The sequence below is a fragment of the Pseudomonas sp. SDO5522_S412 genome (assembly GCF_054071215.1).
The window spans coordinates 1-41,225 of sequence record NZ_JBSVWQ010000037.1; the positions used below are offsets into that span (position 1 = coordinate 1).

A 41,225-nucleotide genomic window follows, 5' to 3' on the forward strand; every position below is an offset into this window, starting at 1 on the left:
TGATGCACCGCCATCGCAGGCAAGCCAGCTCCCACAGGAGGGTGCGGTGGCGCGGGTTAGTGGGGCAGCGGCGTGAGCACGTCGGCCTTGTCATCCATCACCATCACTACCAGGAGTTTCGCCGGTTGGGTCTGGCTGGCATTGCTGGATTCAAAGTGCCGCGAGCCGGCAGGTTCATAGAACGACTGGCCGACCTTGTAGGTGATCGCCTTTTCATCGTTGACCCGCGAGGTGATTGCACCTTCCAGCACATAGGCCACGGCCGTGCCGGTGTGGCTATGGGGCGCGGTGGCCTGGCCCGGCGCATAGTCCACGGTGAGCATCACGGTTTTCTTGCCGGGGACGTTGGCCAGGGCGTGTTCCTGCAACACGTTGATCTTTTCCTGGTTGTACACCGGGTCGTGGGCAAAGGCGCTTAACGAGGCCAGCAGTAGGGTGGTGCCGAGCAGTACTTTCATGGTGAGGCTCCGAGTGAGTCGAGACCCGTTCACCCTAGGCCCCGATCCGGATTTGACCAATAGCCAATCCGGCGGAAATTCCCTCAGCCAATCTGTCGCAGGATATCCCGCACCACGTCCAGCGCCGGGTCAATGTCCAGGGTTTCGATCGCGCCAAACCCGATCTTCAGTCCCTCGCGTACCGGTGTGTCGTGGAAAAACACGCTCAGCGGATAGAGCCCCACGTCAGCCTCCCGTGCCAATTGGGTGAGCTGCGGAATATTCACCGGCACCTTGCACAGTGCGGCCAGATGGAACCCGGCCACGGTGGGCACCACGTCGAACCACGGCGAGAGGTCCCCCGCCAGGCGCTGCAGAATCCGTTCCCGGCGCCCGGCATATACCCCATGGCAGCGCCGAATGTGCTTGAGCAGGTAGCCTTCGCTGATGAACTTGGCCAGGGCCCATTGCGGCAGGGTGGAGCTGTGCTGGTCGGTGAGTTGCTTGGCCTTGAGCACCGCGCCGAAAATTGCCGGCGGCAACACCGTGTAGCCCAGGCGCAACTCCGGCAGCAGGGTTTTCGAGAAGGTCCCGACGTAGGCGACCACGCCGCGGGTGTCCATGCTTTGCAGGGAGTCGGTGGGGCGGCCCTCGTAGCGGAATTCGCTGTCGTAGTCATCCTCGATCACGATGGCGCCCAACGCCAGCGCACGTGCCAGCAACGCCTCACGGCGCGGCACGCTCATGGGCATGCCCAGGGGGAACTGATGGGACGGTGTCACGTAGATCAGCCGCGCGCCGTCGGGAATCAAGTCGACCCGCAGGCCGTGTTCGTCCACCGGCACGCCCACCACGGTCGCCCCCATGGCGTCGAACATCAGTCGCACCGGGGTGTAGCCGGGGTCTTCCATGGCGACGACGGTGCCCGGTTCCAGCACCACGCGGGCGATCAGGTCGAGCGCCTGCTGGGCGCCGTTGGTGACTACGATGTCGTCTTCGCTGCACCTGACCCCACGGGAAAATGCGATATGCCCGGCGATTGCACTGCGCAGGGCCGGCAAGCCTTCCGGCCGGCTGTAGAAGCCGCTGTCCTGTGAGATACGGCGCAAGGCATCGAGGGTGCAGCGCCGCCATTCATCCTGGGGGAACTGGCTGCGGGCGGTGGCACCGCCGATAAAGTCCCGGCTCGGGCGGGTTTCACGGTTGGGGTGACCCATGGGCGCGGGAAGGGCCTGCCACTTGGCCAGGTTGGCGGCGCAGGCAAGGTCGGCGGCACTTTGCAGGTGTTCGCGGCGCGTGGCCCAGGCGTTGACGAACGTGCCACGGCCGATCCTGCCGACCAACAACCCTTCGTAGGTCAGCGCCGCGTAGGTGTCTGAGACTGTCTTGCGCGACACGCCCAGTTGCAGGGCCAGCAAGCGGCTGGGAGGCAATTGCGACCCGGCCACCAGTTGTCCCGACTCAATGGCCGTGCGCAATTGCTGGTAAAGCTGTTCGGCCAGGTCCTTGCGGCCCTTGATAACGACGTGCAGTTCCATGTTTCATCCAGAGGCAAGCAATCACCCGCAAGATTACCGCAAGTCACCCGCCAGCCGAATCAGGACAGGAAACCACCGTCTACATTCAGCGATACACCGGTGGTGTAGCTCGACGCATCGCTGGCCAGGTACAGCACCGCGCCGGCCATCTCGCTCGGGTCGGCCACGCGCTTGAGGGGGATCTGCGCCAGGGCCATTTTCAGGATCGAGTCGTTCTTCACCAGCGCGGAGGCGAATTTGGTGTCGGTCAGGCCCGGCAGCAGTGCGTTGCAACGAATGCCGAACGGCGCGCATTCCTTGGCGAAGACTTTGGTCATGTTGATCACGGCGGCCTTGGTCACCGAGTAGATGCCCTGGAATACGCCCGGCGAAATCCCGTTGATCGAGGCCACGTTGATGATGCTGCCGCCACCGTTCTCGCGCATCAGCTTGCCGGCTTCCACCGACATGAAGAAGTAGCCGCGAATGTTTACGTCGACGGTCTTCTGGAATGCGCCCAGGTCGGTGTCCAGCACGTTGCAGAACTGCGGGTTGGTGGCGGCGTTGTTGACCAGGATGTCCAGGCGGCCGAACTGTTCGCGGATCGCGGCAAACACGTTGGTGATCTGTTCCATTTCGCCGATATGGCAGGCAATTGCCGTGGCCTTGCCGCCGTCGGCGATGATCGCGTCGGCCACGTGCTGGCAGCCGTCGATCTTGCGGCTCGACACGATCACGTGGGCGCCTTGCTGGGCGAGCAACTTGGCGATGGCCTCACCGATACCGCGGCTGGCGCCGGAAACGAAAGCGATCTTGCCGTCGAGGTCGAACAGTTGGGTCTTGGACATGGTTTTTCCTTGAAGAGGGTCAGAGGGAAGACTGTTTGATGACATTCAGGCTCATCTGCTCAAGCAGCTTGTTCATGTGAATGAACTGCGCAAAGCGTTTGTCCTGGGTCTGGCCATGGAAGAAGCGGTAGTAGATCTGCTGCACGATGCCGGCCAGGCGGAACAGGCCGTAGGTGTAGTAGAAGTCGAAATTGTCGATCTGGATCCCGGAGCGTTCGGCGTAGTAGTCGACGAACTGGCGGCGGGTAAGCATGCCGGGGGCGTTGCTCGGCTGGCGGCGCATCAGTTGCACCGGGGCCGGGTCGGCCGCTTCGATCCAGTAGGCGAGGGTGTTGCCCAGGTCCATCAGCGGGTCGCCGAGGGTGGTCAGTTCCCAGTCCAGCACGCCGATGATCTGCATCGGGTTATGCGGGTCGAGGATCACGTTGTCGAAGCGGTAGTCGTTGTGGACGATGCTCGAGGTGGGGTGGTCGGCCGGCATCTTGTCGTTGAGCCAGGCACGTACCGCTTCCCAGCTAGGGGCGTCGGGGGTCAGGGCTTTTTCGTAGCGGTCGCTCCAGCCGCGAATCTGCCGCTCCACATAACCTTCGGGCTTGCCCAGGTCGGCCAGGCCGCAGGCGCTGTAGTCGACCTGGTGCAGCTCGACGAACTTGTCGATAAAGCTTTTGCACAAGGCTTCGGTTTTCGCCGCGTCCAGGCCCAGTTCCGGCGGCAGGTCCGAGCGCAGGATGATCCCGTTGACCCGCTCCATCACGTAGAACTCGGCGCCGATCACCGACTCGTCGGTGCAGTGCACGTAGGCCTTGGGGCAATACGGGAAACCGTCCTTGAGCTGGTTGAGAATCCGGTATTCGCGGCCCATGTCGTGGGCGGACTTGGCCTTGTGGCCAAAGGGCGGGCGGCGCAGCACGAATTCCTGGCCGGGGTATTCCAGCAGGTACGTCAGGTTGGAGGCACCCCCGGGGAACTGGCTGATTTTGACGCTGCCGCTCAAGCCCGGGATATGGGCCTTGAGGTAGGGATCGATGAGGCTGGCATCAAGTTCTTCGCCGGGGCGAATCTGGGTCGATTGGTCATTAAGCGCCATGCTTATCCCTTCTGCTTATTCTTAAGGCCTTGGACTATTGGCTAATCTAATGCGCGCGGCCGCCAAGCCACAAGGTTGGGGCGGCTTAATAGGTTAGCGTGTTGGCCGATGATCAGCGGGCTTGATGTGCTCAGATCACCAGAACTGCGCGCCCGCCGGGGTTGCAGGACAGGTTGGCACCGATTTCGACTTTTGCCAGGTCGATGCCCAGGCCGGCGAGCAGGTTATTGACCAGCGGGTCGAGGAGCGGGCTGAGCAGTCCGGAGATGATGCCGCTGAGCAGATTCAGTACGCCGGTGACCAGGCCGACCACCAGGTTCAGCACCAGCCCAATCAGTCCGCCCTGTGTCGGTGGATGGTTGATCAACTGGATGCCATTGAGGGTGTTGCTCAAGCTGCCCACCACGTTGTTGGAACTGAAACTGAAGTAATCCGGGGGGCTTTTCACCTCGGGCGGCGACAGGTAAGTGTGGTTCCGGACTGTCTTGGCCACGCTGCTGTCGATCTTCAGGCTGATGCCACCCACGCCATACGGTTGCCGGGGATCGCAGACACCGTTGCTACAGGTCTTCACCCCAAGGTCGAGTAATGGGAATTCGTCAACGTTCAGTGGTGCTGTGGAGGAAAACAGGTTTTTTGGGTCGATCTGGCCCACCATCAGCCTAACCGCCGAGGTGGTACCGAGCACCGACAAGGCTTTGTCCGCAGGCCCGTTGCAGCGATATCCGGTGACCGTGCTGCTGCCGCTGGCGGCTTCCAGTGCTACATCGATTTGCTGGCCGATTTTGGGATCAAAGGAGCTGCCTAACAAGAGGCCCACCAGCGCCGTTACCCCGCCCAGTAAATCGTTCACCGCGCCGATTGCCGGCAGTTTCACCGAGATCAACGTCCTGACTTGCGCGGTCCTGACGTAGATCGGTTGGGTGGCGATCAGCTTGGGGTTACCTATGGCGGAAACCTGCGCCGGTTCAATGACCTTGGTCTTGACCGTGATATTCAGCAGTCCCAGCACATCCACCGGCAACTCCACCGCGACCGCGTTGTACTTGTTCGACAGTTGCACAAACCCCTGGATCAGGTTGAATAGTTGCAGGTTAACGTCCAGGGCGCTCTTGTCGGTGCCGTTCTGGATGGTCAGCAGGTCGCCCAGGTGCAGGATCTTGGTGCCGGGTGCAATCAGCTTGATCGCTTCCAGGTTATTGATCACCACCTTGACCGCATCGCCCCCCAGCTTGAGTACATCTATCGCGGCCTGGATCAGATCGCCGACGCTGGCGTCGGTCTTGAGCAACTCGTCGTAGTTGCCGGCGCTGACCTTCAATTGAATCGCCAGCGCGTCCAGGTAACTGAGCAGGTTGATATCGGTATTGATCAGGCCCTTCCAGCCCACCGCGTCGAGTTGCAATTTGCCCCCCAGCAGTCCGCCGATCAACGCATTGAGTGCGGCGGACTTGGTGCTGTCCACGGTCAGCAAGGTGCTGCGGATGGTCAGTACGGCCACCGGGGGCGCGGGCACGGCGGCCACGGCCACTGCCTGCAACCGGATGGTCGGCTCGAAAGGGCCGGTGGAGAGCAGCATGAACAGGCGGTTGGCGATACTGGTGACGACGCGGTGGGTGGCGATGACCTGGATCGCATCGGACCTTGAGGGATTGGGGCTGAAGGCGCGCATGAAGTCAGCCCCGGTGACCAGGGTGCCGCAGGTGGTCGCCAGGGTACGGTCTGCGTTGAGCGGGAAATCATTGCGGGCTGCGCTTTGGATCGCGAATTGCGCGGCGTTGGTATTCGGCGTCACGCAGGCGCCGCCGCGGGTGACCACTTCCAGGGCCGCGGTGTCGGCAACCCGTTGCAGCTTGCGCTTTTCCAGGTACAGCCGGCCGCTGTCGACCACCACCAACAGGAACAACAGTGCGATCCCCAGGGTCATCGCACCCATCAGTCCTATTGCGCCGCGTTGGCGGACCGAGCCGGGTCCTTGGCAAACCATCCTGCGTTCCTTCGCCGGTCCAGTACCGGCATCCTGAGTATCCCCTCAGGCAGTGTAGTCAGGTTTTGCAAGGATTTATGGCTATTGGCCATTATTTTCGCGGAGGCAGTGCCACGGGCGTCAGCACAGGGCGGCCGGCAAAGTATTCCAGCAGGTTGTCCGCCACGCGCTGCACGGTGTCATGAGCGGCTTCCGGTGACAGGCCGGCGACGTGGGGCGTGAGCACGGTATTGCTGAGGCGCTTGAGCGCGTCGGGCACGTTGGGTTCATCGTCGAACACGTCCAGTGCCGCGCCGCCGATGCGCCGTTGCTCCAGGGCGGTAATCAGGTCGGCGGTGACCACCACGCTGCCGCGCCCGATGTTCACCAGGAAGCCGTTGGGGCCCAGCGCGTCGAGGGCCTGGCGGTCGATCAAATGTCGCGTGCTGGCGCCGCCCGGGGTGGCCAGGATCAGGAAGTCCGAGGCCCGCGCCAGTTCCACGGCGGTGGCGCAGTAGGTGTAGTCCACATCTTCGCGGGGCTGGCGGTTGTGATAACTCACCTCCATGCCAAAACCCAGGGCGGCCCGCTTGGCGATTTCCAGGCCCACGGCGCCCAGGCCGAGAATACCCAACTGTTTGCCGGCCAGGGAAGGGCGCATTATCTTGGGCCATTCGCTGCGCCGTACTGCTGCGTCCGCCCGGGGAATGTCCCGCACCAGGCACAGCAACAACGCCATGGCGTGGTCGGCCACCGACGGCGCATTCACCCCGGCGCCATTGGTGACCACGATTCCACGGTTGCTGGCGGCTTGCAGGTCCACGTGTTCATACCCGGCGCCGATCACGCAGATGATCTCCAGCAGCGGCAGCGCGGCGATTTCCTCGGCGTACAGGCCCAGCGGGCCACGGGTCAGCACCGCCTGGACCTGCCCGCCGTGGGTCTTGATGGCCTTGGCGCGTTCGGCCGGGGTGGGCGCAAGAATCACGTGAAAGCCATTGCCTTCGATGATCGGCAGGTAGTCGTTGATGGTTTCAACCAGGACCAGAACGGTGACGGGCATCGGAAGGTTCTTCCTGAAGGATTAGAGGCTTGGATTATGCGGGATTTGTAGTCCCGATCGTTTCTTTACCGCAGAAAAATTTCATTTCTCACCAGCCTAATCTGATTTTCCAGACCGCTCGTCCCAGGCCTTTTTACTGCAGCAGACTTCGACGACTTTCCTTAGCAGAGACGTCATGGATGCATGTTCCTGCCACCTCCGAAATCGTCGAGTGGACCTCTTATGGCTACAAGCACAGCCCATCAAAAAACCTAGCTTGGGAAGATATTGTCAGCAGCACCCGATACGGCCCGGCCAAATACAAGCCCGGTATAAATATTGAAAAGCTTGAGCGAGAAGCCTATAAAAATGGAGTGCCAAGCACTCATGCAAAACCCTGGAAACTCAGGGAGTATCCGCAAGTCATAGGTGCCAGTGATGGCAAGCCCAGTTACTGGGTTCGAATTGAGTCAAGCGCGGGCGTCATACATGGTCATCCGATTTCCGAGCAGGAATTCAGGAGGTTAACAAGTTGATCTCACTAGGCTTTATTGACGGAAACGTCACCCATGATGATCTCTCCATCTTGCAGGATGGGGCGATGGAGAGTCAGGTTCACCTGTTGAAAGAGGACATGCTTCAGGTTGAATACGCCGGTGGGCTTATATTGGATGTCGGCTGGTACCCCTCCTTCGATACCCATGGTGGGTTCCGCATCAATGTAATAAGAAATTACGACTGGGACCGCCCAGTGATTGCGTTAACGGCGCACGCAGCCGGTGATCTGGTGGACCAACTGGCTGTTGCGCAGAGCGCGATCAATGGCGAACTGCGCAACGTATTGAGAACCTCGGCTTAGGTAAAGCTCCAGGCTTTAGAAGCAGATATCGTCAGCTTTCACACGCTGCACAAATGCCCCGGCCAAGGTTGCGTTATGGTGCTCGATAATCGATGCGGCCGATAACGCCGGAGTGTCCATGCAAGTATGGGCATCCTCCGGCAGCAGCACCGAGAACCCCAGCTCCACGGCCACTCGGCACGTCGTGTCGATGCAGTACTGGGTTTTCATCCCGACGATCACCAGTTCATTCACCTGTGCCGCCGCCAGTTGCTGCGACAGCTCGGTGCCGAGAAAACAGCTGGGCCGGGTTTTATTGAAAACCGTGTCGCGAGCTTCATCAACCTCCAGTGCTGGCCATAGTTGCCAAAACGGGCTGCCCACCTCGATGGGCGAACCCGCAGGGCCGGTGTGACGTGCAGCGAAAACCGGCACGCCAACGTGTCGGGCGCGCTGAATCAGCTGGTTGATGTTGTCGAGTACGCGCTGGCGTTCGTAGGGTTTTTCCGGGCCATCGTACAGACCGGTCTGCATGTCGATGATCAGCAGGGCGGGGCGCTTGTTGTCAGGCATGGTGCTGCTCCTTGTGTTTGCCAGATGGCGGAGCAATAAAAAGGCCCCGTCCATTGCTGGCGGGGCCTTGGGTAAATCCGGGTGGCTTAGTTTGCGCGCCACTCATCGCTACCACACGACCCGCCGGAAGCGGTCGTGGTGGTGGTGCGGGTGAGGGCCAGCTGAATAAGGTTCATGGGCCGATCATGCTGGCGCTGGCGTTTGGCTGTCAACGCGTCAGCCGAGGTTTTTTTCCGGGATCAGGAGATTCCTGGCGGCAGCGAGGAATTCATCAGACAGGCCGTTGCCTTTGGTCGCACGTGCCAGGGTGAGGGCGCCGACCATCATCGCGTACTGGGCAATGGCGGCCTGCCGGTCACCTTCGGGGGTTCCGGTGGCCTGGGTAGCGGCCAGGATGCCCATGGACGCTTCAAAGCCCCGGATAAAGCTGCGTTGCAACGCGCTGTCGGCGGCTTCATGGCATATCTCCCCGGCAAAAGCCGCAACCGGGCAACTGTCCCCGGGGTTGTCACGATTGGCGGCCGACAGATACGGATCAATCAACGCCAGGCGCGCAGCCTCGGGATCAGGGCTTTGCTCGACCCTGGCCTGCCAGCGCTCGCTCGATTGCTCGAATGCCCGGTTGCAGGCTTCCGTGGCCAGCGCCTCACGGGACTCGAAGTGCCCGTAGAAACCGCCATGGGTCAGCCCGGCGGCGGCCATCACGTCCGACACGCTGATGCCATGGATGCCCCGTTCACGAAACAGCCGCGTGGCGGCCTCGACGATGATTTCGCGGTTGAGTTCGGCTTGTTTGCGGGACACGCGTGGCATCGAGGGCTCTCTGGATCAGGTGGTGGCAGGGATGGGCGGCATCATAAAACGTTTAGCTGGCGTACTGCGCAATCCCGTTGCCGAACGACCAGTTTTCCTTCTTGACCTCCACCAGGCTGATAAACACATCTTCCAGGCGCACCGCCAGTTCACGGTTCAAGCTCTCGGCGATGGTCTTGTACAACAGCTTTTTCTGCTCGGTACTGCGGCCTTCGTTCAGAGTGATCTGGATGATCACCAGGTTGTCGGTGCGCTGGATGCCCAGGTACTCCGGGTCATAGATGAAGTGGTGTTCATCGTGCTCGGTGAGGATCTGGAAGTTGTCGTGTTCAGGCACGCCGATGGCCGTGTGCATGGCGTTGTAGATCAATACGCCGACGCGCTTGGCGTAGGTGACGTCGGGGTTTTTCCGAAGGTCGATGCGCACGATTGGCATGGCAGGTAGTCCAGTGAGGGGCGTGCTTTAAAAATACATGACGTGATGAATTTATAAAATAGATTTCTTATGAAATGTAAAATTGACGCTGCCAAAATCGCCTTCAATCCTCTGCACCGCACAACCATTCCTCAGCTAAGTCTTTGCTTCTTCAAGCGAATCCCGGACAATCGCGCCCCTGTTTCGGTCGTGGCGCTGCCTGTCAGGTTTTTCTGACTCGTCTCGACTGAGTGAATGCGGAGATCCGAACGGATGAATGATCAGGCCAATAGCGTCGACGAACGCTACGCAACGACACCTGCAACCCTCACAAGCTGGAGCCGCCAGGACACCACCTGGATGCTCGGCCTGTTCGGTACGGCCATCGGCGCCGGCACCTTGTTCCTGCCGATCAACGCGGGCCTTGGCGGCTTCTGGCCGTTGGTGATCCTCGCGCTGCTGGCATTCCCGATGACGTTTTTCGCGCACCGTGGCCTGACCCGCTTTGTGCTCTCGGGCCGTGAAGGCTCGGACATCACCGACGTGGTCGAAGAACATTTCGGCCTCAAGGCCGGCGCCGCGATCACCTTGCTGTACTTCTTCGCGATCTTCCCGATCCTGCTGATCTATAGCGTGGCGCTGACCAACACCGTCGGCAGCTTCATGGAGCATCAACTGCACATCGCGCCACCACCGCGGGCGATCCTGTCACTCGTGCTGATCCTCGGCCTGCTGGCCGTGGTGCGGTGCGGCGAGCAGGTGATCGTCAAGGCCATGAGCCTGATGGTGTATCCGTTTATCGTCGCCTTGCTGTTCCTCGCCGTGTACCTGGTGCCGCACTGGAACGGCGGCATCCTCAGCACCGCCAGCACCGTGCCGGCCCCGTCGGCGCTGCTGCACACGCTGTGGCTGGCGATTCCGGTGATGGTGTTCTCGTTCAACCATTCGCCGATCATCTCGGCCTTTGCGGTGGACCAGAAGCGCCAGTACGGCGAACACGCCGAGGAACGCAGCTCGCAGATCCTGTCCCGGGCACACATCCTGATGGTGGTGATGGTGCTGTTCTTCGTGTTCAGTTGCGTACTGACCCTGTCGCCGGCGCAACTGGCCGAAGCCAAGGCGCAGAATCTGTCGATCCTGTCCTACCTGGCGAACCACTTCAGCAACCCGACCATCGAGTTCGCCGCGCCGCTGATCGCGTTTGTGGCGATTGCCAAGTCGTTCCTGGGCCATTACATCGGCGCCAGTGAAGGCCTCAAGGGCCTGGTGCTCAAAAGCGGCCGTCGCCCGGCTGCCAAGACCCTGGACCGCATGACGGCTGCCTTCATGCTGGTGGTGTGCTGGATCGTCGCGACCCTCAACCCTAGCATCCTCGGCATGATCGAGACCCTGGGCGGGCCGATCATTGCGTCGATCCTGTTCCTGATGCCGATGTACGCGATCCGCAAGGTACCGGCGATGGCCAAGTACCGTGGCCAGGCGTCCAACGTGTTCGTGACGGCGGTGGGCCTGGTGGCAATCACCGCGCTGATCTACTCGTTGATGTCCTGATCCCCGGGGCGCTGTGAAAAAAGGCCGACTTGCCATAACGCGAGTCGGCCTTTTTTTGTGCCTGCACGCCGCAAGGTGCTGATAAGTATCAACGCCAGGCGATCAATCACGGCTAAGCTTGTCGCGGGTGTCTGACAGGGCACGTCGAATTCTTACCTGGAGGTTGTTCATGGCTCGCGCCCGCCCGCAGTTGATCACCGGCAAGCTGGAAAAGCTGCACCCCACTCAATTGACGGTGGGCTTCGCCGAGGTCGCGACCAAGCGCGAGGCCTGGAAAAAGCTCAAGCGCAAGGAGCGCGCCGCCGCACTCGACCAGCATTGGTTTCCCTGTGTAATTGGGCCGGACGAGCGTTACTACATCACCGACCATCATCACTTCGGCCTGGCGTTGTTGCAGGAAGAGGTCAAGAGTGTGTCGTTGCTGGTGCTCAAGGACCTGTCGTTTGTCGAGCGTACTACGTTCTGGAACGTCATGACCTTCAACCAATGGGTGCATCCCTATGATGCGCGGGGTATCCGCCGCTCCTACGACGCCATTCCCCGGAGGATTACCGATTTGCAGGATGATCCCTACCGCAGTCTCGCGGGCCTGCTGCGTACCGCCGGCGGGTATGCCAAGGACGCCGCGCCTTTCAGCGAGTTTCTCTGGGCCGACTTTTTCCGCAGCCGCATCGGCAGCGACCTGATCGGCGACCTGAGCCCCAAGTTGATGAGCAAGGCCATGACCCTGGCCCGCAGCCAGGAAGCCCGTTACTTGCCAGGATGGGTAGGCCCGATTGACCACTGAAACCCGACAGAGCCGCGTCCAGGATTTATTGGCCGGCCTGTCCATCGCCGGCCTGTTGCTGCCCGAGGCCGTGGCCTATTCCAGCATCGCCGCGTTGCCGCCCCAGGCGGGCGTGATCGCCTTGTTTGCCGGATTGTTGTGCTACGGCCTGTTTGGCACCAGCCGCTTTGCGATTGTCTCTGCCACATCGTCCTCGGCGGCGGTGCTGGCGGCGGCCACGGCAACGCTGGCGGGAGACGACCCGGCACTCAGGCTGAGCCTGGCAATGGGCCTGGTACTGGTGACGGGGGCGTTTTTCCTGTTGGCCGGGATGCTCAAGCTGGGCGGGCTGACCTCGTTTATCGCCAAGCCGGTGTTGCGTGGCTTTGCCTTTGGCCTGGCGCTGACGATCATCCTCAAGCAGTTGGCCAGCGTGGTGGGCGTGCACCTGACCGATAACAACCTGATTCGCTTCCTGCCCCAGCTCCTGGAGCAACTGCCGCGCTGGAACTGGGCCGCCGCTGTCGTTGCGGGCGTCGCGTTGCTGCTGCTCTGGCTATGCGCGCGAGTTCGGCGCCTGCCGGGCGGGTTGCTGGTGGTGATCCTCGGGATTGCCGCCGGCCAGTGGCTGGATCTGCAGGCCCATGGCGTGGCGTTGATCGGCGTCATCGACCTGCGCCTGGAACTGGCGCATTTGCCGGTATTGCCGTTCGCCGACTGGCTGCGCCTGGGAGAGTTGGCGTTTGCCATGGTGATGATTCTTTACGCCGAGTCCTACGGCTCCATCAGCTCCTTCGCCCTCAAGCATGGTGATCGCGTGTCATCCAACCGTGACCTGCTGGCGCTGGGGGCCGCCAACCTGCTGTCCGGGCTGTTCCAGGGCATGCCCACTGGCGCCGGGTATTCGGCGACATCGGCCAATGAGGCGGCGGGAGCCAACTCGCGGCTGGCGGGCGCCGTGGCGGCGCTGGTGGTGTTGGCGATCGTGCTGACGGTGCTGCCGCTGGTGGCATTGACGCCGGAGCCGGTGCTTGCCGCCATCGTCATTTACGCCTTGGGCCGTGGCTTGAGCCTGCAGCCCCTGGGCCGCTATTTCTCCTGGCGGCGCGACCGGTTGTTGGTGATTTGCGCGGTGGCGGCGGTGTTGGTGTTGGGGGTGCTGGATGGGTTATTGGTGGCGGTCGGGATCAGCGTGGTGTTGATGTTGCGCCAGATGTCGTCGGCGGACGTGCGCGAGTTGGGGCGCATTGACGGTGGGCATGATTTTGTCGAGCTGCTCCATCACCCGAGCGCCGAACAGATCCCCGGCGTGCTGATCGTGCGGCCCAGTGAAGCGCTGTTCTTCGCGAATGCCGAGCGAGTGCTGGGGGCCGTGTTGAGCCTGATGCGACATTCCACGTTACCGCTGCACACCATCGTGCTCAGCCTGGAAGAATCCCCCGACCTGGACGGCACCAGCATCGAGGCGTTGCAGGCTTTTTTCGTACAGGTGCGAGGGGAGGGCAAATGCCTGGTGCTGGCCCGCGTACGGCATGAGGCGCAGGAGGTGTTGCAGACGCTGCCTGAGGCGTGTGCGCCCCAGGTATTGATCAGCGGCTTGAGTGTTGATGGCGCGGTGCAGTTGGCGTTGCAGCCAACTGCCTGAGCCCGACATTAAAACGCCTCGGCGCTGAGCCCCACTTGGGCGAGGTAGCCGTGCAGTTTCTCAACGTCTGTGAAGATCGCGCCGACGTAGCCATCGGGGCGCACCAGCACCCATTCGCCATGGTCGAGGTTGTAAGCGTCATTGAACTGTCGCTGATCATCCACCAGGTCGCCGCCCGGCCCGAAGCGATGGATATGCAGCCCGGCGGCAGGCTTCAGTGACCCGCGTTCCACCTCATAGCCCAGCAATGTCCAATGCGCGCCCTGGAACAGCTTGAATAGCCGGGACGAATGGCCGCTGGCGTCCCGCACGGTTGCATCGGGCGCCCGGTCACCGGCGAGCAAGCGGCCTTCTCGTTCTGCCGGTTGCACTGCGAGCGAGGAGTGGGGATACCCGATATCGAGTTGGTGCACCTCGCGGCCGCGGCGCATGTCGCCCTTTTTCATTCCGTCCAGCAGCCTGGTCGACAGGCCGAGCATCGAGGCTGCCACAGGCCGTCGCTCTTCCTCATAGGTGTCGAGCAACGCTTCGGGCGCATCGGCCGTCACCGCCGCCAGCTTCCAGCCCAGATTGTAGGCATCTTGCACGCTGGTATTGAGGCCCTGGCCGCCGGTGGGTGGGTGGATGTGCGCGGCATCGCCGATAAGAAATACCTGTCCTACGCGATAGTGATCGGCCAGCCGCGCATTCATCGTGTAGGCCGACGCCCAGGAGACAGAGTCGATATGAATGTCCTGCCGACCCGTGCGCTCTGCCACCATGTTCATGAGCCCCTCAGCGCTGAGGTCAACTTCTGTGTCCAGCGGAATCGGCGCCTGTATCTGAAACAGCTCGGTCCCCGCCAATGGGCAGATTGCGACCTGCATTGTCATGCACTCAGTGCTGAACCGGTGCCAGTAGTCACGCGACAGGCCGGTCATAAGCACATCGGCTACGATGGCACGGACCCCGAGGGTCTGCCCAGGAAATCCGATGTCCAGCGTGCGGCGTACCACACTGCGGCCGCCGTCTGCGCCAATGAGCCAACGTACACGCAGTGTCTGTTCGCCTTCGTTGCCGACCAAATATGCGGTCACGCCGTGGCTGTCCTGCTCGAAGCTGACTAACTCGCAGCCAAACGCCGGGCGGTGCCCCAATTCCAGAAGGCGCTCGCGCATCACCTGTTCGGTGAGGAACTGCGGCAGCATCATAGGCTGCTGATAAGGTTCGGCTGACGTTGGCGCCGAGAGCTCGATAACCTCGGCGTCGATGTGGCTGCCATCTTCGTTGTATCGCCGCTCGGGCGGGTAGACGTCGCCCGCAGCGGTCATCCGGTCGAGAATGCCGAGGTCTTCGAATATTTCCAGGGTGCGGGGTTGAATACCCTTGCCCCGCGAGCCGTGGAACGGCGCGGGGGATTTTTCGATCAGCCGGAAGGAAATGCCTCGTCGCGCCAGGTCGATCGCCAGGGTCAAACCGGCCGCACCGGCACCACAAATCAGAACGTCGACTGCGCATTGCTCTTTCATCTGGACTGCCTTTATATGTAATATGCACATATATTTGAGCAAGGAAGATTCCGTGTCAACAGAAAGCGTGCAAAATACACCTATAGGTCTTCAGATTCGCGAGCTTCACGGGGCTCTGATTGAAATTGTCGGTGCCATGAACCGGCCGCAGCGCGACGAAGTGATGGTCCGGGAGGCGGGTATCGCCCTTGATCGGGCACTGTTTCCGCTGCTGGTGCTGGTGGAGCGGCTGGGGCCGATCGGCGTTGTGGAGCTGGCCGACCGCGTGGGACGCGACTACACCACGGTCAGCCGCCAGGTGGCGAAGCTGGAAAGCCTCGGTTTGGTCGACCGCCAGGAAAGTGCCAAGGACCGCCGGGTTCGCGAGTCGGTGATCACCCCGCAGGGCAAGGCAATGACGGATCGGGTGGATGAGGCACGTACGCGAATGGGGATGGCCATTTTCGCCACCTGGGAACAGCAGGACATCGACGACCTGGTGCGGCTGATGGGCAAGTTTGCCGCCGACCTCAACGACGATGCGCTGGTCACTCTGACGCTTGAGAATCGATAGAAAAGCCGGGCAAAAAAAATACCCCTCAATGAGGGGTATTTTTAAACGACTTCCAGCGGTTACCTGCGGCGGAACAACGGCAACGGTTCATCCGTCGCGGCCTGGTACGTCACCGAGAAATCCTTGAGGCTTTCCAGCGCTTCATACGGGTCTTTGTCCGCGCGCAAGGCGAAGGCATCGAACCCGCAGCGGCGCAGGTAGAACAACTGGTCGCGCAGCACATCGCCAATCGCCCGCAGCTCGCCCTTGTAACCATAACGGTCACGCAGCAGGCGGGCGTTGGAGTAGTTGCGACCGTCGGTGAAGGCCGGGAAGTTCAGGGCGATGACCTGGAAGTGCTCCACGTCATCACCGATCTCTTCGGCTTCTTCATCGGCGTCCAGCCACACACCCAGGCCGCCGTCGCGGGCCTTGAGGGCGTGAGCGTGCTCGCGCCACAGGGCCAGTGGCACGATCAGGTCGTCGCAGTTGGAGATGCCATCGAAGCTCGCATCCTTGGGCAGCAGGTGCCAGGTTTCGTCGAGGACTTCGTTGTTCTTAATGATTCGCTGCATAGACGCGCTCCTTGAACAGGTCAATGCCGATGCGCTGGTAAGTGTCGATGAAACGCTCATCTTCGGTGCGCTGTTCGACGTACACGTCGATCAGCTTGCCGATCACGTCAGGCATGGCTTCCTGGGCGAAGGACGGGCCGAGGATCTTGCCCAGGCTCGCATCGCGGCTGGCGCTGCCACCCAGGGACACTTGGTAGAATTCTTCGCCTTTCTTGTCCACGCCCAGGATGCCGATGTGGCCGACGTGGTGGTGACCACAGGCGTTCATGCAACCGGAGATGTTCAGGTCCAGCTCGCCGATGTCGAACAGGTAGTCCAGGTCGTCGAAACGGCGCTGGATCGATTCGGCAATCGGGATCGACTTGGCGTTGGCCAGGGAGCAGAAGTCGCCGCCCGGGCAGCAGATGATGTCGGTCAGCAAGCCGATGTTCGGCGTGGCAAAACCCTGCTCGCGCAGCTCGCCCCACAGGGTGAACAGTTGAGACTGTTCAACATCGGCGAGGATGATGTTCTGCTCGTGGGAGGTGCGCAGTTGGCCGAAGCTGTAGCGCTCGGCCAGGTCGGCGACGCCGTCCAGTTGCTTGTCGGTGATGTCACCCGGTGCAACACCGGTAGGTTTCAGCGACAGGGTCACGGCCACATAGCCCGGCTTTTTGTGGGCCAGGGTGTTGCGGGTGCGCCAGCGGGCGAACCCCGGGTGCTGCGCATCGAGCTCGGCCAACGCGGCGTCCTGATTGCTCAGGGCCTTGTAGTCCGGGTCGACGAAGTGTTTGGCAACGCGGTGCACTTCGGCGTCGGTCAGGGTGGTCTGGCCGCCGCGCAGGTGTTCCATCTCGGCGTCGACTTTCTGGGCGAACACCTCGGGGGTCAGCGCTTTTACCAGGATCTTGATCCGGGCCTTGTACTTGTTGTCACGACGGCCGTAGCGGTTGTAGACCCGCAGGATCGCGTCGAGGTAGCTCAACAGGTCCTGCCACGGCAGGAATTCGTTGATGAAGGCACCCACTACCGGCGTACGACCGAGGCCACCGCCTACGAGCACACGGAAGCCCAACTCGCCCGCCGCGTTATGCACCGGCTCCAGGCCGATATCGTGCACTTCGATGGCGGCGCGGTCCGAGGTCGAGCCATTGATGGCGATCTTGAACTTGCGTGGCAGGTAGGCGAATTCCGGGTGGAAGGTGGTCCATTGACGGACGATTTCACACCATGGGCGGGGGTCGATCAGCTCGTCAGCGGCAACGCCGGCGAACTGGTCGGTGGTCACGTTGCGCAGGCAGTTACCGCTGGTCTGAATGGCGTGCATCTGCACGGTGGCCAATTCAGCCAGGATGTCCGGCACGTCTTCCAGGGCCGGCCAGTTGAACTGAACGTTCTGGCGAGTACTGATGTGGGCATAGCCCTTGTCGAAGTCGCGGGCAATCTTGGCCATCATGCGCGTCTGACGGGAAGTCAGTTGGCCATAAGGCACGGCAACCCGCAGCATCGGCGCAAAGCGCTGAACATAAAGGCCATTTTGCAGGCGCAGAGGGCGGAACTCTTCTTCGCTCAGTTCACCTGCCAGATAGCGTCGGGTCTGATCACGGAACTGCTTGACGCGGTCCTCGATGATGCGCTGATCGTATTCGTCGTATACGTACATATAGGTCCTGTTCTCGGCAAATCTGCGCGCACGGCCGCGCACTCCCAACGGAGCCGGCGCACGATACCAGTTTGCGTTTATGCGCAAAAGTGATGTTTGAGTATATGCAAATAACCAAATGGCCTAATGAGAACGGTTATCGCGATACCCACATTTGTCATGCGGGCAATCATGAACTTTACTGTGCTCGTGTCTTTGTGCAATCACCTATAAAACCGACAAGAGGCGATGCTATGAGCAATCCGACCAAAGCCCGCAAAAGTGACAGCAGTGTCGATGCGTGGGCCATTCTGTTCTTGATTATCCTGGTGGTTTCCACTGCCGTGTTCTGGGTCAGCCATCAATAAAAGGGCGTTATCGAGCCTTGTTGTCGACAATCGGCAATTAGCCGAGATTGACCGGCCTGATGCCATTATCATGGGCCGTCATTCCGAAGGGCTCAGGCAACGATGTTGAAGGTTCTCTGCAAGTGCTTGCTGGTGCTGAGCATGCCGTTCTGGGCCATCGCCCAGGCGACGTCGGTGGTGTTTCTCAACCCTGGCAATTCGACCGAGACCTTCTGGGTCAGCTACGCGCAATTCATGCAGGCCGCCGCCAGGGACCTCGGCCTGGATTTGCGTGTGCGCTATTCCGAGCGCAACCCCGAGACCACGCTGGTGCAGGCCCGTGAAGCCCTGCAAGGCGCCGAGCGCCCGGACTACCTGGTGCTGGTCAACGAGCAGTACATTGCCCCGCAGATCTTGCGCCTGGCCCAGGGCAGCGGGGTCAAGCTGCTGATCGTCAACAACGCGCTGACCGCGGACCAGACTCAACTGCTGGACGCCGGCAAATACCCTGACTGGATCGGCAGCATGGTCGCCGACGACGAACAGGCGGGCTACTTGATGCTCACCCAGTTGTTGCGCCTGCATGGGCCTGTCGCCCCCGGCCAGACCCTCGACCTGATCGCGTTCTCCGGGGCCAAGACCACTCCCGCCGCGCAACTGCGCGAGCAAGGCTTGCAGCGCGCCCTGGCGGATCATCCGCAGGTGCGCCTGCGCCAGTTGGTGTATGGCGAGTGGAGTCGCCAGCGCGCTTTCGACCAGGCCACGCAGTTATTCAAACGCTACCCGCAGACCGCGCTGGTGTGGGCGGCCAACGATGAAATGGCGCTGGGGGCAATGGATGCACTCAAAGGCAGCGGGCGCACGCCGGGCACGGACGTGTTGTTCAGCGCGGTCAACAGTTCGCCCGAAGCGTTGCAGGCGCGCCTTGAGGGGCGCCTGAGTGTGCTGGTGGCCGGGCATTTCACCCTTGGCGGCTGGGCGATGGTGGTGCTGCATGACGATGCCCGCGGCCTGGGCATGGCGCAGTACGGTGGGCGTGAGCGCAAGCTTGGGCTCTTTCGATTGATTGATCCGCCACAAGCCACGCGCCTTTTAGAGATGCAGGGGCGCGAGGACTACGGCGTCGACTTTCGAGCACTGTCAGCCCAGGGCAAGCCAGCCACCTATCGCTACCCGTTCAGCCTGCAACTGCTGATGCATTGACCGGCTTCAAACACCGGCCAGGTGCAGCACCAGCTTGACGATGCCAAACAGGGTCAAGGCAAACACGGCGGTAAACACAATACCCAGGATGACAAAGTGGCTGGGCTTGCCATGGGTAAAGTCGCGGGCGCGATTCTTCCCGCTCTGCACCCCGAAGGCGGCTGCCATCACGCTGTGAAGCATCTGCCAGAAAGTCGGTGGCTTGTTGTTGGAATCGTCCATAAAGGCCTCGCGGTAGGGATCAAACCCATGGATGAGGATAGCCAAGTTCCCGCAAAACACCGGCTGTAGCTATCTACCGCCCTGGCGGTTGGCCCGTTCGCTGTACTGGGACTCCTTAACAGAGTCATCAGGAACGAGCGCATGCCAACCTTACCCGCCCCGACAGAGCAGGGGCTACACACCGCATTGATCAAGAACAGCTTGCCCGGCTGGATTGCCCGCAGCGCGGCTGCGGACATCCGACGCTTGAAGCCGGGCCTGCTGCCCGGGCGCGTCCCCGAGGATGCACCACCTGCCTGGCTCAGTAACGCGCCCCAGGGGTTGCGCCAGGCATTCGCCGACAGCCAGTTGGCCAGTCGCCGCGCCCACGAGCGGCTGGCCAAGACTCTCGACGGCCTCAAGGGCATCACCGAGTTCGCCCAGCCGCTGCTGGAAGACGCCTGGCGCAAACGGTTCGGTGAGGTACCGGACGTCCACAAGCACCAGTTGCACTACCTGCGTTACCGTCAGGTGCCGCAACAGCATTCGCTGTTGCAGGCGGCATTGCTCAACTTTGAAGGCAATGAAGACTTTGCCGATATCGCCCTTGAGCAAACCAGCGCGCTGGCCCCCGAAGGGGCGTTGTTCACCGAGTACTACGGCGAAATTCTGAACGACCATTCACGCCGGGCCCGCTATCGCTACCGCGAAAAGCTCGCCGTCACCCCGGACCAGTTTGCCGCGCTCTGCCGCACGCTGGACCTGGGCCGGCAATACCAGGCGCATTTGCAACAAGTGTTCGAGGAGGCGGGCACCAAGGCCGTGGTGCGCGAGCAGATGATCGACGCGCACAAGAAACTGCTGGCCGTCAGGCTGCACACGGCGCGGATGAAGAACGAAGTCAGCGACAGTGCCTATGCCATGCTCAACGCCTTGCTGGCCGGTACCGAACGGCCGCAGTTGGATGGCAAGCCCGTTGCCTGCAGCCAATTGGCGATTCTCGGCTGCAAGGTGGGTGAAGTCGTACTGATCGGGCCGGGCGTCGGCGCGATGGCAGATGCCCGGCAGCCGTTGGGCTGGGGCACTGTGCTGGTGCCCGGCGCCTCGCTAGGGGAGTTGCTGGTGCCGGCCGCGGCCGACCAGCGGCTGGTGGCGTGGATCCCCGGTGCGCCGTTGTGCCCGCTCAAGGAATACCCGTCGATAAAGGCGTTCGAGGCGGAACTGGCGATCAACCTGCGCTCCCCGGAGTATCAGCGGCTGTTTGCCAGCCTGGTGCCGCAAGACGAAGCCCCGGCTTTCCTGCAACGACTGAAGACCAAGCTCTTTACCTTCGAGTGGAATTCCAGAGGCTACATGGAGCAGATCTACGACCCGAACATCAACCTGGCGCGCCGCGAAAGCCTGATCAGTGGCGAGCTGTTCGGAGCACTCTATGACAACCACCTGCAACGCCTGAAAGATAACGCCAGAACGCTCGCCGTACCCACCGCCGAGGCGGATCGCAAGGCTGCCCAGGAACGCCACGAACATTGGCTGAGTATTGGCTTGAATGTGCTGAACGTGGCGGCCTTTGTCGTGCCCGGCCTGGGGGAGGTGATGCTGGCGGTTACGGCTGTGCAGCTGGGCCTGGAGGTCTACCATGGCATCGAGGCGTGGAAGGAAGGCGACATGGATGCCGCCTGGGGACATCTGGAGTCGGTGGCGCTGAACGTGGCCTTCATGGCCGCCCTCGGCGGTTCGACGGCCCTGGCCAGCCGCGCGCCGCAGATCCAGGTGTCCCGCTGGGTGGATGGCCTGGTACCGGTCAAACTGCCCAGTGGTGAGGCTCGGCTGTGGAAACCGGACCTGGCGCCGTACCGCAGCGAGGTGGTGCTGGCCCCGGCTCTCAAGCCCAATGCCCGGGGCCAGTACGAGACAGGCGGCAAGATTTATGTGCGTATCGGCGAAAACCTGCATGAAAAGGTCTTCGACAGTCGAATCCGCAAGTGGCGGATCAAACACCCGGATAATCCCGAGGCTTACCAACCGATCCTTGAACACAACAACGCCGGTGCCTGGCGGCATGTGCATGAGCAGCCCTTCAAATGGGACCGCCTGACCCTGTTGCGACGACTGGGGCCTGCCACTGAAGAATTCTCTGATACGACACTGGGCATTATTGGGGATATCAGTGGGGTCCAGGATGACGTGTTGCGCAAGGCGTATATCGAAGGCAGGCCGTTGCCCGCCGTGCTGGCCGATACCCTGGAGCAGTTCCGCAGCCAGCCAGTGGCGGATACGGCGCCGCTGGCTGGCGAAGAGGCGGTGCTGCAACGGCGCTTCCCTGGATTGTCGAGGCGAGCCATCCAGGAAATCCTTGATACCGCCAGCGAACAGGAGCGCTTGCAACTGCGCAGTCAGCGTGGAGCCTCGGCGCGCCTGGACAATGCCGCTCGCCGCGCAGTCCAACAAGGCCGCCTGAGCCGTGCCCTGGCGGGGCTGCATCGCCAGGCCGACGCCGTTGCCGACACTGACCGCCTGGCCCTGCATTGCCTGCAACACTTGCCGGGCTGGCCCACCAATCTGCGCCTGGAAGTGCGCTTTCAGGCTGTCGAAGGACCGTTACTGAACAGCATTGGCCCGCAAGATGCGCCGCTGCGCAGATACCTGGTCAAGCAGGGCGAAGCCTTCCAGGCCTACGACGAGCGCGGTGTCGCGCTGAACAGCCGGACCACCGGGCGGCGTAATTTCTTCCAGTCCGTCGTGCATGCGATCCCCGCTGCGGCCCGACCTGGCCTGGACATGCCCGTGGCGACCCTGGACCGGGAACTGCAACAGGCGGTGGCCAGTTATGCCACCCGCCGCCGTAGCCAAATGTCCAATGTGCTCGGCCTGCGCGCACCGCGTTCGCGACCCGTGTTGACAGGGGCGGGGGGGGTCCTGGGTTACCCGTTGAGCGGTCGGGGCAAAGGCTTTGACGTGGATGCATCGCTGACGGCGAGGGTGCAGGCGCTCTATCCGAACCTCAACGCCGGGCAGGCCAGCGATTTTGTCCTGAGCCGATTGCAGGCCGGTGAAAGCGCCCAACAGATCTTCACCCTGTTGGGAAACCGCCAGCGTGAGTTCGACCTGTTGCAGGCAGAGCTTGATCAGTGGACCGCCGCTGCGTTCCCACAGCCGGGTAGGGTCAGTGATCAGCAACGGATGGCGGCCGACATCATCAGTTGCTGGCGCCAGGGCATTTACCGCGAGCGGCCGCCGCTGAGCACCCTGTCGCTGGGCAGCGTGACGGACCTTCCGCGGCTGAGCGCAGACTTTTCCCATGTGCAGTCGCTGAGTGTGCGAGCCGAGGCCTTATCGGGTGAGCAGGGTACAAGGCTGGCTGAGCAATTCTCCGGCGTGCAACGCCTTGATGTATTCCTTGAGGCAACCCCAGGCATCGAGCTGGTCGACGGACTGAACCGCTTTACCGGGCTCACCCAGTTGACGTTAGGCGGCCGGGATATGGCCTATCCGGCTGCGTTTATGCAACGCCTGGGGGGGATGGAGCGTTTGCAGCACCTGAGCATCGAGGGCGTTTCGCAACGCCTGGACGTCAGCGCCCTCACGCACCTGCGCTCGCTGCGCATGGAGGGCTCGGTGCAGGAGTGGCCACAGGGGGTGGCGTCACTTGAGCACCTTGAGAGACTCGACCTGTGGCGAACAAACATCCGTTCGGTGCCCCCGTCGATGCTCATCGGGCATGAACGCCTGTGGCGCGGCTTGAACCTGCGGTGGGCCGCGTTTGACCGCCGGGAATTCATGGCGGTGTATGAACATGTGCGGGGCAATCCGGCTCACCTGCTCAATGAGCAAGCCCTGGTGCGGGGTTACTGTGAGGGTGTGATGGATCGTTTGAAAGACGTGCGCTGGGGGTTTGGCATAGACGTTGTCTCTCAGTTCCGGCAGCAGGGTCTGACCACTGAACAGATACTGGCTCGCACTCACCAGGTACTCGACGAACAGCTCGCCCTGAGCCGGGACCTGGAGGAGTGGGCGGCCAGGGAGTTGCGGGTTGACCGCCGGCAGGTGGATGTCTTTTACCGCCAGCGCGCCGCCGAGCGGCTCCTGGACAGTTGGCGTGAAGGCCTGGGGCCGCGGTTTGCGCCGTCGGGCATGTCGGCGCGCTCCAACCTGCCGACCGCCACACTGAACCTGTCGGGGGGCGTGCTGGGCGACTTGCCCGGGTTGCCGGCGGCCGCGTTCGCCCATGTCAAACAGGTCAACCTGAGCGGCACCCGGGTTTCCATTGAGGCGCTGAATGACTTTCTCGGCGCATTCAACGCCATTGAAGACTTGAACCTCAGTGCCAGCAACCTGGCACAGCTGCCTTCGGCCCTGGACAACTTCACCGCCCTGCGCCAGTTGGATCTTTCCCACAACCAACTGAGCATCATCCCGTCCATCCAGCAACGCTTGAGCCGCCTGACGGCTCTTGAAACCCTGGACTTGCAATACAACCGTGTCGCGAGCCTGGATCTGCGTGGCCTCAACGCCTTGCGCCACTTGAACCTCAGCCGCACTGGAATCACCGAATGGCCCGAGGGTGTCCTGGACTTGCCAGTCCTGGAGAGCCTGGACCTGAGCCACAGCGCTATCACCCGGGTGCCCGCCCAGGCGCTCACCGGCCACGACACGCTGATGCTCAAGAGCAACCTGCGGGGTTGCCGACTGACTGCCCGGGCCTGCGCCGACATCCTGGCCTTTGCGCAACGCACCCTGCGGGAAAATCCATTGGGCCTTGATGTGGAATTACTGCCGTTGGTGGGGCCGGAAATCTACCTGCACAAGCCGCTGGGCATTCCCCAGGAACAGCTGCGCATCGGCCGGACCGGCGGCGATCCGGAGTATTTCCCGGTCAGGGTCACGGACGACCCCGGCCAGTTGCTGTTGCCCCTGCACGTCGAGAACGTCGACGCGCAAGCACGCCTCACTCCGGCGGCGCGCCTGCAACAACTGGATCCTGCCTTGAGCAGTGCCCAGGCGGTGGCGCGCATTGATGAATGGCTGGCCGCCGGCCTGGGCGCCACCGGCGTCGACACACGCCTGGTGCAGTTGCACGCCGAGCATCAACGCTTGAGCCGGGTGTTGAACAGTTGGATCGACATCGAGGGTTATCGCGAGGGGGGCGGCTGGGTCAGTGCCCTCGACCGTCGTCGTGCCGCCGGCCGGCTCCTTGAAAGCTGGCGCCACAACCTGCGTGCCCGGCCCGAGGTGCCGCCGGTGGACGGGCGCGAGGTACTGGACCTGTCCGGGTTGTATCTGGGCGACCTGCCGACGTTGCCGGCTTCAATGAGCCACGTCAGCGTGCTCGACCTCACCGAGGTGAAGCTGACGGAGCAGGGGTCCAATGGGTTCCTGGGCAGTTTCCCCCACCTGCGCCGGCTTGTGCTCAACAAGAATGGCCTGGCGCACCTGCCCGAGGTGATCAACCAATACACGGCGCTGACTCATCTCGAAGCCACCTACAATGATTTGCGCGACGCTGTGGAGCTACAGGCACTGCTCGGCCCATTAAGTGCGCTGGAATGGCTCGACCTTGGCGAAAACACCCTGGCCAGCCTGGATGTCAGCGGCCTGCGCGGGCTGACAAACCTGGACCTGCACAACAACATCCTGGAGGAATGGCCGGCCGGGGCATTGGAACTGCCGCGACTGCGCACCCTCGACCTCAGCAATAACCAGATCGAGACCATCCCGGACGATGCCCTGTTGCCTCGCCACAACCTCCTGATGAGCAACACCAACCTGACGGACAACGGGCTGGAAGAACGCGTGTTCGAGCGCCTGAGCGACTTCCTCGAGGAAACGGGGTTCGGCCTGGGTTATACCCGGGAGCAAATTGATCGCGAGCTCGATGGCTTCCTCCTCAGTACCAGTCACGAGGAAGCGGATCTGAGCGGTGAGCTGCATCCGGAGCTGCTGACGCCCGCAGCACAGAAAGCCCAATGGTTTGCTGGCGTGGCGGCCGACTCCAGCAAACACGCAGTCTGGGAGTCGCTCAAGAGCGCTGACGACAGTGAGGATTTCTTCTACATCATTTCCCAACTGAAAAACGCCCAGGACTTCATCACCGACCGCCCTGAGTTGACGCGCCGGGTATGGGAGGTGCTGGAGGCCGCCGAGCAACGTCCGGCGTTGCGCGAGCAACTGTTCGGCAAGGCTCGCGGCATGCGGATCAACGCGACCTGCGGTGACGGTTGGATCCTGCTGTTCAGCGACCTTGAAGTCAGTGTCTATGAGTTCAAGGCCCTGGAAACCGTGGAACCCGGAAAAGAAGGCGCGGCGCTGTTCAAGCTGGCCAGAAGCATGATCCGCCTGGAACAGACTGAAGCCACCGCCAGCCGCGTGGTCAGCCTAAAGCCCAGTGTTGACCCGGCGGAAATTCGCCTGGCCTACCGCATCGGCCTGGCCCAACGCCTGGAGTTGCCGCGCCAGCCGTCCGGCATGCTGTACCGCAACCTTTCCCAAGTGAAACAGGCCGATATCGACCAGGCCTACGCCAGCATCATCGGCCGGGAGGCGACCGAGGCGTTCACGGCCGATCTGGTCACGCGCCAGTACTGGGTCGACTACGTGCAGAAGCAATACGCAGCTGACTTTACGACGCTGGCCCAGACCCAGGCCCGCGAGGCTGAAGCCCTGGAGGATCGCTATCCGGCGTTTGGCGCGCAGTACGAGGCAGAAGCCGTGGTACTGGCCAAGCAAAGGACTGAGCAACGCCAGGCCCTGCTGATTCGCCTGTCCGGGCGGGAGAGAGCAGCACTGAGGCTATAACAGCCTGTGCCCCGGCGGCAGGTCCGGAAACGGGCCTGCCGCGCCCCAGTGGTCGTAACCCAGGTTCGGCGCCAAGGTGCACAAAAACAATTATCTACCTGCGAAGGCGCTCGCCTGTTCGCTGTACTGGGCCTCCCTAAAGCGTTCTCAGGAAGCCGCACATGTCTACTCCACCTAACGCCCTCGCGGACGAAAGCTTGCACACCGCCCTGATCACGGAACGCCTGCCCGCGTGGGTCGCCCACATGGCCCCCGTCGATGTGCGCCGGCTCAAACATGGACTGTTGCCCGGCAGGGAGCGGCCTGCCACCAAGGTTCCGCTCTCGCCCGCATTGAACAAGGCACTCGATGACAGTCGCAAGGCCAGTCGTCAGTCCCGCGAAGCCTTGGCCAAGGGCCTTGGCGCGCTGCAAGGCATTGTCGAATTCGCCCAGCCCAAGCTGGAAGCGGCGTTGCGCGAGGCGATGGGCGAGGCCCCGGACGTCCACAAAAACCAGCTGCATTACCTGCGGTATCGCCAGGCCCCGCAGCAGCATTCGTTGTTGCAGGCAGCGCTGCTGAACTTCGAGGGCGATGAAGACTTCACCGATATCGCCCTCGAACAGACCAGCGCCCTGGCGCCGGAAGGTGCGCTGCTGACCGAGTACTACGGCGAGGCGCGGGCGGATGGCTCGCGTGCGGCGCGTTATCGCTACAGCGAAACCCTGTCGATGACTCCACAAACCTTTTCCACCCTGTGCCGCACCCTGGACCTGGGGCAGCAATACCAGGCCCATCTGGCGCAGGTGTTCGATGCCGCTGCCACTCGGGCCGTGGTGCGGGAGCAGATGATTCGCGCGCAAAAAGACCTGCTGACGGTACGCCTGTATGCCGCATGGGCGCAGGGCGACATCGGGGCGGCGGTGTTTCTCGTGTTGCGTGAGTTGCTGGCAGGTACTTCGCGGCCGCTGCTGGAGGGTGAGGCCGTCCGTTTCGGTCAACTGTCGATCCTGGGCTGCGAGTTGGGGGAGGTGCTGCTGATCGGGCCGGGTGTCGCACCGACCCGGTCCGTGATCCCGCCCTTGTTTCCTGGGGCAGGTGTGAGCGGGCTGCTTCCCGTGGCGCCTGATACGCGGGTGGTGGCCTGGATTCCGGGCGCGCCGCAGTGCCCGCTCAAGGAATACCCGTCTATGCAGGCGTTCGACAAGGAACTGGCGGTGAACCTGCGCTCACCTGCCTATCAGCAGTTGTTTGCCAGCCTGGTACCTCAGCAACAGGCGCCGCAGTTCCTTGAGCGCCTCAAGGAAAAACTCTACACCTTCACCTGGAACCCGCGAGGCTACAAGGAGCAGGTCTACGACGAGCAAATCAACTTGAACCGGCGTGAACGGTTGATCGAGGGGGAGTTGTTCGGCGCGCTCTACGAGCGGCATGTACAGCGCCTCAAGGACAATGCCAGAACCCTGGCGGTGCCCACTGCGGAGGCTGACCGAAAAGCCGCACAGGCACGCCATGCTCACTGGTTGAGCATGGGTTTGAACACATTGAATGTGGCCGCATTCATGGTGCCCGGCCTGGGGGAGCTGTTGTTGGCGGTCACGGCGATTCAGTTGGGCCTGGAGGTCTATCACGGCATCGAATCCTGGCAGGAGGGCGATATGGATGCGGCATGGGAGCACCTGGAGTCGGTGGCGCTGAATCTCGGGTTCATGGCTACCCTGGGTGGGGCGGCAGCCCTCGCTGGCCGGGCGCCCGCTATCCAGGTGCCGAAATGGGTCGATGGGCTGGTGCCGGTGAAGTTGCCGAACGGCGAAAGGCGCCTGTGGAAACCCGACCTTGCGGCCTACCGCAGTCATACCGTTCTGGATGCATCACTCAAGCCCAATGCCCAGGGTCAGTACGCGCAGGACGGCAAAATGTATGTGCGCCTGGGTGAAAGCCTTTATGAAAAGGCTTTTGATGCGCGGACTCGAAAATGGCGGATCCAGCATCCGAACAATCCGGCCGCGTACCAGCCGATCCTCGAGCACAACCAGGCGGGTGCCTGGCGCCATACCCATGAACGCCCACTGGAATGGGACCGCCTGACCTTGCTGAGGCGCCTGGGTCATGAAACCCAGGGAATCAGCGATGCAACGTTGAGCGCCCTTGGCGACATCAGCGGCATCAGTGATGACCTGTTGCGCAAGGTCCACATAGATGGTTTGCCGATGCCTGCCGTGCTGGCCGATACGTTGCAGTTGTTTCGCGGCGCGCCGCCACAGGCTGTACTCCTGTCCCCCGAGGGCGCAGTGTTGCAGCGCCGCTTTGCTTCTTTGTCCCGAGGCGCGATCAACGAAATTATCAGTACGGCCAGCGATAAGGAACGCCTGCAGATACTCGGCCGAACCGGTGTTGCGCCGCGCCTGGATAACCTGGCGCGGCGTGCGGTACAGCAACGTCGGCTGAGCAGTGCGTTGGCCGGCTTGTACCTGCCGGCGCTCGCCAGCCTGGACAGTGACCGGTTGGCGTTGCATTGCTTGCAGCAACTGCCGGGCTGGTCTCCCACGCTGCGCCTGGAACTGCGCGCCGACAACCCCAGTGGGCGCTTGCTGGCTGAAGTTGGGCCTGAAGACGCGGCAGTGCGCCGTTACCTGGTCAAAAAAGGCGAGACATTCCTGGCGTGCGACCTGCAGGGGGCTCCTCTTAACAGTCCGGTCCCCGGCAGTCGTAATTTCTATCCATCAATCGTCCATGCCTTGCCCGTGAGCCTGCGCCAGTCACTGGGTTTGCCGCTGGCCAGCGCGGACGTCGATTTGCAGCAAGCCCTGGCACGGTATGCCACGGCACACCGCCTCGAAATGGCCGCCGTGCTGAAGATACGCGCGCCCATGGCTCGCCCGGCGTTGCGTCTGGCGAGCGGATTATTAGGTTATGCCCTGAGCGGCCGGGGTGCGGCCCAGGCACCCAATGCCGCCCTGGCGGCCAGGGTTCGCGATGTTTACCCCAACCTCAGCGATGAGGCGGCCCAGCTGTTTGTGCAAAGTCTGTTGCAGGCCGGCCAGCGCCCCCCACAGATCTATGAGTTGATTGGCAACCGCGAGCGCGAACTGACCCGGTTACGCATGACCCTGGATCAGTGGGTGACGCAAAACAGTGCTCAGGCGGGGGCACAACATACGGCCGACACCCTGATCAATTGCTGGCGCGAAGGCGCGTACCGGGGCTTGAAACCCCATGCCTATCTGTCACTGGGCAAGGCCGGTAACTTGCCGGCGCTGGATGCTGATTTTTCCCATGTGCGAGGGTTGGGTGTAAGCGGTGAAACCTTGGCGGACACGCAGGGCGTCAGGCTTGCGCAGCAGTTCCCCAACGCCGAAGTCCTGAATGTGTTCACCGAGCCCGCCCATGTCGAAGCGATTGCCACGGGCCTTGGGCTGTTTCCCAAGCTTGAAGAGTTGTCGATCGACGGCTGGGGCCTGACCTACTCGCCGGTCTTTTTGCAACGCCTTAACACGTTAAGCCAGTTGCGCCGGTTGGCCCTGACGGGCGCGCTGGAGGCATTGGATGTCAGCGGCTTGAAACAGCTGCTTGCCTTGCGGGTGGCGGGCGCCCTGAAAGAGTGGCCGGTAGGTGTTCTGACGTTGGACAAACTGGAGACGCTCGACCTGTTGGCGACCGGGATAAATACCATGCCGGCGGCAATGCTTGAGGGCCACGAGCGCCTGTGGCGTGGCCTTACCCTCAACTGGGCAGCGTTTGAGCGGCGTGCGTTCATGCCGGTGTATCAGCACGTGAAAAACCACCCGGGGCATTTGGTGGATGAAGTGCTGATGGTGGACGCTTATTGTGAAGGCGCGTTGCGACGCCTGAAAGACAGCGACCCGGCGTTTGCGCCCAGTGCCTTGGCGTACCTGCGGCGCCATCGGTTGACCAGTGACGCCAAGTTGACCCGTGTGCACGCCTTGCTGGATGAACATGCAACCTTGCAGCAGGCGCTGGAAGAGTGGCAGGGCAGGGAAGTGGAGGTCGACCGGCGACCGGTGGACCCGCTCAATCGTCAACGTGCGGCAGACAAGCTCATGGCTTACTGGCGCGATGGCCTCGACCGACGTTTTGCCTCCCCCCGTGAGGTGGCCGGGCCTTCTTCGCCAGCCGCCTCCGAGGGGGTCATGCTGGACCTGTCGGGTACGGTACTGGGGGATTTGCCGCCGATGCCGGCCGCAGCTTTTGCCCACGTGCAGCGCTTGAACCTCGCAGGCACCCGGGTTTCAGTGGAGGCATTGAACGATTTCCTCCCCCAGTTCACCCAAATCCACGGCCTGGACCTGAGCCGCAGCAACCTGATGGACCTGCCGGCGTCCCTGACGCAGTTGAGGTCTCTCAAACAGCTGGACCTGGCGCACAACCAGTTGACGATCACTGAGGCGATACAGCAGCGCCTCAGCGCCCTGGTCACGCTTCGAGGGTTGAACCTGGATTACAACCGTGTGGGTACCCTGGATGTCAGTGGGCTCAACCAGCTGCGCAGCCTGAACCTGAGCCACACCGCGACCACCGCCTGGCCGACAGGTTGGCTGGCATTACCCGAACTGCGTCAAGTGGATCTGAGCTACAGCGCTATTACCACGATCCCCCAGGCTGCACTGACCGGCCATGACCTGCTGATGCTCAGCAGCAACGTGCGTGGCTGTCGCCTGACCTTGCCGGCCTGTGCCGACATACAGCGTTTTGCCCTGCGTACCTACCAGGACAATCCGTTGAACGTCGCACCGGCCATGCTGCCGGTTTTTGGCCCGAGCTTTTACCTGGACAAACCCTTGGGCATTCCCCGCGAAGGGCTGGCGGAGGGCAGAACGGGGGGCGATCCGGAATACTTTCCCCTGGAGGTCACGGACAGTCCCGATCTGCTCCTCGCGCTGGAGGTAGAGGTGCCCAACAGTGAAGTTCGGCAGACACCTGCGCAGCGTCTGCAACAAATAGACCCGGCGTTGTCCACGCGCGATGCGGTACGGCGCATTGACGAACTGCTTGCCAGTGGCCTGGGCGCACTGGAGGTCGAGGCATGCCTGGTTCGGTGGCGCACGGGCTACCGGGGTATGGTGCGGGTGTTGAACGACTGGATCGATATTCGCGGTTATCGCCAGGGGGGCGGCTGGGTCAGCGCGGTGGACCGTCGTCGCGCGGCCGACAGGCTTATCGACAGTTGGCGCCATACCTTGCGGGCGCACCCCGAGGTTGCGCCGGGCGATGGGCGCGAGGTCCTTCAATTGAACGACCTGTATCTGGGGGACCTGCCGGCGTTACCCGAGCCGTTGGCCCATGTGAGGGTGTTGAACCTCAACGCAGTCAAGCTTACTGAGCAGGGCTCCAATGCGTTCCTGCGGGCGTTTCCCAAGCTGCGTACCCTGACTCTCAACAATAATGGCCTGATGAGCCTGCCCGACGCCGTCGGCGAATGCTCGACACTTACCGAGCTGCACCTGAGCCATAACGAACTGCGCTATCGCAGCGAGCTGCAGGGCCAGCTCAATCGGCTGACCGCGCTGGAGCGCCTGGACCTGAGTGAGAACGTCCTCGATTCTTTGGACATCAGCAGCCTGCCTCAATTGCAGTCATTGGAACTGCGTGGCAATAACCTTCTGGCGTGGCCGCAGGGTGTCCTCCAGGCTGCGCAGTTGCGCCACCTGGACCTGCGCAGCAACCGTATCGAAACCATCCCTGAAGACGCGTTGCTGCCCCAGCACAGCGCTCTGATGTGGGGCACGGACCTGTCCGATAACCTGCTGTTTGAGGAAGATCTTGCACGCTTGCGCGTCTACCAGCAGCAGACCGATTGTGGCCTGGGATTTTCCGCCGAGGAACTGGAAGACGCACTGGAGGGGTACCACAGTACCGATAGCAGCTCCGGGTCGGACATCCACCCTGAACTCTTGACCCCGGAACAACAAAAGGCCCAATGGTTCTCGGGTATTGCCGCCGATTCGGCCCGCCACCGGGTATGGAGCGTGCTCAAGCAGGCCGAAAACAGCGAGGATTTTTTCTACATCATTTCCCAGTTGAAGAACGCCCAGGATTTCTTGCACGACCGCGCCGACCTGACTCGCCGGGTGTGGGCGGTGCTTGAGGCGGCGGAGCAATACCCGCACTTGCGCGAACAACTATTTGGCCAGGCCCAGGCGATGCGGGTAAGGGCTACCTGTGGTGACGGCTGGATCCTCCTGTTCAGTGATCTTGAAGTCAGCGTGTATGAGTTCAAGGCCCTGAGGGCCCTTGCACCCGGGCAGGAAGGCACCACGCTGTTCAACCTGGCCCGGCGCATGATCCGTCTCGATGAAGCGGAGCGCATTGCTGGCGAAGCGATCAACCGCAGCCCTGGCATCGACCCGGCGGAAATTCGCCTGGCCTACCGCATTGGCCTGGCCGAGCGCCTGGATCTGCCTCACCAACCGTCCACCATGCTGTACCGCAACCTGTCCCGGGTGACCCAGGCCAACATCGATCAGGCGTATGCCGCCATTATGGCCAGAGAGAGTACTCCTGTGTTTATGCAAGAGCTGGTCAAGCGCCCGTACTGAGTCAGCTACTTGCAGAAGCTGTATCCCGAAGAGTTTTCGGTGTTGGCCCAGGCGCATCAGGTCAAGGTAGATGCCCTCGAGGAGCTTCACCCGGACCTCAGCGCCCAATACCTGAGCGAAGTCGCAGCCTTGGACACCGAAAACCTTGCCGAGCAACAGGCACTGGCGCTCAGGCTTTCGGGGCGGGCGAGGAGGGATCTGGGGATCTGACCCGGGCGCCCAGCCGGCTGGACGCCCGGGCCAGCGCGCCACGACTTAGTTGTCGTAACCCAGGTTCGGCGCCAGCCAGCGTTCGGTCACGCTCAGGTCCTGGTCCTTGCGGGCGGTGTAGCTGGCGACCTGGTCCTTGTCGATCTTGCCCACCGCAAAGTACTGCGCCTGCGGGTGAGCGAAGTACCAGCCGCTGACGGCCGCTGCCGGGAACATCGCGTAGTGCTCGGTCAGGAACACGCCGCTGCGGCCGGCGTGCATCTCCTGGGCTTCAGGGTCCAGCAGTTGGAACAACTGGGCCTTCTCGGTGTGATCCGGGCACGCCGGGTAACCCGGGGCAGGGCGAATACCGCTGTACTGCTCCTTGATCAGCGCTTCGTTATCCAGCACTTCGTCCTTGGCGTAGCCCCAGTGCTCTTTACGCACCTGCTGGTGCAGCCACTCGGCGCAGGCTTCGGCCAGGCGGTCGGCCAGGGCCTTGACCATGATCGAGTTGTAGTCGTCGCCGGCGTCCTGGTAGGCCTTCGCCACTTCTTCAGCGCCGATGCCAGCGGTGGTGATGAAGCCACCGATGTAGTCGGTTACGCCGCTGTCCTTGGGCGCGACAAAGTCGGCCAGGGAGAAGTTCGGCTTGCCGTCGGTCTTGATGATCTGCTGGCGCAAATGGTGCAGCCTGGCAATCGGCTGGCCGTCATCGCCGTAGACTTCCAGGTCATCGTCCTGCACCTGGTTGGTCGGCCAGAAACCGAACACCGCGCGGGCGCTGATGAGTTTTTCGTCGATCAGCTTCTTGAGCATTTCCTGTGCGTCGGCGTACAGCGCCGTCGCCGCTTCACCCACCACTTCATCGGTGAGGATGCGCGGGAACTTGCCGGCCAGGTCCCAGGAGATGAAGAACGGTGTCCAGTCGATGTACTCGGCCAGGATGTTGAGGTCGATATTGTCCAGCACCTTGGCGCCGGTAAACGTCGGCTTGACCGGCGTGTAGCTGCTCCAGTCGAACTGCGGCTTCTTGGCGATGGCGGCCGGGTAGCTCAGGCGCTCGGTGCGCGCGCTGCGGTTGGAGGTACGCTCGCGCACGTCGATGTATTCCAGGCGGGTTTTCTCGACGAACGCCGGCTTCAATTCCTTGGACAGCAACTGCGTCGCCACGCCCACGGCGCGGGAGGCGTCGGTGACGTAGATCACCGCGTCGTTGCTGTATTTGGGCTCGATCTTCACGGCCGTGTGGGCCTTGGAAGTGGTGGCGCCACCGATCATCAGCGGCAGGTGGAAATCCTGGCGCTGCATCTCGCGGGCGACGTGCACCATCTCGTCCAGGGACGGGGTGATCAGTCCGGACAGGCCGATGATGTCGCACTTCTGTTCCTTGGCCACCTGCAGGATTTTCTCGGCCGGGACCATCACGCCCAGGTCGACGATGTCATAGCCGTTGCAACCCAGCACCACGCCGACGATGTTCTTGCCGATGTCGTGCACGTCGCCCTTCACCGTGGCCATCAGGATCTTGCCCTTGGCTTCCGGCTTGTCGCCTTTTTCCAGCTCGATGAACGGGATCAAGTGGGCCACGGCCTGCTTCATCACCCGGGCGGATTTCACCACCTGGGGCAGGAACATTTTGCCGGCGCCGAACAGGTCGCCGACGATGTTCATGCCGGACATCAGCGGGCCTTCGATCACCTCGATCGGGCGCGCGAACGACTGCCGGGATTCCTCGGTGTCTTCGACAATGTGGGTGGTGATGCCCTTGACCAGCGCGTGTTCCAGGCGCTTGTTGACTTCCCAGCCACGCCATTCTTCGGTCTCGGCTTCCTTGACGCTGCCGTCGCCCTTGTACTTGTCGGCAATGGCGAGGAGGGCGTCGGTGCCTTCCGGGGTGCGGTTGAGCACCACGTCTTCCACCGCGTCACGCAGCTCGGCCGGGATCTGGTCGTAGATCTCCAGCTGGCCGGCGTTGACGATACCCATCGTCAGGCCGTTGCGGATCGCATACAGCAGGAACACCGAGTGAATCGCCTCGCGCACCGGGTTGTTGCCGCGGAACGAGAACGACACGTTGGACACGCCGCCGGAGGTCAACGCATACGGCAGCTCGTCGCGGATGTAGGCACAGGCGTTGATGAAATCGACGGCGTAGTTGTTGTGCTCTTCGATACCGGTGGCGACCGCGAAGATATTCGGGTCGAAGATGATGTCTTCCGGCGGGAAGCCGACTTCATTCACCAGGATGTCGTAGGAGCGTTTGCAGATTTCTTTCTTGCGTGCTTCGGTGTCGGCCTGGCCGGCCTCGTCGAACGCCATCACCACCACCGCCGCGCCGTAGCGCTTGCACAGCTTGGCGTGGTGAATGAACTGCTCCACGCCTTCCTTCATGCTGATGGAGTTGACGATGCCCTTGCCCTGGATGCACTTCAGGCCGGCTTCGATCACTTCCCACTTGGAGGAGTCGATCATGATCGGCACGCGGGAGATGTCCGGCTCGCCGGCAATCAGATTGAGGAAGGTCACCATGGCCTTCTTCGAATCCAGCATGCCTTCGTCCATGTTGATGTCGATCACCTGGGCGCCGGCTTCCACCTGCTGCAGGGCGACTTCCAGGGCTTCGGTGTAGTTGTCTTCACGGATCAGGCGGGCGAAGCGGGCGGAACCGGTGATGTTGGTGCGCTCGCCGACGTTGACGAACAACGAGTTGCGATCAATGGTGAACGGTTCCAGGCCCGATAGGCGGCAGGCCTTCGGAATGTCCGGGATCGGGCGCGGCGCATAACCGGCCACGGCCTTGGCGATGGCTTCAATATGGCCCGGGGTGGTGCCGCAGCAACCACCGACGATGTTCAGGAAGCCGCTCTGGGCGAATTCCTCGATGACCTTGGCGGTTTCCGACGGCAGTTCGTCGTACTCGCCGAATTCGTTGGGCAGGCCGGCGTTCGGGTGCGCGGAAACGTGGGTGTTGGCCTTGTTCGACAGCTCTTCCAGGTACGGACGCAGCTCGCTCGCGCCCAGTGCGCAGTTCAGGCCCACAGACAGCGGCTTGGCGTGGCTGACCGAGTTCCAGAAGGCTTCGGTGGTCTGGCCCGACAGGGTGCGGCCGGAGGCGTCGGTGATGGTGCCGGAGATCATGATCGGCAGTTCGACGTTGAGTTCCTCGAACACGCCCTGCACGGCGAAGATCGCGGCCTTGGCGTTGAGGGTGTCGAAAATGGTTTCGATCAGGATCAGGTCGGCGCCGCCTTCGATCAGGCCTTTGGTGGCTTCGGTGTAGTTTTCCACCAGCTCATCGAAGGTCACGTTGCGGTAGCCGGGGTTGTTTACGTCGGGCGACAGCGAGCAGGTACGGCTGGTCGGACCGAGCACGCCGGCGACGAAGCGCGGCTTGGCCGGGTTTTCCAGGGTCTTGGCGTCGGCGATCTTGCGCGCCAGGCGCGCGCCTTCTACGTTTAATTCGTAGGCGAGGTCTTCCATGCCGTAGTCGGCCATGGAAATGCGCGTGGCGTTGAAGGTGTTGGTTTCCAGGATGTCGGCGCCGGCATCCAGGTAGGCTTTTTCGATGCCGCCGATCACGTCCGGACGGGTGATCACCAGCAGGTCGTTATTGCCCTTGACGTCGCTCGGCCAGTCGGCGAAGCGTTTGCCACGGTAGTCCTGCTCTTCCAGTTTATAGCTCTGGATCATCGTGCCCATGCCGCCGTCGAGGATCAGGATGCGTTCCTTGAGGGCTTGGTGGAGGGCTTGCAGACGAGCGCTACGATCGGGCATGGGACTACTCTGGTCAGGTATTACGGAGGGCGAAGATCATAACAAACCTGTGCGCTTTTAGAGCATGTGCAGGGATTGCATGAATATCGCTCATGTTGGCGGGGGCGTTACATCGGTAGAATCGACGGGTTTTTCACTGCACGCATTGAATCGGGACCGGAAACATGTCACTTCGCCTCATCGTCAGCGCCGCGTTTGCGCTGTTCGCCCTCACCGCACAGGCAGAAGGTCCCGCCCCGGCGATCTCTTATACCCGTGACATCCAGCCGATCTTCACCGAGAAGTGCGTGGCCTGCCACGCCTGCTATGACTCGGCCTGCCAGCTCAACCTGGGCAGTGCCGAAGGCGCCGCACGTGGCGCGACCAAGGTGCCGGTATATGACGGCGAACGCAGCCAGGCCAGCCAGCCCACCCGTTTGTTCTATGACGCCTTCGGCAAAGCCGCCTGGCAGCAAAAGGATTTCTACTCGGTACTCGACGCCCAGGGCAGCCAGGCCGCACTGATGGCGCGCATGCTGGAGCTGGGGCATAACGCGCCGCTTGCGCCCAACGCCAAGCTGCCCGACGACATCGTGCTGGGCCTGAGCCGCGAAAACACCTGCCCGATGCCGGGGGAGTTCAACGCCTACGCAGGTAACCACCCGAAGGAAGGCATGCCCCTGGCCGTCACCGGCTTGACCGACCAGCAGTACCAGACCCTGCAACGCTGGCTGGCCTCCGGCGCACCGATCGACGAACAAGGCCTGGCCCCGAGTGCCAAGGAAGCCTTGCAAGTGCAGCAATGGGAAAACCTGTTCAACCAGCCCGGGGCCCGGGAAAGCCTGGTGGCGCGCTGGTTGTTCGAGCACCTGTTCCTTGCCCACATCTACTTTGAAGGCGGCGAGCCGGGGCATTTCTTCCAGTGGGTACGCTCGCGCACCCCGAGCGGGCAGCCGATCGACCTGATCAACACCCGCCGCCCCAACGACGACCCGGGCACCCAGGTGTACTACCGCCTGTGGCCGGTGCAGGGGGTGATCGTGCACAAGACTCACATCACCTATCCGTTCAGCGCCGAGAAGATGGCCCGGATCAAGTCGCTGTTCTATACCGATGACTGGCAGGTGCAAGCCTTGCCGGGCTACGGGCCGGGCCGGCGTGCGAACCCGTTCGAGACCTTCGAGGCGATTCCGGCCAAGGCGCGCTACCAGTTCATGCTGGATAACGCCGAATACTTCGTGCGCACCTTTATTCGCGGGCCGGTATGCCGGGGCCAGATCGCCACGGACGTGATCCGCGACAACTTCTGGACCCTGTTCCAGGACCCCGACCACGACCTGTATATCACCGATGCCCGCTACCGCGGCCAGGCCACGCCGTTGCTGGCGATGCCGGGGCAGATTGACGATGTGGGCAGCGTGCTCAGCCTCTGGCTCAAATACCGCGACAAGCGCAACGAGTACGAAGCGTTGCGCCGGGACAGCTATGCCGACCTGCCGCCGCCGAGCTGGTCGAGCCTGTGGGCGGGCAACGACAACGCCTTGTTGAGCATCTTCCGTCACTTCGACAGCGCCTCGGTGACCAAGGGCTTGATTGGCGAAGTGCCGCAAACCCTGTGGCTGTTCGACTATCCGCTGCTGGAGCGCACCTACTACCAGTTGGCGGTGAATTTCGATGTGTTCGGCAACGTTTCCCATCAGGCCCAGACGCGCCTGTATTTCGACCTGATCCGCAACGGTGCCGAGCAGAACTTCCTGCGCTTGATGCCGGCGGACTCGCGGGATGACTTCCTTGACGATTGGTACCAGAACAGCGGCAAGGTCAAGCTGTGGCTGGACTATGAAGCCATCGACGATGACAAGCCCACGGGCCTTAAACTCGATGAAAAGGACCCCAAGCGCGACTTCGCCAACCAGTTGCTGGCCCGCTACGGCGACCTGAACGCCAGCCCGGACCCGATCAACCGTTGCGTCAGCGCCTATTGCTCGCGTCCGGGCATTGACCCTGCGTTGCAGGACGCCGAACAGGCCCTGAGCCGCCTGACCAACCGCCCGGCGGCGGGGCTCAAGGTGATCGACCTGTTGCCGGAAGCGACCATGCTGCGCATCGAAACCCGCAGCGGCAAACGTGAGATGTACAGCCTGTTGCGCAACCGCGCCCACAGCAACGTGGCCTTTATGCTCGGTGAGGCTTATCGCTATCAGCCGGGCCTGGACACCGTGACCATCTATCCCGGGGTGCTGAGCAGCTACCCGAACTTCATGTTCAACATTCCGGCGCAGCAAGTGCCGGAGTTTGTCGCTGCCATGGAGAATGCCAAGGACGCCAATCGCTTCGAGAAGATTGTCGACCGCTGGGGCATCCGCCGCAGTCACCCGCAGTTCTGGCAGTACTTCCACGACCTGTCGCAGTACATCCGCGAAACCACGCCGGTGGAAGAGGGCGTGCTGGACATGAACCGCTACGAGAATCTTTGATCGACCTTTGACCGTCGACGGCTGTCCCAAGCCATAGGCACCTGAATAACCGGTGTCGAGGGTTGGGAGAGTGGGTCGACGATGTTGATTTCAGTACAGGCACTGCGCGCCCTGGCGGCCTGGACCGTGGTGGGTCATCACTTCATGCAGATTTTCTTTGGCTTTAAGGCCGATTCGGCGCTGGGCCACCTGTTTGTCGACAAAGGTGCGGCGGGCGTGGATGTGTTTTTTGTGATCAGCGGCCTGGTGATCTTCCTCTCCACCGAGAACAAACAGCTGCCGCCCTGGCGATTCCTGCTGTATCGCCTGCTGCGAATCGTCCCGGCCTACTGGTTCTACACGCTGTTGATGGCGCTGCTGGTGGTGTTTGCGCGGCCGGTGTTGCCGGACCAGAGCGTCGATGCGGCCCATGTGTTGATGTCCTTGCTGTTCATACCTTCGGAAAATCCCGGTGGTTATGGGGTGTACCCGACCTTGAACGTCGGCTGGACCCTGAACTACGAGATGCTCTTCTACGTGCTGTTTGCCTGGGCGTTGCTGTTTCGCCGGCAGTGGCGGGTGCTGGTGGTGGGCGCGTTGTTGTTCGCGGTGTGCCAGGCGTGGACTTCTTTCGGCTGGATCAGCGAATTCTATCGTTCGGACATTGTGTATGAGTTCCTGCTGGGGATAGGCATCGGCATGCTCTACCGCAAGGGCTGGATTCGCCCCGGGCTGTGGCTTCCATTGCTGGGGATTGCGGGGGCATTGCTGGCGATCTATCACTGGCCGGCATCGCCGCGGGCCCTGACCTGGGGCTTGCCGAGTGCGGTGCTGGTGGTGGCCTGTATCTCGATGGAACGCTATTTCGAGCGCAGCCGGCTGCTCAAGGTGATGGGGGATTGTTCCTACTCGGTCTATCTGATGCACGTGCTGGTGCTGTCGGCGGGTGGTTTTGTCGCCCAGTGTTATGGGGTTAACGCCTACGTGATGCTCGGCGTGTGCGTGGTGCTGATCGCCCTTGGGTCGCTGGCCAGCTACCACTGGCTGGAAAAGGGCAGTTATCGTCGGCTCAAAGGCTGGTTCGATGGCGACGAACGGTTGGTTCTTTCCCGACAAAAATACTAGGACTTTGTACCTCGGTAATAATTTGGCGTAAACTGCCGGCAAGCCTGCGAGGAGTTTCCATGACCGCCATAACCATTACCGACGCCGCCCACGATTACCTGGCTGATCTGCTGTCGAAGCAGAACACCCCGGGCATTGGCATCCGCGTCTTTATCACCCAGCCCGGCACCCAGTACGCTGAGACGTGCATTGCCTACTGCAAGCCGGGAGAAGAAAAACCTGAAGATACGGCGTTGGGGCTGAAAAGCTTCACCGCGTATATCGATGCGTTCAGTGAAGCGTTCCTTGACGATGCGGTGGTTGATTACGCCACGGATCGCATGGGCGGCCAACTGACCATCAAGGCGCCGAACGCCAAGGTGCCGAATGTTAATGCGGATAGCCCGATTAACGAGCGCATCAACTATTACCTGCAGACCGAGATTAATCCTGGGTTGGCCAGCCACGGTGGTCAGGTGAGTCTGATTGACGTGGTTGATGATGGTATTGCTGTGTTGAAGTTTGGTGGCGGTTGCCAGGGCTGCGGCCAGGCGGACGTGACCTTGCGTGAGGGTATTGAGCGTACGCTGCTTGAGCGGGTTCCGGAGCTCAAGGGTGTGCGGGATGTGACTGACCATACGCAGAAAGAAAACGCCTACTACTAAAGGGTGTTCGCTGCGGATGTGAAAAACGGCGCCCCGTGAGCGCCGTTTTTTTTGCTTGGGATTCAGTGGGTTGTGTGGGGATTGTGAGGTTTTGGGTTAGGTATGTTGTGTACATATCCGTTGCTGCGGTAACGGCTATTTATGGTTCCGCTTTTACAGCGGGTCACTTTTGGCAAACGCCCCAAAAAGTAACCAAAAGGTCTTTGCCCCACCACTCGGTGCCTCGCTTAGGCTCGGCA

General features: G+C 62.0%; 27 protein-coding genes. 13 read left to right on the plus strand and 14 right to left on the minus strand.

Going from position 1 to position 41,225, the window contains the following annotated elements; genetic code table 11:
• Positions 1-56: 56 nt before the first annotated feature.
• The 6 genes from ACW9I6_RS11140 to ACW9I6_RS11165 form a co-directional block, all read right to left on the minus strand.
• Positions 57-458 carry a cupin domain-containing protein gene (locus ACW9I6_RS11140; RefSeq protein ID WP_457339289.1) on the minus strand — a complete coding sequence of 134 codons (402 nt, stop codon included), beginning with the start codon at positions 456-458 and terminating at the stop codon, positions 57-59.
• 83 nt (positions 459-541) lie between these two features.
• Complete coding sequence (pdxR, locus tag ACW9I6_RS11145) at positions 542-1,975, minus strand: MocR-like pyridoxine biosynthesis transcription factor PdxR (RefSeq protein WP_177021423.1); 1,434 nt, start codon at positions 1,973-1,975, stop codon at positions 542-544.
• Between the two features lie 59 nt (positions 1,976-2,034).
• Positions 2,035-2,802 carry an SDR family oxidoreductase gene (locus tag ACW9I6_RS11150; RefSeq protein WP_003210776.1) on the minus strand — a complete coding sequence of 256 codons (768 nt, stop codon included), beginning with the start codon at positions 2,800-2,802 and terminating at the stop codon, positions 2,035-2,037.
• A gap of 19 nt (positions 2,803-2,821) precedes the next feature.
• Positions 2,822-3,889: a phosphotransferase family protein gene (locus ACW9I6_RS11155; RefSeq protein WP_003210778.1), complete on the minus strand. Its 1,068-nt coding sequence runs from the start codon at positions 3,887-3,889 to the stop codon at positions 2,822-2,824.
• Positions 3,890-4,019: 130 nt separating this feature from the next.
• Positions 4,020-5,876, minus strand: coding sequence for a pilus assembly protein TadG-related protein (locus tag ACW9I6_RS11160; protein WP_457339290.1), 1,857 nt, complete (start codon positions 5,874-5,876; stop codon positions 4,020-4,022).
• 91 nt (positions 5,877-5,967) lie between these two features.
• Complete coding sequence (locus ACW9I6_RS11165) at positions 5,968-6,918, minus strand: 2-hydroxyacid dehydrogenase (protein ID WP_087692887.1); 951 nt, start codon at positions 6,916-6,918, stop codon at positions 5,968-5,970.
• A 29-nt stretch (positions 6,919-6,947) separates the two neighbouring features.
• Here ACW9I6_RS11165 and ACW9I6_RS11170 point away from each other — a divergent pair, with 29 nt between their 5' ends.
• Together ACW9I6_RS11170 and ACW9I6_RS11175 are read left to right on the plus strand one after the other, a co-directional pair.
• Positions 6,948-7,433 (plus strand): hypothetical protein, encoded by a 486-nt coding sequence (locus ACW9I6_RS11170; protein ID WP_177029357.1) that lies wholly within the window; start codon positions 6,948-6,950, stop codon positions 7,431-7,433.
• Positions 7,430-7,756, plus strand: a complete 327-nt coding sequence (locus tag ACW9I6_RS11175; RefSeq protein ID WP_134326805.1) for a hypothetical protein — start codon at positions 7,430-7,432, stop codon at positions 7,754-7,756. Before ACW9I6_RS11170 ends, ACW9I6_RS11175 begins: the two co-directional genes overlap by 4 nt.
• A gap of 15 nt (positions 7,757-7,771) precedes the next feature.
• Here ACW9I6_RS11175 and ACW9I6_RS11180 read toward each other — a convergent pair whose 3' ends face one another.
• The 3 genes from ACW9I6_RS11180 to ACW9I6_RS11190 all read right to left on the minus strand — a co-directional run bounded on the left by ACW9I6_RS11180 (position 7,772) and on the right by ACW9I6_RS11190 (position 9,557).
• Positions 7,772-8,308 (minus strand): cysteine hydrolase family protein, encoded by a 537-nt coding sequence (locus ACW9I6_RS11180; protein WP_003210786.1) that lies wholly within the window; start codon positions 8,306-8,308, stop codon positions 7,772-7,774.
• Between the two features lie 216 nt (positions 8,309-8,524).
• On the minus strand, positions 8,525-9,121 hold the full coding sequence (locus ACW9I6_RS11185) for a TetR/AcrR family transcriptional regulator (protein ID WP_134326804.1): 597 nt from the start codon (positions 9,119-9,121) through the stop codon (positions 8,525-8,527).
• Between the two features lie 52 nt (positions 9,122-9,173).
• Positions 9,174-9,557: a tautomerase family protein gene (locus ACW9I6_RS11190; RefSeq protein WP_003210790.1), complete on the minus strand. Its 384-nt coding sequence runs from the start codon at positions 9,555-9,557 to the stop codon at positions 9,174-9,176.
• Between the two features lie 252 nt (positions 9,558-9,809).
• Here ACW9I6_RS11190 and ACW9I6_RS11195 point away from each other — a divergent pair, with 252 nt between their 5' ends.
• The 3 genes from ACW9I6_RS11195 to ACW9I6_RS11205 all read left to right on the plus strand — a co-directional run bounded on the left by ACW9I6_RS11195 (position 9,810) and on the right by ACW9I6_RS11205 (position 13,498).
• Entirely contained in the window at positions 9,810-11,087 is a 1,278-nt protein-coding gene (locus tag ACW9I6_RS11195) for a serine/threonine transporter (RefSeq protein WP_008433015.1), read from the plus strand.
• A 169-nt stretch (positions 11,088-11,256) separates the two neighbouring features.
• A complete protein-coding gene (locus tag ACW9I6_RS11200; RefSeq protein WP_457339291.1) occupies positions 11,257-11,874 on the plus strand; it encodes a ParB-like protein in 618 nt (205 codons plus the stop codon).
• Complete coding sequence (locus tag ACW9I6_RS11205; protein WP_457339292.1) at positions 11,864-13,498, plus strand: SulP family inorganic anion transporter; 1,635 nt, start codon at positions 11,864-11,866, stop codon at positions 13,496-13,498. The genes ACW9I6_RS11200 and ACW9I6_RS11205 overlap by 11 nt, the downstream gene beginning before the upstream one ends.
• 8 nt (positions 13,499-13,506) lie before the next feature.
• On the opposite strand, the gene ACW9I6_RS11210 is transcribed toward ACW9I6_RS11205, so the two are convergent.
• On the minus strand, positions 13,507-15,006 hold the full coding sequence (locus ACW9I6_RS11210) for an FAD-dependent oxidoreductase (protein ID WP_457339293.1): 1,500 nt from the start codon (positions 15,004-15,006) through the stop codon (positions 13,507-13,509).
• A gap of 136 nt (positions 15,007-15,142) precedes the next feature.
• Between ACW9I6_RS11210 and ACW9I6_RS11215 the strand changes: the two genes are divergently transcribed.
• Positions 15,143-15,559 (plus strand): MarR family winged helix-turn-helix transcriptional regulator, encoded by a 417-nt coding sequence (locus tag ACW9I6_RS11215; protein ID WP_207241509.1) that lies wholly within the window; start codon positions 15,143-15,145, stop codon positions 15,557-15,559.
• Between the two features lie 59 nt (positions 15,560-15,618).
• On the opposite strand, the gene ACW9I6_RS11220 is transcribed toward ACW9I6_RS11215, so the two are convergent.
• Together ACW9I6_RS11220 and ACW9I6_RS11225 are read right to left on the minus strand one after the other, a co-directional pair.
• Entirely contained in the window at positions 15,619-16,113 is a 495-nt protein-coding gene (locus ACW9I6_RS11220; RefSeq protein ID WP_003210798.1) for a DUF934 domain-containing protein, read from the minus strand.
• Positions 16,097-17,755: a nitrite/sulfite reductase gene (locus ACW9I6_RS11225; protein WP_003210800.1), complete on the minus strand. Its 1,659-nt coding sequence runs from the start codon at positions 17,753-17,755 to the stop codon at positions 16,097-16,099. Before ACW9I6_RS11225 ends, ACW9I6_RS11220 begins: the two co-directional genes overlap by 17 nt.
• A gap of 449 nt (positions 17,756-18,204) precedes the next feature.
• Between ACW9I6_RS11225 and ACW9I6_RS11230 the strand changes: the two genes are divergently transcribed.
• Complete coding sequence (locus ACW9I6_RS11230) at positions 18,205-19,284, plus strand: ABC transporter substrate-binding protein (RefSeq protein WP_177029362.1); 1,080 nt, start codon at positions 18,205-18,207, stop codon at positions 19,282-19,284.
• 6 nt (positions 19,285-19,290) lie between these two features.
• Here ACW9I6_RS11230 and ACW9I6_RS11235 read toward each other — a convergent pair whose 3' ends face one another.
• Positions 19,291-19,506 carry a DUF2970 domain-containing protein gene (locus ACW9I6_RS11235; RefSeq protein WP_008432997.1) on the minus strand — a complete coding sequence of 72 codons (216 nt, stop codon included), beginning with the start codon at positions 19,504-19,506 and terminating at the stop codon, positions 19,291-19,293.
• A gap of 141 nt (positions 19,507-19,647) precedes the next feature.
• Here ACW9I6_RS11235 and ACW9I6_RS11240 point away from each other — a divergent pair, with 141 nt between their 5' ends.
• The 3 genes from ACW9I6_RS11240 (at position 19,648) to ACW9I6_RS11250 (ending at position 33,026) form a co-directional block, all read left to right on the plus strand.
• A complete protein-coding gene (locus ACW9I6_RS11240) occupies positions 19,648-26,280 on the plus strand; it encodes an NEL-type E3 ubiquitin ligase domain-containing protein (protein WP_457339294.1) in 6,633 nt (2,210 codons plus the stop codon).
• Positions 26,281-26,441: 161 nt separating this feature from the next.
• The gene (locus tag ACW9I6_RS11245; RefSeq protein WP_457339295.1) at positions 26,442-32,816 is read left to right on the plus strand and encodes an NEL-type E3 ubiquitin ligase domain-containing protein; all 6,375 of its coding nucleotides are present in this window, start codon (positions 26,442-26,444) and stop codon (positions 32,814-32,816) included.
• A gap of 9 nt (positions 32,817-32,825) precedes the next feature.
• Positions 32,826-33,026, plus strand: a complete 201-nt coding sequence (locus ACW9I6_RS11250) for a hypothetical protein (RefSeq protein ID WP_457339296.1) — start codon at positions 32,826-32,828, stop codon at positions 33,024-33,026.
• Positions 33,027-33,071: 45 nt separating this feature from the next.
• On the opposite strand, the gene metH is transcribed toward ACW9I6_RS11250, so the two are convergent.
• The gene (gene metH / locus ACW9I6_RS11255; protein ID WP_457339297.1) at positions 33,072-36,782 is read right to left on the minus strand and encodes a methionine synthase; all 3,711 of its coding nucleotides are present in this window, start codon (positions 36,780-36,782) and stop codon (positions 33,072-33,074) included.
• A gap of 164 nt (positions 36,783-36,946) precedes the next feature.
• On the opposite strand from metH, the gene ACW9I6_RS11260 reads away from it, so the two are divergent.
• The 3 genes from ACW9I6_RS11260 to nfuA all read left to right on the plus strand — a co-directional run bounded on the left by ACW9I6_RS11260 (position 36,947) and on the right by nfuA (position 40,986).
• Positions 36,947-39,238: a fatty acid cis/trans isomerase gene (locus ACW9I6_RS11260; protein ID WP_003210812.1), complete on the plus strand. Its 2,292-nt coding sequence runs from the start codon at positions 36,947-36,949 to the stop codon at positions 39,236-39,238.
• Between the two features lie 81 nt (positions 39,239-39,319).
• Positions 39,320-40,342, plus strand: a complete 1,023-nt coding sequence (locus ACW9I6_RS11265) for an acyltransferase family protein (protein WP_457339298.1) — start codon at positions 39,320-39,322, stop codon at positions 40,340-40,342.
• A 59-nt stretch (positions 40,343-40,401) separates the two neighbouring features.
• Positions 40,402-40,986 (plus strand): Fe-S biogenesis protein NfuA, encoded by a 585-nt coding sequence (gene nfuA / locus ACW9I6_RS11270; protein WP_003210817.1) that lies wholly within the window; start codon positions 40,402-40,404, stop codon positions 40,984-40,986.
• Positions 40,987-41,225: the final 239 nt, after the last annotated feature.

Excerpts from the sequence above, each read along its gene's own strand:
- ACW9I6_RS11140 (WP_457339289.1), bottom strand. The coding sequence starts at position 458 with ATGAAAGTACTGCTCGGCACCACCCTACTGCTGGCCTCGTTAAGCGCC.
- pdxR (WP_177021423.1), bottom strand. The coding sequence starts at position 1,975 with ATGGAACTGCACGTCGTTATCAAGGGCCGCAAGGACCTGGCCGAACAG.
- ACW9I6_RS11150 (WP_003210776.1), bottom strand. The coding sequence starts at position 2,802 with ATGTCCAAGACCCAACTGTTCGACCTCGACGGCAAGATCGCTTTCGTT.
- ACW9I6_RS11155 (WP_003210778.1), bottom strand. The coding sequence starts at position 3,889 with ATGGCGCTTAATGACCAATCGACCCAGATTCGCCCCGGCGAAGAACTT.
- ACW9I6_RS11160 (WP_457339290.1), bottom strand. The coding sequence starts at position 5,876 with ATGGTTTGCCAAGGACCCGGCTCGGTCCGCCAACGCGGCGCAATAGGA.
- ACW9I6_RS11165 (WP_087692887.1), bottom strand. The coding sequence starts at position 6,918 with ATGCCCGTCACCGTTCTGGTCCTGGTTGAAACCATCAACGACTACCTG.
- ACW9I6_RS11180 (WP_003210786.1), bottom strand. The coding sequence starts at position 8,308 with ATGCCTGACAACAAGCGCCCCGCCCTGCTGATCATCGACATGCAGACC.
- ACW9I6_RS11185 (WP_134326804.1), bottom strand. The coding sequence starts at position 9,121 with ATGCCACGCGTGTCCCGCAAACAAGCCGAACTCAACCGCGAAATCATC.
- ACW9I6_RS11190 (WP_003210790.1), bottom strand. The coding sequence starts at position 9,557 with ATGCCAATCGTGCGCATCGACCTTCGGAAAAACCCCGACGTCACCTAC.
- ACW9I6_RS11195 (WP_008433015.1), top strand. The coding sequence starts at position 9,810 with ATGAATGATCAGGCCAATAGCGTCGACGAACGCTACGCAACGACACCT.
- ACW9I6_RS11200 (WP_457339291.1), top strand. The coding sequence starts at position 11,257 with ATGGCTCGCGCCCGCCCGCAGTTGATCACCGGCAAGCTGGAAAAGCTG.
- ACW9I6_RS11210 (WP_457339293.1), bottom strand. The coding sequence starts at position 15,006 with ATGAAAGAGCAATGCGCAGTCGACGTTCTGATTTGTGGTGCCGGTGCG.
- ACW9I6_RS11215 (WP_207241509.1), top strand. The coding sequence starts at position 15,143 with ATGAACCGGCCGCAGCGCGACGAAGTGATGGTCCGGGAGGCGGGTATC.
- ACW9I6_RS11220 (WP_003210798.1), bottom strand. The coding sequence starts at position 16,113 with ATGCAGCGAATCATTAAGAACAACGAAGTCCTCGACGAAACCTGGCAC.
- ACW9I6_RS11225 (WP_003210800.1), bottom strand. The coding sequence starts at position 17,755 with ATGTACGTATACGACGAATACGATCAGCGCATCATCGAGGACCGCGTC.
- ACW9I6_RS11230 (WP_177029362.1), top strand. The coding sequence starts at position 18,205 with ATGTTGAAGGTTCTCTGCAAGTGCTTGCTGGTGCTGAGCATGCCGTTC.
- ACW9I6_RS11235 (WP_008432997.1), bottom strand. The coding sequence starts at position 19,506 with ATGGACGATTCCAACAACAAGCCACCGACTTTCTGGCAGATGCTTCAC.
- ACW9I6_RS11240 (WP_457339294.1), top strand. The coding sequence starts at position 19,648 with ATGCCAACCTTACCCGCCCCGACAGAGCAGGGGCTACACACCGCATTG.
- ACW9I6_RS11245 (WP_457339295.1), top strand. The coding sequence starts at position 26,442 with ATGTCTACTCCACCTAACGCCCTCGCGGACGAAAGCTTGCACACCGCC.
- metH (WP_457339297.1), bottom strand. The coding sequence starts at position 36,782 with ATGCCCGATCGTAGCGCTCGTCTGCAAGCCCTCCACCAAGCCCTCAAG.
- ACW9I6_RS11260 (WP_003210812.1), top strand. The coding sequence starts at position 36,947 with ATGTCACTTCGCCTCATCGTCAGCGCCGCGTTTGCGCTGTTCGCCCTC.
- ACW9I6_RS11265 (WP_457339298.1), top strand. The coding sequence starts at position 39,320 with ATGTTGATTTCAGTACAGGCACTGCGCGCCCTGGCGGCCTGGACCGTG.
- nfuA (WP_003210817.1), top strand. The coding sequence starts at position 40,402 with ATGACCGCCATAACCATTACCGACGCCGCCCACGATTACCTGGCTGAT.